This window comes from Rhodococcus sp. ARC_M5 (assembly GCF_022810405.1).
Classification (GTDB): domain Bacteria; phylum Actinomycetota; class Actinomycetes; order Mycobacteriales; family Mycobacteriaceae; genus Rhodococcoides; species Rhodococcoides navarretei.
On the sequence record NZ_JALGQE010000023.1, the window covers coordinates 1 to 57,671 of the forward strand.

Here is a 57,671-nt window from a genome sequence, read left to right on the forward strand (position 1 = left end):
GTGATACGGCCCGCGACGTAGATGCCGAACATCACGCCCAGCCCCCAGGCCCAGGCGATCGAATCGTGGTCTCCGAGACTCCCCGATTCACCGCCCGAGACCACCTGCGCGACGACGCCGACGCCGAACAGAATGAGAATCATGGTTCCGGCGAACTCGGCAGCCATGTGCGCCGGCAGTCCCCATTCCGGTTCCTTACGAGCCATTGTGTAGCCTCCGCAAAGTTGGTGATGCACGCCACAGTGCGTGCTGTTTGCCACGGTAGACGGCCTGCACTGCGTTGCACAGCTGGTGCACATATGTGCAAATCGGTCGTACACTGGTGCCGGTGACGGAACCGCCCATCGACCCCGAATCGGATCCCAGGACCGGCCATGCCACCCAGGCGGCGCGTCTGTACTACTTCCAGGACTTGACGATGGCGGCGATCGGCCGTGAGCTGGGCGTATCTCGTTCGACCGTCTCACGACTCATCACCTTCGCCCGGGCATCCGGCCTCGTGGAGATCAAGATCTCCACACCACTCGGCCAGGCACCGCGAATCGAGCGTGCGTTCGCCGATCTGTACGACATTCGTGCACACGTCGTCCCCGTCTCGGAAACCGTCGACGAATTGCAGCGCCTCGATCGGGTAGCCACGTTCGCCGGCCGATTGCTGACGTCGTTCTTCGAGTCCGACATGGTGATGGGAGTCGCCTGGGGAACCACCGTCAGCGCCGTCAGTCGCAAGCTCGCACCCAAACGAACCCACAACTCGACCGTCGTGCAACTCAACGGCGCAGCCAACACCCGCACCACGGGAGTCTCTTACGCCACCGACATCATCAGAACATTTGCCGACGCGTACGGCGCTGTGGCGCAGGGGTTTCCGGTACCCGCATTCTTCGACTACCCCGAAACCCGCCGACACCTGTGGCGTGAACGCAGCATCAAACGAGTCCTCGAACTTCAGGATCGGATGAACCTCGCCGTGTTCAGCATCGGCGTCATGAGCAGTGCCGTTCCGAGTCACGTCTACAGCGCCGGCTACCTCGAGCGCGAGGATCGAGCCGAGCTCCAGCGCGACGGCGTCGTCGGCGACATCGCCACCGTGTTCCTGCGATCCGACGGTAGCCACGACCGAATTGCGTTGAACGACAGATCGAGTGGACCGAGCCTGGATCGACTCAAGGTGGTTCCGCGGCGGGTGTGCATCGTCGCTGGAGCGTCCAAGCTCGATGCCCTCACCGCCGCCCTGCGCGGCGGATTGATCACCGACCTCGTCATCGACGACATCAGCGCGGCGCAGTTGATTCTGCGCTCGCGTGGCTGACGGCCTATGGCTCACATCACATTTGTGACGAAGTGCTAAGTCCATCTCACAAGCCGACTTTCGGTAGTAAGTGTTACGTCGTGTAGCACTAAGGTTCGCGACATGGCTGTTGTTGTCGTTGCGACGTATCCATGACCGGCTCCCCCTCGCCGGTCCAGAACCGACTCCTCGGACTCGCTCTCGTCGTACTCATCGTCGTATTCGTCGGGTGGAGTGTCACCTCGTACAACAAGACGTTCAAGGACGTCGTGACGGTCTCCCTCGAGACCGACAGCGTCGGCAACGCTCTTCCCCGCAATGCGGACGTCAAAGTTCGCGGCATGATCGTCGGCGAAGTCCGATCGGCATCGACAGCCGGTCGCGTCGTCACCTCGGAGTTGGCAATCGAACCGGACATGGCGGAGATGATCCCGTCGAACGCCACCGCGCGGTTGCTGCCCAAGACGCTGTTCGGCGAACGATACGTCGCGTTGGTTCTGCCGGACGGCAAGCCTGCGTCGCCGATCACCGAGGGGACCGTGCTGAAGCAGGATCGCAGCGGCAACGCCATCGAGGTAGGACAACTGCTCGACGGCCTGTTGCCTCTGCTCCAGGCCGTGCCGCCGCAGGACCTGTCCAACACGCTCGGTGCGCTGGCGCAAGGACTGAGCGGTCGCGGCGAGGAGCTCGGCCTGACGATCGACCGCCTGGAGAACATCTTCGCCGGGCTCAACACAGAGCTGCCGGCAATTCAGGAGGACCTGCGTGGTCTGGCCGACTTCTCGCAGACCTACGCCGATGCCGCCCCCGAGTTGATCAACGCACTGGACAATCTGCGGACCACGGGCAATACCGTCGTCGAGAAGCGCCCGGCCCTCGAGACGCTCTACGCGTCGTTGACATCCGCCTCCACCACCACCGCCGACTTCCTCGACGCCAACTCCGCGGACATCATCGGACTGGCCGCGAATTCACGCGAGGCCCTCGAGGTGTTCGCCGAATTCTCGCCTGCCCTCGGTTGCACCGTCTCACAGTTCGCCGAGGGTGCCAGACGCGGCAAGATCCTGCTCGGCGACGGTGACGAGTATCCCGGCATCAACGTCTCGATGCCGTTCGTCAACCCGAAGGGCCGGTATCTGCCCAACCAGGACGAGCCGCGATTGTTCGAGCAGGACCGCGGGCCCACCTGTTACACCTCCCTCGACCGCTCGACGGGCGAATACTTCCCGCAGTACCCGGGCAGCTCCCCCAACGACGGTTCGTACCAGGTGCCGTCGAGAAACCCCGGTGAACAGGACATTCCGTCACTTCCGGTTCCGCAGCTCTCCCCCGTGCCCGCCTCCTACGCCGGCTCGATCACCGAGCAGCAGACCCTGGCCGTCCTCTACGGCGGGGCCACGGGGATCGAGCCCGACGCAGTGCCGTCCTGGACCACGACGGTCGGCGCTCCCGCACTCAGAGGAACGCAGGTCACGTTCGAGTAGGACCTACTGATTGAATGGTCCGCATGCCCCGTCGACGAGCGCGGCGGGTAACGATTCAGGAGCACACATGCCAGCCGATACGAACACCGCCGGATTTTCCATCCAGTCCAGCAACGACGGCCGCGCGGCCGTCGTCGCGGTCGCCGGTGAACTCGACGTCACCACGGCCCCCGCATTGTCGACCGCGATCGACGCACAGATCGCCACCACGCCTACTGCACTGATCGTCGACCTGAGCAAGGTCTCGTTCTTGGCCTCGGCTGCCATGACCGTGCTGGCAACGACGCAGAAGGACCACGGGGACACCGTCGCCTTTTCGGTGGTCGCCGATGGGCCGACCACCAGCCGCCCGATCAAACTGATGGGCCTCGATCAGGAATTCGCGCTGCACGCAGATCTGGCGTCAGCCCTCGCCGCTCTCGACTGACGACACTCCCAGCGCCATCACTGCTGCGTCGTCGGCCAATCCGTCGCCGAAGCTGTTCAGCAGGACCCGTAGATCCTCGACGATGCCCGCCGGTGCCGCCGGGGCATGGGCGGTCGCGAACTCCAGCAGCGCACCCTCGTCGTCGTATCGACCTGTGCTCACCCGTGCCTCGGTGAGGCCGTCGGTGTAGAGCAGCAGGGTGTCGCCTGCGCTCAATGTCACGGTGGCAGGCACGAACCGCGCATGACGCAGGATTCCGACGAGTTGCCCACCCGTCATGTGGACGTAGTGTGCGCTGCCGTCGGCGCGCATCACCAGCGGAGGCGGATGACCGCCGCTGGCCATGCACACCTCGAATCCCTCGGCCGAACGACTGAGCACGCCGAACACCGCTGTGCAGAACTGCGCGTCGTTCTCGCGGAACTCCTGCCGCAGGACCGAATCCAGATTGTGCAGAACAGCGACCGGGTCGTGGTCGTACACCGCGGCCGCGCGCAGGGTGTACCGCGTCAACGACGTCACCGCTGCGGCCGACGCACCCTTGCCGCAGACGTCGCCGAGGAAGAATCCCCAGCGGTCGTCCGACAGCGGGAACAGATCGTAGAAATCTCCACCCACCTCGTCGCTCGATGCCGCGTGATAGTGCGCGGCTGCGGTCATTCCCGACGGCGGCAGCAGCGCAGGCGGCAGCAACGACCGCTGCAGTGTCTTCGCCAGCAGCTCCGCTCGCGTTCGGGACTCGAGCAACTCGCGTTCGTAGGTGCGCCGGTCCCTGGCGTCGAGCGCGGTGATGCGAATCAGTACCGGCGTGCCGGACCCGTCGGTCTTGACGTTCGCGGTCATGAACACCGGCAACCGACGACGATCCGACGTCACGAAATCGAGCGCGATGCCGTCGAGCTGTCCTGACATACGCAGAATCGGACCGAAATGGGTCTCGTAGTGGATCCGGCCACCGGCGGTGAGAAGGTGGGTGAAGTCGGTCCCGATCAAGGCGTCGACGTCGAAGCCGAGCCAATTCGCCAGCGTCGAGTTCAGTCTCACGATCCGCATGTCCGGAAGAACCGACAGATAGCCGCAGGGTGCGTTCTCGTACAGGTCCTCGATGTCGAGGTCGTTGATCACGACGATCTCACGAAGGTCGCAATCGCCTCGGCGGTCTGCTCGGGTTCGGTGACGTGCGGGCAGTGCCCGCTGGCGTCGAGGGTCTTCAGGGTGCTGCCGGCGATGTGTTCGTGAACGTATCTGCCGACCTGAGGCGGTGCCAGCGAATCCCGCGCACAGTCGACGATCATCGTGGGCAGGGCAACCCCGGCCAGATCAGCGCGATTGTCGGACAGGAAGGTGGTGCGGGCGAACACCCGTGCGCACTCGGGATCGGTTCGGCAGAAGCTCGCTGTCCACATGTTCTCGAGATCGGGGCGATCCGGCGCATTCACCACGATCGGTGCCATCGATGCGGACCAGCCCAGGTAATTGCTGTCCAACGACTCGAGCAGCTCGTCGATGTCCTCACGGCTGAACCCACCGCGGTAGTCACCGTCGTCGATGTACCGAGGGGACGGTGTCAGCAGAAAGAGCTTGTCGAACCGCTCGGGGGCCGCCTGGACCGCGAGAACACCCATCATCGACGCCACCGAGTGACCCACGAACGTCACATCGTGAAGATCGAGTTCCCGGACAATATCGACGATGTCGTCGACGTAGGCCTCCAGCGGCGCGTACTTGTCGGCATCCCACGCAGAGGGGTCCGACGCGCCGGACCCGACGTGATCGAAGAGCACGACCCTGAAAACCGGAGCCAGGATATCGGTCACCGAACGCCACAGCGTCTGGTCACACCCGAACCCGTGAGCCAGCATCACCACGGGCCCGTCGACTGCCCCGACGACCCTCACGTTGTTCCTGATACGCGCACTCACCCGGACAGTGTGTCATCTGCCTCCGACGCCGGGGAGTGAGACTGCTCCGACGGGGTATGGCCTCATGTCTACAGAAACGAGAATTACATGCGAGTGCTGGTCACCGGCGCAACCGGATACATAGGGTCTCGGCTGATCCCGGTCCTCCTCGAACAGGGTCACGACGTGCACGCCGCCATGCGCGATCCGAGCAAGAAGTCACGCTTCGCCTGGGGCGCTCACGTCACCGCGGTGCACTTCGACCTCGACGATCACGAGACCTTCGACACTGCGACCGAGAATGTGGACGCCGTCGTCTACCTGGTGCATTCGATGGACGAAGGCGACTTCGTCGAGAAGGATCGACACGCCGCGCAGTCGATGGCCGCCGCCGCGGAGCGCAACGGCCTGCGCCGGATCGTCTACCTCTCCGGCCTGATCCCCGACGACGGAACCCCGCTGTCCGATCATCTGCGCTCTCGCCTGCAGGTCGAGGAGACGTTCCTCGACAGCTCGGTCGACGCCACCGTGCTGCGGGCGGCGATCATCCTCGGCTCGGGATCGACCTCGTTCGAGCTGGTGCGACGGATGACCGAGCGTCTGCCGCTCACGCCCATCCCGACGTGGATGCGCAGGCAGGTGCAGCCCATCGCCGTCGTCGATGTGGTCGCCATCATCGCTCGTGCTCTCGGCGACACCGCGCGTCCGGGTTCGTTCGACATCGGCGGCACCGAGACGATGAGCTATCCGGAACTGTTGCAGGCGTACGGCAGCGTTGCGGGCCTGCGCCGCGCCCAGATTCCGGTTCCGCTGTTGCCGACCGGATTGGTGGGCCGCGCCGTCGCAACCATCACCGGCATGCCTCCGGGCACGGTGATCTCGTTGGTGGACAGCCTCACTCACGACATGGTGGTGCGTCGAGGCAACGCCGCGACGGAGGTGTTCACCGAGCCCGATACGACGCTGATGAGCGTCCGAGAGGCCTTGCAGCGTTCCATCACCGTGGTGGCCGAGGAGGGCACCGACGCCCACGCCGATCCCCAGGCTGCCGCCGACACCGATCCCGAATGGGCCGGCGGAGTCGTCGACATCGTCGACGGCCATGTGCGGCAACGGCCGTCGGGAATTCTGGGCAAGGTTCAACTGGGAGCGACCCGCTAGTCGAGAGTGTCGTAGCGATCCACCCAGGGCGCTGCACGTTCGATCTGGCCGGCCAGTTGGACGAGCAGCGCCTCGCCGCCGAGCGGCGCGGTGAAGTGCGCGCCCATCGGTAGGCCTTCGGGGGTCCAGTGGACGGGCAGAGAGAGCGCGGGACGGCCGGTGACGTTGGCCAACTGGGTGTACGGAATCCACGAGATGTTGTCGTCGATCATCTGATCGACGATGCCGGTGTGCCGAAGCAAGCCGGCAGTTCTACTGCGCAACAACAAGTCCGACGCCATTTGCAGCGGCTTCGCGAGGTCGAACGCACCGATCTTCGGCGGTAGCTCGGCCAGGGTGGGCGTCAGCAGCAGATCGTACGTCTCGAAGTATGTCGCCAGCGCCCGAACGTGTACGTGGCGGCCTTCCACCGCGTCGAGATAGTCGATGCCACTGGCAGCTCTGCCCAGAGCCGCCATGATTCGGGTGTCACGCTCGAATGCGTCGTCGCTGCAACCGGTTCTGCGTTTGACCTCGTCCATCTCCCACGCCAGGTAGGTGAACCAGGCCAACAGGAATTCGCGATTGAGGCTCTTGTCGTCGTACGGCGGGGCGTCGAGAAGTTCGACGGTGTGGCCGAGGTCGGTCAGCGTCTTCGCCGCCGATTCCATCGCTGCGACGGCCTGCGGGTGGGGCGACGGATTGACCGATGTCACTGCATACATGCCGATACGCAACGGCTTCGGATCCTTGTCCACTCGAGACAGGAACGTTCCGTCCGGACGCGCGGGCAAGTAGCCGGACGACGCCTCGCCGCCCGCCAGCACGTCGAGCATCGCTGCGGTATCGCGCACCGATCGCGACACTACGCCCTGCACCGCTGCCCCGTGCATCGGCTCACCGAAGGTCGGTCCCGACGGCACCAGTCCGCGTCCCGGCTTGAGCCCGACCAGTCCGCAGCACGCCGCCGGAATCCGAATGGATCCACCGCCGTCGTTCGCCCCGGCCACGGGAACGATGCCGGACGCGACCGCTGCGGCCGACCCACCCGACGAGCCACCGGGAGTCCTGCTGCAATCCCACGGGTTTCGAGTCGCACCGTGCACAGCAGGTTCGGTGATTCCCTTCGCCCCGAATTCCGGGGTGTTGGTCTTGCCGAAAATCACCAGGCCGGCATCGAGCCAGCGCTGCACCACCGTGGAGTGCTCCGGCATCGCCAGATCCGTCAACGAACGCGATCCACTCGATGTGGGCAGGCCTGCATAGTCCTGCGACAGGTCCTTGATCAGGAACGGCACACCGGCAAAGGGTCCCTGCAGCGGCCGCGTCAGCTGCTCGTCTGCCTGCTTCGACATCACCCGCACCACCGAATTGAGCCGCGGGTCGATCGACTTGACCTGTCCCAGTGCACAATCGAGCAAGTCGCGCGGTGTCACCTCACGATTGGCAACCAACTCGGCCAGGCCAAGACCGTCGTACTTCCGATACTCGTCGATGCGCATGACAGCAGCTTAGTGCGACGTCCGTCACAGCCGACGCATTCCGGCCGGCACCGATGGTCGTTCGGTCGACTCCGTGTCGCACGGGATGTCAGGGAAGAAGTCGTGCGTGGGCCGTTTCGGGAATTCGCCACAACACGATCGCCCCGACGACGTTGAGGACTACGAGGTAGACCGGAAAGAGCTCGGTTGCCCCGGCACTGTGCAGCCACGTTCCGATCAGAGGGACCGTGCCACCGAAGATCGCTGTTGCGAACGACATTGCCGTGCCGGTCGCAAGCACCCGGACGTGACTGGGAAACATCTCACCGACCATGGCACCGCTGATCGACATGACAATCGCGGTCAGCGCGAGACCTGCGCACTGAACGAGCAGGGTATCGAGTGCATTCGAGGAGATCAGGAGGAACAGGGGAACGGTCAGCACACTGTTGCCGAGTGCGAATGTCAGGAGCATCGGACGTCGTCCGATGCGGTCGGACAGTCGCCCCAGCGGGACCTGGAGAAGCCCGTAGAAGACGAAAGCGATGGTCGATATCAGCACGGCGCTTTCCTTGTCCAGACCCGCGGTCACCACCGCCCATGTGGGGACGAAGCTGCCCCATGCGTAGAACATTGCGCCCGTCAGGGCAGCGATGGCGAATGCTCTCCAGAACGCACCGCGGTGGTCGGTGAACAACTCGGCGAAACTCCCGCGATTCATCCGCGCCACTCGCTCCACCTCGCCGGAATCGGTCGCCGCCGCCAGCGTTTCCTGAGCCCGTCGGCGTATCCACCAGGCCACGACCGCACCGGCTGCTCCGATCAGAAACGGTACGCGCCAGGCCCACTCGCTCATGTTCTCCGTACCGACGAGGTGAACCAGGCCGGTGATGATGCCCAAGCACAGAACCTTGCCCGCGCTGGAGGTGACATTGGTGAAACTGGTGAATGTCCCGCGGCGATCGTCGGGGGCGGATTCCATCAAGAATGCGCTCGCCGTGGCCAATTCGCCACCGGTCGAGAATCCCTGAACGAGACGGGCGATCACCAGAACGATCGGTGCCAGCACACCGACCTGATAGAAGGTCGGCGAGAGCCCGATGATCAGGCTCCCGATTCCCATCATCGCGACGGACAGACTCAGCGCAGCTTTGCGGCCGCGCCGGTCCGCGACCTTCCCCAGCACGATCCCGCCGACCGGCCGCGCCAGAAAGCCGACGGCGAAGACGGCGAAGGTGCTGAGCAAGGGGACGAGCGAGGACTCACCACCGGGGAAGAACTGGTGGGCGAAGTAGATCGCCAGGAACGAGTAAGCACTCCAATCGAAGTACTCGATCAGATGACCGACTCCGCCGGTGATCAGCTGACGGCGCCGATCGATCGTTGGATGCACTCCGTCCGACGCGGTGGATGTGGTCATGACGAAGCCTCCGTGGATCTGTGTCTGCGGGAATCGAGTTCTGCGGCGTTCGCGTTCGCGCGTCGATCGTCAACCCGCATTCCTGGTCGGCATGGACGGTAGGAGTGTAGAACGGCTACCCGACGCCTGTTTGTTCGACGCAATCAGACCGCTCGCTGCCTGAACCGGGATTCGCTCGACGCGCCCACCCGTCCTCGCAACGATCAATGCCTCGAATTCGACCCGGGTAGGGGTCGCAGTGCTCCGATCACGATCAACGAGCCCGCCAGGAGTGCGGCGACGACGAGCAACGCCCGAAGTACGTCGCCGTGCCCGCCGAGGAAGCCGATGAGGGGCGGGCCTCCCAGGAAAGCGAAGTATCCGATGGAGGCGACCACACTCACGCGGGCGGCTGCGGCTGCCGGTTCGTCGGCGGCAGCACTCATGGCAACCGGGAATCCGAGAGAGACGCCCGCTCCCCACAGAAAGGCACCCACGAAGGCCAGCGGCACAACAGGACTCAGGACGAACAGCAGCACCCCCACGACCGATACCCCGGCCAAGCCGCGAAGAACGACGACACGACCGTATCGATCGAGCAACCCGTTACCGAACCACCGCACAGCGGTCATGGCCACCAGAAACGTGGTGAACGCGAGGGTTCCAGCCACGGCCGACGCGTCGTAACCGTCGATCAATGCGATGTTGAGCCAATCGTTTCCGCTGCCCTCGGCGAACGCGAACGACAACGCCACGACACCGATCAACAGGGTGCGCGGCTCCTTCCACCGAGCAAGGGCGTGCGGCCGCGTGGTGTCGGGGGTCGGCGTTTCGGGTTCGGCATCGGATTCGTTCAGGAAATGGCGAACTCCCAACGGAATGGCTGCGACGATGACGACTGCGACCGTCAGCAGGTGCACCGTGACCGAGATGTTCAGCGCCACCATCGCAGTGCCGATCAGGGCTCCGGCCACAGTGCCGGCGCTGAAACCCGCGTGGAACCGCGGCATGATCGAGCGTCCGAGACGACGTTCGGCCACCGCACCGTGCACGTTCATGGCGACATCCCATGCACCGTTGGCGAATCCGAGCACGAACAGTCCGATGAGCAACGGCACTACACCCACCAGATAGCCGCTGGCGATGATCGTCAGACCGACCGCAAGAACGAGGGACATCACGGTGACCGTGAGCCGAGACCCGAAGCGGTTGATGATGATTCCGGACATCGGCAGCGCGAGCAGGGATCCGACTGCGATGGCGAGCAACACGATCCCGAGCTGAGATGAGGTGAGTTCCAGGCGATCGCGCACCTGCGGGATCCGAGAAGCCCAACTGGCGAAGGCGAAGCCGGCCCCGATGAACGCGATATAGGTCGCCCGCACCGCCACGGCCGTGCGCGCCGAGGCGGCGTCGATATCAGACACTGTGAATTACCCTGTTCTCTCGCTGTTCCGCAAGGGTAACGAACGACAGGGTCGATGCCGCGACGGCCGACTCAGAATCCGATGGGCAGTCCCGCGTAGTTCTCCGCCAGTCCCCTGGCACCTGCTTCGCTCGACGCCACCCATTTCAGTTGCGAGAGTTGCAACTGCGCGTCGAACGGATCGTCTCCGGTGTGCAGCATCGTGGTCATCCACCAGGAGAAGTGGGTGCAGCGCCAGACGCGTCGGAGGGCGTCGTCACTGTAGGTATCGGCGGCGCGAGAGTCGTTCTTGCCCAGCAACGACGTCAGAGCCGGTGCCAACAGGGCCACATCGGCCACGGCAAGATTGAGGCCCTTTGCACCCGTAGGCGGAACGATGTGCGCTGCGTCGCCGGCCAGGAACAGGTTGCCGTATCGCATCGGTGTCTGCACATAACTGCGCATCGGCAGGACGCTCTTCTCGGTGATCGGCCCCGGCGTCAGCTCCCAACCGTCCTGACCGTGACCGAGTCTGCGTGCCAACGCATCCCAGATCCGTTCGTCGGACCACGTGGCGATGTCGGTGCCGTTCGGAACCTGCAGATACAGCCGGCTGACCGTCGACGATCGCATCGAGTGCATCGCGAATCCATCCTGATGCCAGGCGTAGATGAGCTCGTCGGTCGAGGGTGCCACATCCGCGAGCACCCCCAGCCACGAATACGGATACGTTCGCTCCCATGTACTTCGGACCGAATCCGGCATCGCGGCGCGGCTCGGGCCGAAGGAACCGTCGCACCCGGCAACCACGTTCGCGTCGATCCGCATCGAGGTGCCCGAGGCATCGGTGAACGTGACGTACGGGGCGTCGGACTCGACGTCGTGCAACGCGGTGTCGGAGACGTCGTAGTAGATCTGTTGGCCCGCTTTCTCCCGGGCCGCCACGAGATCCTTGGTCACCTCGGTCTGCCCGTACACCCACACGCTTCGATCCACCAGGTCACGAAAGTCGATGTGGTGCCGCTCTTCCGGCCACTGCAGGTAGATTCCGCGATGCTCGTGACCTTCGCGATGCAACCGCTCGCCGAGGCCGTGGTCGTCGAGCAACTGGACCGTCGAGTGTTCGAGGATGCCCGCGCGGATTCGAGACAGGACGTACTCCTGGGTGCGCGACTCGATCAGGATGGAGTCGATTCCCTGTTCCGCGAGCAGATGGGAGAGCAGCAGACCCGCGGGCCCTGCACCGATGATGGCGACCTGTGTACGCATGCATCGAGTACACAGCGCGTCGATGCCGCGAACAAGACAGAACTTCCACTCAGTGGAAATACCGCAGTCACTCGCGCAGGCTTCGCTGGACCCCTCGGGCTGCAACCTGCAGAGCTGCAACCAATCTGGCTCGATCACGACCGATACTCGGCACCACGATGCCCAGCGCAGCCACCACACTCTCGTCCTCGCCTCGAACCGGCACGGCCACCGAACACGCCCCGAGCGTCATTTCCTCCACCGTCTGCGCGTACCCCTCACGATGCACGCGACGTAATTCACCGTCCAACGTTCCCGGATGAGTCACCGTGTACGGGGTGATGCGGGCCAGGTTCCTCAGCACGCGATCGTGCACCTCGCGCGGGGCGTAGGCCAACAACACCTTGCCGACTCCGGTCGCATACAGGGGCAGGCGAGCTCCGACCCGGCTGACCGCAGGAACCGACGCGTGTCCGGCCAACCTGTCGAGGTAGAGCACCTCGTCGCCGTCGCGAATGGCCAAGTGCACCGTGGCGAGCGTCGCGCCGTAGATGTCGTGCAGAAACGGCGAGGCGACCTCTCGCAGATCGGCTTGATCCGGTGCCAGCAAGCCCAACTTCCACAGTCGCCTCCCCACCACGTAGCGGCCGTCGTCGCCGCGGACGAGCGCGCCCCAGTCGACAAGTTCACGCACCAGACGATGCGCGGTGGCAGCGGGCAGGTCGGCACCGTCCGCCAGCTCCGTCAGCGTGAGCGCAGGGGTCTTCTCGTCGAACGCCGCAAGCAGAGCCAACAGTCGCGAGGCCACCGATGCCCCGGGATCCCGCGTATTGCCTGCCACCTGCACGACGATAGCCCCCGGCGAACTCGAAGTTAGGGATGAATCCGGACGCAAATCCATCCCTAACTTCGAGTTCGGCACGCAGCTGCTCGAGTGCAACTGTCAGTTACGGTGGTCCCCACTGACGAGCAGCGGCACGATGTTGCGGTGTGCAAACGCAAGCAGATCGTCGTACGAATCGAGCGGGGCAGCGGCCGTCGGCGTCAACAGAATCGAATGAACAACGCGTACTACGATTTCCGGCGCGTCGGGCACCGCGAACGTATCTGATTGCAGTTCACCCCTTGCGATGTGCGCGGCAGCGTCGATCGCAGGCCCCAGCAAGGCCGACGCATTCGTGGTCAACTGCTCGAGCACCAACGAACTCTCGGAATCGAACATCGTGAGCAGCACCGGATTGGTGCGCACCGAGTCGATGGTCGTGGCGAATCCGTGCGCCGCCCGATCCGCCCGTGACGTCTGCTCCGCGGCCGCAGCCGTCACCGCCACCAACAGTCGCGACGACTCCCGCGCCATGACGGCCCGGACCAAGTCGTCCTTGGATCCGATCCGACGATAGACGGTCACCCGGTTGATCCTGGCGCGCTTGGCGACGTCGCCGATGGTGGTCCGAGGAATTCCGACCTCACCGAACAGCTCCAAGGCGGCATCGAGAATCGGGCCGTCGTCACCGTCAGGATGCATCGCTCGATCCTAACGGTCGACCGACTCGAGCTGAATGCAACATTGCAACACTTTGTGTTGCTATGTAGCATCGAGTTCGGCATCGGGAAGAAACGGGGTTCGAAATGTCACGAAACAAGACGGTCGACTCGAACGGGCGCTACACGGACGAGTCCTACGCGATAGTGGCGCGCGCGGTGACATTCGACTGGTCCGGCGTTCCACTGCAATACATCCCTCACGAGTGGTACGCCACGCACTTCTGGAACGTGATGCACCTGGTCCTGCCCGAGGGGGAACGCGCGATGGCAGATGTGTTCGCCCGCGCCCTGCCGTTCATCGACGACCGGCGACTGCACGAGGAAGTCGTCGGATTCGTCGGCCAGGAAGCAACGCACGCGTCCTCCCACGAGAGCTTCCGCAATTACCTCGTCGCGCACGGAGTGGACATCGAACCGATTCTGCAGCGCATTCGCTTCGCCGTGAGTGTGGTGTTCGGCGACCACGGACTCACCGGCCGCGCCGGAAAAGCATGGCTGAACGAGCGCCTCGGAATCTATGCAGCGGCAGAGCACTTCACTGCCGTGGTGGGCGAATGGCTGCTCGACAACACACAATTCGACCGCATCGGCGTCGACCCCACGATGCTGGACCTGCTGCGCTGGCACGGCGCGGAGGAGCTCGAGCACCGCAACGTCGCATTCGACGCGTTCCAGTACGTCGACGGGGGTGGATTCCGCCGCGCCCGCACGGCGGTGATAGCCAGCGCGGGGTTGGCCGTGCTGTGGTTCAGCACCGCCGCGTACCTGTACAAGAATTCGGTTGCCACGCCGCGCACCGGCAAGCGCCGAATGCGCACCCCCTGGCCGCTCGCTTTCGCACGCGCATCCCGCAAGAACCTCATCCCCGGTCTGTCGTTCCTGTTCGTACAGCTCGCCCTCTACATCCGTCCGGGCTTCCACCCTTCGAAGATGGGCGACATCGACAAGGCCGTGCAGTATCTGGCAGTGTCCCCCGCGGCCTTGGCGGCCCAGCGGTGACACCTACAGCACCTCCAGTGCACAGCCATCTCCGCGAGATCACCGCGACAGCACCGGGAAAGGGACTGCGGGCCGTCGGTGCCGCGTCCCGCCTCTACGCCGCACTCGTCACCGATTCGTCGATCGTGACGGCCCTGTCCCCTGCGCGGCCCCGGCGACGCGTCGGATACGAATTCGAGACCGTCGTCGACGACACGATCGACGAGGCCGAGGACGTTCGCTCACTGTTGCTGTCTCGCAGAGACGGTGCACCGCTTCCGACGTGGTTGCCCGGTGCGCACATCGACGTCACCACCCCGTCCGGCTCGGTGCGGCAGTACTCGCTCGCCGGTCGCCCCAGCGCAGATGATCGCTACCGCATCAGCGTCCGCAAGATCAACGGCGGCACCGCGTCCACCGAGATTCACACCCTCGCCCGCGGCGATGTTCTCCGCGTTCGCGGACCCCGCAACGCTTTTCCGATGGCCGAGGCCGAGCACTACCTCTTCGTGGCCGCCGGAATCGGCATCACACCCATCCGGGCGATGATCGAACGCGCCGCCCAGGACGGGGCGCGGTGGACGCTGTACTACCACGGTCGCTCTCGGGCGAGTCTGCCGTTCGTCGCCGTGCTGCAGCAGTTGGCACTGACCTCGCGTGGCCAGGTGATCGTCAAGACCGACGATGTAGACGGATTTCCCGTTCCGGCGGACATCGTCGATCTCGGGATGGGCAACTCCGCGATGTACGTCTGCGGGCCTGCGGCACTGTCGAGCAGGCTTCGCGCCGAGGCCCTCTCGAGTACGGCCGTCCGTGAATTCCACACCGAATTGTTCGCGCCCGCAACGGTGGTCGACGGCACGCAGTTCGTGTTGCAGCTCGACCGTTCCGGCGAGACCGTCGAGGTCGGTGCCCAGGAGACCGCTCTCGACGCCCTCCGTCGGTCGAGGCCGGACCAGCCCTATTCCTGCCGCCAGGGCTTCTGCGGAGCGTGCGTGGTCGGTCTCGTCGGCGGACGCGTCGATCACCGCGACCGCGTTCTCGATGCCTCCGAACGCGAGAACTCTCTCACCCTGTGTGTCTCGCGTGGTGCCGTCGACGGCGAAGTTCTCGTCCTCGATCTGTAGAAGGAGCTCGAACTCTCATGACTGCAACACAATCCGGCACGGCAATGCCGCAGATCGACGTCGCCATCATCGGCGCGGGTTTCGGCGGTCTCGGTGCCGCAATCCGACTCGAGCAGGAAGGACGCGGCGACTTTCTGATCTTCGAGCGCGACACCGCCGTCGGTGGAACGTGGCACGTGAACACCTATCCCGGTGCGCAGTGCGACATCCCGTCCGCGCTGTACTCCTTCTCGTTCGCGCCCAACCCGGACTGGACGCGGCTGTACCCGCTGCAGCCCGAGATCGAGGCGTACCTCAACGACTGCACCGACAAGTTCGGGATCCGGGATCGAATCCGCTTCGGTCACGAGGTACTGGACGCAACCTGGAACGACGAGCAGGCCCGATGGGTGGTGCGGACGAGTGCAGGAACGTGGTCGGCGCGCATCCTCATCGGAGCCCTCGGACCGTTCAGCGAGCCGGCCACACCCGAGATCGAGGGCCTGAAATCGTTCCGAGGCAGCGTATTCCATTCGGCGAAGTGGGACCACGAGCACTCCGCCAAGGGGCGACGCATCGCCGTCATCGGCACCGGAGCATCTGCGGTCCAGTTCGTTCCGCGTCTGGCCCCCGAGGCCGCACACCTGACTCTGTTCCAGCGAACGCCGACATGGATTCTTCCGCACCCCGACCGGCCGATCTCCGAATCCGGCAGATCCGTGCTCAGGAAGTACCCCCGGGCCCAGCGGGCCATGCGCCGCGTGTTCGATCTGTTCCAGGAAGCGTTGGTCCCCGGACTCATCGGCCATCGCTCGTTGCTGGCACCGCTCACGGCCATGGGGCGTGCCCACCTGCGTCGCCAGGTGAAGGATCCTGTTCTTCGCGCGAAGCTCACGCCTGGTTACGAATTCGGCTGCAAGCGACCTACCTTCTCGAACAAGTTCTATCCCGCACTGTGCCGAGAGAACGTCACCGTGGAGACCACCGGGATCGCTCGAATCGTGCCCGAGGGCATCGTCACCACCGACGGGACGCTGCACGAGGTCGATGCCATCGTCCTCGGCACCGGCTTCACCGTCTCCGGCCATTCAGGCTTCCGACGCATCGTCGGCCGCGATGGAAAGTCGTTGGCAGACAAATGGCCCGACGGTGAAATGTCGTCGTACCGGGGTACGACGGTGCACAACTTCCCGAACTTCTTCATGCTGCTCGGCCCCAACTCGGTGGTGTACACCTCACAGGTGGTCACCATCGAGGCGCAGGTGAACTACATTCTCGCGGCGTTGCGCGCTATGGACTCCCACGCGATCGCCTCGCTCGAGGTGAGCATGCGTGCGCAATCGGCATTCGCCGAACACACCGACCGCACGCTCGCGGGTTCGGTGTGGAACTCCGGCGGGTGCAGCAGCTACTACCTGAGCCCGTCGGGCCGAAACGTGACGTACTGGCCCGGTTCGGTGCGTAACTTCACCCAGCGTATGGCCACGATCGAACTCGGCCATTACCACTGGCGCAGTGCAGATGTGCGTCCCGATACCGAACTCGTGACGTCCGAGGACCTTGCATGAAGAACCGTATGGAACTGGCCGGGAAAGTGGCGTTGGTGACCGGTGGAGCGCGTGGAATCGGAGCCGCAACGGTCGCGGAATTGGTATCCGCTGGAGCCTCGGTGGCAGTGGTGGATCGAGACTTTCCGCCGGACGCCGTGAGTTCGGAACGGATCCTGCTGCTCACCGGCGACGTCACCGATCCCGACGCGATGGCAGACTGCGTCGCCGCGACGGTGAGCACGTGGGGCCGTCTCGACATCGTGATCGCCAACGCCGGCATCACACCGCCGCCCGCCACGATTCGGTCGATCGACCGCGCGGTCTTCGACTCGGTGATGGCCGTGAACTTCGGCGGTGTGCTCAACATCGTGCGGGCCGCAGCCGACGAGATCGTGGCGAGCGGGGGTCACATTCTGCTCGTATCATCCTGTGCCGCATTCACTCCCGGCATGGGTGGGTCCGCGTACATGGTGAGCAAAGCGGCGGTCGAACAGCTCGGTCGCGCCCTGAGGATCGAACTCGCCGCCGTCGGAGCATCGGCCGGCCTTGCCTACTTCGGTGTGGTGGATACCGATCTCGCACGCCACACTCTCGACAACGATCCGATGGGCCGGCGAATCGGCGAATTTCTTCCGTGGCCGCTGAGCAGGCGATTGCCCTCCCAACGCGCCGCGAAATTGCTGGTCCGGGCGGTGGCCACGCGTCGGGCACGGCTCGTCGCGCCTGCCGTATGGACGCCGTACTTCTGGTTCCGCGGAGTTCTCAATCCGGTTCTGGAACGCAGGCTCGTCCGGGACCGTCGAGTTGCGGGCATCATCCGTGATCTGGAGAAGACACACGCCCACTGACTCTTTCCTGCCTGGGCTACTCGCGCTCCCCGTCCACGCTGGGTACGTCACTCATCGGGGGCAGAGGTCGTGCGCACAGATCCTGGGCATCGTCGTCGGGCACTCCCAGCGCAAGCAGCACGCTGTATGCCATCGCGTCGACGGCCTGCGCGTCGTCACGATCCGGCTGCTCGAGCAGTAATTGGCCCAAGCCGAGAAGTGCGCCTGCCACGAGCGCCAGGGACAGCTGGATGTCCGGTACGCGGAAGTACCCTGCGTCCACTCCGGCTCCGATGTCCCTCGCCGCTCGGGGACCCAGACCGTGCTGCGAAGTGATCAGTTCGGGGCCGGAGTGAATGAGCACCCGGCTCAGTTCCGGTTGCAGACGGAAGAGGCGGCCGGAGATCCGAAACGATCGAGTGAACGCATCGGCCGGATCGGCATCGACGTCGGTCAGCGAATCGAGATACATGCCCAGCAACTCCAGGGCACCGTCTACTGCAGCCTGGAACAGCTGGTCCCGACTCTCGAAGTGGTTGTAGAAGGAACCCATGCCCACATCCGCGGCCTTGGTGATCTCCGCAATCGGCACGTTCAGTTCCCCGCTGGCAATGAAGCCCTGCGCGGCGGAAATCAACGCACCACGCGTCTGGGCTTTGCGACGCTCGAGTCGATTGGGGGTTTGGGTCATGTTCCCTACTCGATTCTCCACTGGACGACGCTTTGACTCTTCCTCACCGCTGACGAATTTGTCAACACTATTGACTGATGATGCAGTCATAGGTGACGATAGTGTCACCAACGAGGGAGGGCTTCATGGGACACGACGTCGACGGCCACAAGGACATGCATGTGGACCAAGGCGCACTCCCCGGCGAGCACCCCGGTCGCGCGAAAGATCCGATCATCAAGGTTCGAGACATCGCCTGGCTGGAATTCCGCAAGCCGGATCTGATCAAGGCAGAGGCTTTCGCCGTTGCCTTCGGTTTCACCGTCTCGCTGCGCACGCCGGACGAGATCCACCTCCGCGGCACGCAGGTCGGCGCACCGTGTGTGATCATCCGGCGGGGTAAGCGAACACGCTTCGTCGGTGCCGCTTTCGCCGCGGCCGACGACGCGGACCTCGTGACACTGGCCGAAGCCACCGGGCAGCGGGTGCAGCGTCTACCCGACACACTCGGAGGCATAGCGGTCACTCTCACCGACCCTGGCGGACAGCCGGTCCAGGTGGTGTCCGGGTACACCGAGCATCCCGAACTACCGGGCCAGCAAGCGCACACCTACAACTTCGGCGACCCGTGTCACCGACTGAACGCGACGCAGCGGCCACCGCGTCAGCCCGCCCGAGTCCAGCGCCTGGGACACGTGGTGCTCCAGCGCACCGGCTATCTCGAGAATCTCGACTGGTACCTGCACCACCTCGGCCTGATCGTCAGCGACTTCCTCTACTACGACGGCCAGCGTGATCGTGGTCCGGTGATGAGCTTCATCCGCTGCGACCGCGGCAACACTCCGTCCGATCATCACACTCTCGCAATGACTCTCGGCCCGTCCAACCGATACGTGCATTCCGCGTACCAGGTGTCGGATCTCGACGCCATCGCCGCGGGCGGCGAGTACCTGACCCAAAGCGGGTACCGACATTCGTGGGGTATCGGCAGGCATATCCAGGGCAGCCAGATATTCGACTACTGGCGTGATCCCGACGGCTTCCTGGTGGAACATTTCAGCGACGGCGACATGTTCGACAACTCCCTCGAACCCGGCTGGGCCCCGATGACGGCATCCGGCCTGGCCCAGTGGGGACCGCCTGCGTCGAAGGACTTCCTCGGAATCGCCCCCAGCAGAGCGTCATTGCACGAGCTGAAGTCGATCCTCTCCTCGCTACGCAATGACAACGAATTCGACACCGAACGCCTTCGCGGCCTGATGAAAGTGGCATCCTCATGAGCATCGCTGTACTCCGCACCGCCGACGCCTGGTGGGTCGAGACCCCCGCCGGCGCATCCCGCATCGACACCTCCGCGGTCACCACTGCCGAGCTACTCGCCGATCGGGCGGCCATCGAGTCCGCGCGCAACGCTACCGATGTCGTTGCTGTGGAGACACTGTCGTTGATCTCGCCGGTGACGGCTCCCTGCCGCGTCATGGCGAACATGACCAACTACGTCTCCCATGTCAAGGACTCGGGGATGAACCCCGAGACGGTTCCGCTGACGTTCTTTCGGAAGACCTCCGGTTCCATCAGCGGACCCACCGGCGACGTGATCAAACCACCGCACGTGAAGCTGCTCGACTACGAGATCGAGATCGGCCTGGTGTTCGGCAAGACGCTCACCGTCGGAACCAAGGTCGACGCCTCCAACGTGGCGGACTACGTCGCCGGGCTCGTGATCACCAACGACGTCTCGGCCCGCGATGTTCAGCTGCCGAAAACTCAGTTCTACGAGGGCAAGTCGTATCCCACCTTCACTCCGGTCGGACCGCGCCTGGTACTTCTGGAGGCCGGTGAGTTCGATCGGTTCGGTGAACTCGCATTGACGCTCCGGGTCAACGGCTCCGTGCGACAGGACAGTACGGTCGCCGATATGATCTACCGTCCGGTCGAATCGCTGAAGGCGCTGAGCAAGTTCCAGCGCCTCGACGCGGGTGATCTGCTGCTCACCGGCACTCCCGGCGGTACTGCGTTGAAGGCCCCCGCCAAGCCGATCGAAATGATCGGATCGTTGGTTCCGCCGTCGGTCAAGTGGAAGGTCTTCTTCAAGAAGCAGGCCAAGAATCCAGCGTTCCTCAAGGACGGCGACGTCCTCGAACTGACCTGCTCGACTCCCGACGGAGCCCTCGATCTGGGTGTCCAGCGCACCCGGGTCTCCTACCGATGACCGGTACCGAGTCCGACGGCACTCACTTTCCGGTGGTGATCGTCGGCGCCGGTCCGACGGGGATGACCGCTGCATTGCTGCTGGGCCGGTACGGCGTGCCCTGCCTCGTGCTGGACAGGTGGGAGGACGTCTACCCTCAGCCGCGCGCCGTGCACCTCGACGACGAGGTGTACCGCATCCTCGGCGATCTGGGCCTGGCCGAGGACTTCGCCGCCATCTCCCGCCCCGGTCGAGGACTGAGATTGTGCGACAACACTATTCGCACGCTTGCCGAGTTCGAGCGAGATCCCGACGATCGACCACACGGTTACCCACAGGCCAACATGTTCGATCAACCCGATCTCGAACGTCTGATGCGGAACCACATTTCGCGATTCGACTGCGTGGAGATGCGCGGCAACTGCGAGATCACCGACGTGCAGAACCTGAGGGACTCGGTTCGGGTCCGGTACGACTCCACCGAGGACGGAACCCCGCACTGGGTGACCGCCGACTACGTCCTCGGCTGCGACGGGGCGAACAGCATCGTGCGGGCATCCATCGGGTCGAAGATGCAGGACCTCGGGTTTGCGCAGCGATGGTTGGTGGTCGATATCGCCACCGATGCGGAGCTCGATCAGTGGGACGGCGTGCACCAAGTGTGTGACTCGGAGCGCTCGGCGACGTACATGCGCATCGGCATCAGCCGCTATCGCTGGGAGTTTCGACTACGCGACGACGAGACCATGGACGCCTACACGGACTTGGCGTCGATCCGTCCCCTGATCGCGCCGTGGCTCGGAGCTGTGGACGATCCCGACATGGAGCTGATTCGCTGCGCCGAGTACACCTTTCGGGCACAGGTCGTCGACCGGTGGCGCGATCGCCGGGTCTTTCTGCTCGGCGATGCCGCACACTTGACGCCGCCGTTCATCGGGCAAGGGATGGGCGCAGGGCTGCGAGATGCGCGGAACCTGATCTGGAAACTCGTCGGCGTGCTCGACGGGCATCTGCAGGAGACCTCGCTCGACAGTTACGAGACCGAGCGAAGGACCCACGCCAAGCAGATGATCGAATTGGCAGTGGCGATCGGACGGGCCATGACCGGCGGCAGCCGGCTCACCGGCATCCTGCGCACGAACATCGCACCTGCTCTCGGCTACCTGCCGTTCGTCGGAGCCAAGGTCACCGCCAGCACCACACCGGCACTCGCTCGATCGCAGTACGTTCTGCGTTCGCCCGTGCCGGTCCGCACGCTGGCCGGAAAGCTCTGTCCCAACAGCCCGTTGGACAACGGAATGCGCGTGGACCGCCTCGCACCGGGGAAGTTCATGTTCGTCTCGTCGACGCCCTTGGCCAGCGGGCACCGTCGAGAGATCGAACGTCGGGGGGCCGTCGTCGTCGAGGTGGCGGCATCGTCCGATCTGGGAGTCTGGCTGCGCAGCAGGCACGCTGTCGCCGCGATCGTGCGACCGGACCGCACGGTCATGACGTCGGGCACCTCGGTGCCGTCGATGCACACCCAGGTGCCGACCACTGCTTATCGGACGAGCACATGCCCAGAACCCGTTGCGACGAAGCCGAGGCCCACTCGCACAGCAACCAAGAGGCGTAGATGAACACTGCAATTGTCACCGGAGCGACGTCCGGTATCGGTGAGGCCGTCACCGAGGTGCTGATCGCTCGCGGCTACCGCGTCATAGGAACGAGCCGCAACAGCTCCTCGGTGGTCGACCCCATACCCGGTGTCGACTATCGCGATCTGGATCTCACGGACCCGGCCTCGATCCGAGCGTTCGTGGACGGCCTCGCCGACACCACGGTGGACGTGCTGATCAACAATGCAGGCGAAAGCCAGTGCGGTCCACTCGAAGAGCTGCCCATCGAGGCCATCACCCGCCTCTTCCAGCTCAACGTCTTCGGAGCGATCGAGTTGACCCAGGCCGTACTGCCGGGCATGCGCGATCGTGGCAGCGGAAAGATCGTCAACATCGGGTCGATGCTCGCAAGTTTTCCGCTGGCCTACCGTTCGTCGTACGCCGCCACCAAGGCGGCCATCAAGGGGTTCGCCACGGCCGCGCGCTACGAGCTCAAGCCCTACGGAATCGACATCACCACAGTCGAACCCGGCTCCATCGCCACCGGGCTCTCGGCCCGTCGCACCAAGTACTGCGGCCCGCATTCGCCGTACCTTCGCGACTTCACCACGGTGATCTCGCAGCTGGACGCCAAAGAGGCCGAGGGGATCACGGCCGAGACCGTCGCCCTCACCGTCCTCAGAGCCGTCGAGGACAAGAAGACGCTGCCCATCTACGCGGTCGGCAGCAATGCTCCGGCGGTGTTCTTCGCCCAGCGATTGCTTCCGCGCACAGTGCTCGAACTGTTCACGGCCCGTGCCTACGGACTTCCCAGCAAGCGGCCGGTGAACTAGCGGAACAGGTTGGCGACGAACGGAATCGTGTCGGCCTGCGACTGGACGAAGGCCCCACTGTGGTCGGTGTTGTAGGCCCTGAACGTCACCGGCTGACCGTTGGCCGTCAGACGTGCGACGTAGGCCGCGGTGGTCGGAAACGGAACGTCGATGTCCTGCAGGCCGTTGCCCATGAAGAAGGGCTTGTCGAAACCGGTCTCGGGCATCGCCATGTACTCGTCGAGCACGGCGGTGAAGTTCGGCAGACCGGTCAGTGGCGCGGTGAAGAAGTCGCCGATCGTCACACCGTCGAGTTGTGCCTCGAAGTCCGATACGCACGTCGTCTCGGCCAGGTCTGCGTACTTCTTCCCGAGCGGGGTCAGGATGTCGTCCAGCCCGAGCTCGGGATGCGCGTAGCGCAGTGACGCGCCGATGTACGCGACGTAGGCGGTCAGGCCCGACGGCAGTTCCACCGGCGGAACGCCGGGTCCACCGATCGAGAGCAACTTCTCGATGTACGCGGGAGTTCCGGTACCGACCGCCCCGCGGTAGTCGAGATCGGGGCCGCCGAATTCGGTCGCGTATCGAGCGGTGTAGATCGCTGCGCCACCGCCCTGCGATTGGCCGACGGCCACCCAGGATCGTGAGAGGTCCTCGCTGTGGTTGCGGCCCGCCTTGACCATGTCGACCACGTTGTGAGCCGTGGTTCGACCGTCGAGATAGGTCGGCAATCCGGGCGTTCCGAGGCCGGCATAGTCACTGGCGACGACGGCGTAGCCCTGCGCGAGCCAGTTCGCCAGGTACGGCAGATCCCGCTCGGCGTAGGACGGACCGATCAGCGACGGCGCACACGTGTCGCCGAGCCCGGAGGTGCCGTGGGCCCACGAGATCACCGGCCAGCCACCCTCCGGCGCAGTGCCCGGCGGAAGGAACACGGTGCCGGTGCTCAGCGCCTTCTCCCCGAAGGTGTCGGTGGTGACGTAGGTGAGCACCTCGGCCGAGACCGCGCCGGGAATCCAGAGATCGCGATCGAGATCGCGCGTCGAGACGACGTCGCCGATCTCCTGAGTGATCGCCGGTGCAGCGGAAGCAGGTACGGCCAGCAGCGCCGTCATCATGCTCGACGCGACAGCCGCGGTCACTGCGAGGGCACCGATCCGACGCCGAGAGGTCACTGGGTCTCCATTTCGTTCGAGTGTGCGAAGCCACCGCGTTCGTCGATGCGCGCCACCTTGTAATACACGACCGCTCCGATCCATACGACGAAGAACGTGCCGACGACGAGTTGGCCGGCCAGATTGAGATCGACGACGGCCAACGCGTCCCACAGTCCGCCCGTCAGCTCGAACTGCTCGGCGAGCAGGGTCAGCAGCTGCACCGTGCCGATCACCAGTGCCACGAAGACGGACAGTCCCGTCATCGTCATGTTGTAGTAGATCTTGCGCACCGGCGTCACGAATGCCCAGCCGTAGGCCTTGGACATGAAGATGCCGTCGATGGTGTCCATGGTGGTCATGCCCGCGGCGAACAGAACCGGGAGCGCGATGATCGCCATCGGCGGAAGTCCCCCGGCCATGGCCGTCGTGCCTGCGATCGCGAGCAGACCGACCTGAGTGGCGGTATCGAAGCCGAGACCGAACAGCAGACCCAGCGGGTACATCTGCCACGAGTGGTTGATCATCTTGTCGTAGCGGCCCCGGAACAGTCGATTCATCAGCCCGCGCTTGGCCAGCAACTCGTCGAGACCGGCTTCGGTGTACTCACCTCGCTTCGCGCGTCGCCAGACTCCGACGATTCCCGCGAGCACTGCGATGTTCAACGCCGCGATGAGATACAGGAAAGTTCCGGACACCAGCGTGCCGATGATGCCACCGACTCCGGCGAACGCGTCCTGAAACGCCGTCGCCTGCGACGCGACGAAGGCGATGGCGGCCACGAAGACGAACACAACCGTCGAATGTCCCAGCGAGAAGAAGAGCCCGACGGCCAACGGCCGCTTGCCCTTCTGCAGCAGAAAGCGGGTGGTGTCGTCGATCGCTGCGATGTGATCGGCGTCGAACGCGTGCCTGAGGCCGAGGGTGTATGCCAACACGCCTGCGCCGGCGTAGACGAGCGTGCCGTCGGCTCCGGTGAGGTTGTGGATGCTCGGAATGGAGTTGTAATGCGTGAACAGCCCCCACCCGATCACGTGCAGAGCGACGACGAAGCCGGCCATGGCCAACAGCCGAGGGATCTCGTCGAGAGTGAATCGACTCTGCCGTCTGCCGAGCTCGACAGGCGATAGTTGGGTCGTCATTCAGACATTGTGGCCGACATCGAGGATTTGCTCTTCCTAAGGAGCGCAGGTGCGCTGAGTGTCCACTATTTGTGTCCGCAGGCGGGATCGCGATCGGTGAAGCGAATTGTGGACGCTCAGGTCAGTGCGACACGCCCAAGGCCCCCAGCGCCATCGCTCGCAGCACCGGACGAGCATTGCGCGACGGGCTGCGTCCCGCACTGTAGGGCGTCGAGTTGATCAGGCCGAAGACCGCGTGCGCTGTGGTGCGAGCATCGGCCTCGTTCAACTCCGGGTCGACGGCACAGAGCACCTCGACCCACAGTTCCACGTACTCACGCTGCATTCGGCGCACCTTGCGTCGGGCTCCCTCGGGGAGGCTTTGCAGGTCGCGATCCTGGATGCGAATGAATGCCGGTGTCTCGAAGGCGAAGTCGAGATGGAAATCGACCAGGGCCTGCACCGTGTCCGCATCGACGTCACGGGATCCGATCACGTCGCGACCGCCGTCGAGCAGATACTCCGAGATCCCGACCATCAGCTCGACGAGTACGGCCTCCTTGTTCGGAAAGTGGCGATAGACGGCCGGTCCGCTGATTCCGACCGCCGCGCCCAGATCCTCGAGCCGCACCGAGGTGAACCCGCGCTCGGCGAACAGCGATGCTGCGGCGTCGAGCAACTGCTGTCGCCGCTCGGCCTTGCGCTGCTCGCGCACCGTCGTCGGCCTTGCCTCCAGCTCCTGCACGGGCTCCCCCTCGACTCTGGACTCTCAGTTAATCGTAGTTTACTATGATGTCAGTTATCAACCATTAACTGAACTCCTGTGACACCGGCGTCCAACCCCTAAGGCGTGCACCTCATGGCAATCGATATTGCTGCCAACCGGGCAGATCACGAGCTCCTCACCAACGAGCTGGCAGAACGGCTCGCCGCGGCGGCGCTCGGCGGCAGCGAGAAGTCTCGGGAACGGCACATCGCCCGCGGCAAGCTGCTCCCCCGCGACCGCGTCGACGAGTTGCTCGATGCCGGCAGCCCGTTTCTAGAGATCGCACCGTTGGCCGCCAACGGTCTCTACGACGACGAGTGCCCCGGTGCAGGAGTGATCGCCGGCATCGGACGTGTCTCCGGACGCGAGTGCGTGATCATCGCCAACGACGCCACCGTTAAGGGCGGCACGTACTACCCGATGACGGTGAAGAAGCATCTGCGCGCGCAGGAGATCGCACTGCAGAACACGCTGCCGTGCATCTACCTCGTCGACTCGGGCGGCGCGTTCCTCCCGCGTCAGGACGAGGTCTTTCCCGACCGCGACCACTTCGGACGCATCTTCTTCAATCAGGCGACCATGAGCGCCAAGGGAATTGCGCAGATCGCCGCCGTCATGGGTTCGTGCACTGCAGGCGGTGCCTACGTGCCGGCGATGAGCGACGAGGCGATCATCGTCAAGAACCAGGGGACCATCTTCCTCGGCGGTCCGCCACTGGTGAAGGCCGCGACCGGCGAGGTCGTCACCGCAGAAGAACTCGGCGGTGGTGATCTGCACTGCAAGATCTCCGGCGTCACCGACCATCTCGCCGAGGACGATCGGGACGCGCTGCACCGCGTGCGCCGCATCGTCTCGACGCTCGGACCCCGGACCCAACGGCCGTGGGACATCGTCGCCACGCGTGAGCCCATCACCGATCAGAGCGAGATCTACGACGTCGTCCCCACCGATCCGCGCACCCCGTACGACGTGCGTGAGGTGATCACCCGCGTTGTCGACGCAGGCGAATTCGACGAGTTCAAGGCCGAATACGGCAAGACGCTCGTCACCGGATTCGCCCACCTCCACGGCCATCCCGTCGGAATCATCGCCAACAACGGCGTCCTGTTCGCCGAATCTGCCATGAAGGGCGCACATTTCATCGAACTGTGCGACAAGCGCAGCATCCCGCTCGTCTTCCTGCAGAACATCTCCGGCTTCATGGTCGGTCGCGATTACGAGGCAGGCGGCATCGCCAAACACGGAGCGAAGATGGTCACCGCGGTCGCCTGTGCCCGGGTCCCCAAGATCACCGTCGTCATCGGCGGTTCCTACGGTGCCGGCAACTACTCGATGTGCGGCCGCGCATACTCTCCGCGCTTCCTGTTCATGTGGCCCAACGCGCGTATCTCGGTGATGGGCGGAGAGCAAGCGGCGTCCGTGCTCGCCACGGTGCGCAGCGAGCAACTCGACGCGGCGGGAAAGCCGTGGAGCGAGGACGACCAGGAATCGTTCAAGGCTCCGATTCGTGATCAGTACGAAAGGCAGGGCAACCCCTACTATTCGACGGCCCGCCTGTGGGACGACGGCATCATCGATCCGGCGGACACCAGGCAAGTTCTCGGACTGGCCCTCTCGGCGTGCGCAAACGCGCCGCTCGAGCCGGTCTCCTACGGCGTTTTCAGGATGTGACGACAGATGACCACGATAGACACCATTCTGATCGCCAACCGCGGCGAAATCGCCGTACGGGTGGCACGAACACTGCGCCGCATGGGAATTCGTAGCGTCGCCGTCTACAGTGACGCCGACGCCGATGCCCGCCACGTCCGTGAGGCCGACACGGCCGTGCGGCTCGGACCGGCCAGCGCTCGCGAGAGCTATCTCGACATCGGCAAGGTGATCGCGGCGGCGAAAGCCACAGGAGCACAGGGCATTCACCCCGGCTACGGATTTCTTTCCGAGAACTCCGAGTTCGCCTCCGCCTGCGCCGAAGCCGGAATCGCCTTTCTGGGGCCTCCCGCGAAAGCGATCGAAGTGATGGGCGACAAGATCACGGCGAAGGCCGCAGTCAGCGCATTCGGTGTGCCCGTAGTCCCGGGAATCTCTCGCCCGGGCCTCACCGACGCCGATCTCATCGCCGGCGCGCCGGACGTCGGCTTCCCGGTGCTCGTCAAGCCCTCCGCCGGTGGCGGCGGAAAGGGTATGCGGCTCGTCGAGCGCGCCGAGGACCTTCCCGCGGCATTGACCAGCGCTCGCCGTGAAGCGGCGTCGTCATTCGGTGACGACACCCTCTTCCTCGAACGATTCGTGTTGCGGCCCCGGCACATCGAAGTACAGATCCTCGCCGACGGACACGGCAATGTCATCCACCTCGGTGAACGCGAGTGCAGCCTCCAGCGACGCCATCAGAAGGTCATCGAAGAAGCACCGTCACCGCTGCTCGACGAACAGACCCGGGCGCGCATCGGCGAGGCCGCCTGCAACACCGCCCGCAGCGTGGACTATTCCGGTGCCGGCACAGTCGAATTCATCGTCTCGGCCGACAGTCCCGACGAGTTCTTCTTCATGGAGATGAACACTCGGCTCCAGGTCGAGCATCCGGTCACCGAGATGGTCACCGGCCTCGACCTCGTCGAGTGGCAGGTTCGGGTGGCATCGGGCGAGCCTCTGACTCTCGAGCAGGACGACATCACGCTTACCGGGCATGCGATCGAAGCGCGCGTCTACGCCGAGGATCCCGGACGCGGATTCCTCCCCACCGGCGGCACCGTCGTCGGATTGCGTGAACCCACCGGCTCGGGAATCCGCGTCGACTCCGGACTTGCCGTCGGAACCGAGGTGGGCAGCAACTACGATCCCATGCTCTCGAAGGTCATCGCGCACGGACCCGATCGCGCGACCGCACTGCGCAGCCTCGATCGGGCGTTGGCCGACACCGCGGTACTCGGGGTCGTCACCAACATCGAGTTCGCACGGTTCCTGCTCGCCGACAACGACGTTCGCGACGGCAATCTCGACACCGGCCTGCTCGACCGTCGCGTCGAGCATTTCGCAGCCGCCCAGGCGACCGACGAGGCATTGATCGCCGCCACCGCAGTGGAGTGGCTCGACACGTGGCAGTCGGCGGGCCAGGACATCTGGGCAACTCCATCAGGGTGGCGAGTCGGAACGCATGCTCCGTTCCACCGTCGACTCGCGTCGGGAGGTCGGACGGCGCACGTGTCCATCACGGGACCCCTCGGTGCGGCGACAGTCGTCGTCGACGACGGATCGCCGCGCACCCTCCGCGCAACGGGCACCGAAGATTCCGTGAATATCGTCGTCGACGGCCTACGCGAATCGATGACCTTCGCCCGAATCGGCTCGGCTACCTGGATTTCCAGCTCCCGCGGCACCTGGCGAATCGATCGGATTGCCGAGGCGAGCGTCCGCGCAGACGATGTCCACTCCGGTGACGCCGAGATCCTCTCGCCGATGCCGGGTTCGATCATCGCGATCGGAACCGACTCCGGTAGCGCCGTCACCGCAGGCACGGCCATCGTCGTCGTCGAGGCGATGAAGATGGAACACACCCTGACCACCCCGATCGACGGCACGGTCGAACTCACTGTCGCAGTGGGGGATCAGGTCCGCGTCGACCAGATCCTCGCCCGAATCGTTCCCACCCACACCGAAGAGGACCAGCCATGACCGATCACCTGTCGTCGTCGAATCTGCCCGACGAGTACCAACAACTGGTCAAATCCGTTGCCGACTTCACCCGCACGGTCGTCGCACCGGTCTCGGCGAAACACGATGCCGAGCACTCGTTTCCGTACGAGGTCGTCGCCGGGATGGCCGAGATGGGCCTGTTCGGTCTGCCGTTCCCCGAGGAGTACGGCGGTATGGGCGGCGACTACTTCGCCCTGTGCCTGGCACTCGAGGAGCTCGGCAAGGTCGATCAGAGCGTCGCCATGACGCTCGAAGCCGGCGTCTCGCTCGGTGCCATGCCCGTCTACCGTTTCGGAAACGACGAGCAGAAGCAGCAGTGGCTGCCCAAGCTCACCGCAGGCAAGGCCCTGGCCGCGTTCGGTCTGACCGAGCCCGGCGCCGGCAGCGACGCGGGCGGCACCAAGACCACCGCAAAGCGCGACGGTGGCGACTGGATCATCAACGGCAGCAAGCAGTTCATCACCAACTCCGGCACCGACATCACCGAGCTCGTCACCGTCACCGCGGTGACCGGCGTCGACGAAGCGACCGGACGCAAGCAGATCTCCTCGATCCTCGTCCCCACCGACACTCCCGGCTTCGTCGCAGAGGCGGCCTACAACAAGGTCGGCTGGAACGCGTCGGACACGCACCCGCTCAGCTTCACCGATGTGCGCGTGCCACAGGAGAATCTGCTCGGGCAGGAAGGCCGTGGATACGCGAACTTCCTGCACATCCTCGACGAGGGACGGATCGCCATCGCCGCAGTGTCGGTCGGTGCCGCGCAGGGTTGCGTGGACGAGAGCGTGAAATACGCCAAGGAGCGTGAGGCCTTCGGTGCCCCGATCGCGCGCAACCAAGCGATCTCGTTCAAGATCGCTCGCATGGAGGCCCGCGCCCACACCGCGCGAACCGCGTACTACGACGCAGCGGCATTGATGTTGGCGGGCAAGCCGTTCAAGAAGGCCGCGTCCATCGCCAAGCTCGTCGCCTCCGAGGCGGCCATGGACAACGCGCGCGACGCCACGCAGATCCACGGCGGCTACGGCTTCATGAACGAGTACGTGGTCGCTCGCCACTACCGCGACAGCAAGATCCTCGAAATCGGTGAGGGTACAACCGAGGTGCAGCTGATGCTCATCGCCCGGAGCTTGGGACTGTGAGCGACAAGCGCATTCGCCAGCGCGGCCTGTGGTTCGAGGAGATGGAACTCGGCACCGTCTACGAGCACCGACCCGGCCGCACCATCACCGAGGCCGACAACACGTTGTTCACCACACAGACGATGAACACCCAGGCCCTGCATCTCGACGCGGCCTACAGTGAGACAACAGCGTTCGGCCAGCGACTGGTGAACTCGATGTTCACCGTCTCGACCCTCGTCGGACTGTCGGTGACGCAGTTGACCCAGGGCACCATCGTCGCGAACCTCGGCTTCTCGGAGGTGTCGTTTCCCAAGCCGCTGTTCCACGGCGACACCCTCTACGCCGAAACCGTGATCTCGGACAAGCGCGAATCGAAGTCTCGGCCCGGCGAGGGGATCGTGACCTTCACTCATACCGGCCGAAACCAACACGGTGACATCGTCGCGATCGCGGTTCGCAAGACGCTCGTCCGGATGCGCCCGGAGGGTTCCGCATGAGTTGGCTACCCCCTGGTCCGGCATGGCTGTTCTGCCCGGCGGACCGGCCCGAGCGCTACGAGAAGGCCGCAGCCCGAGCCGATGTGGTCATACTCGACCTCGAGGATGCCGTCGGTGCCGAAGACAAAGCCGACGCCCGCGAGTCCGTCGTGTCGACACCGCTGGATCCGGCTCGCACCATCGTCCGAGTCAACGCGCACGGCACCGACGATCAGGCCGCGGACCTCGCGGCGCTGAAGCGCACCGAGTACACAACCGTGATGCTGCCCAAATGTGAATCGGCCGAACAGATCGCGGCTCTGGCTCCACTCAATGTCGTCGCGCTGATCGAGTCCCCGCTCGGTGCGATGACGGTGTTCGACGCCCTCGCCGCCGACAACGCCATCGGTGCCATGTGGGGTGCAGAGGATCTGGTCGCAGCCATGGGTGGCAATTCGAGCAGGTACTCGGGCGGGCAGTACCGCGATGTGGCACAGCATGTTCGGTCACAGACGCTGCTCGCAGCCAAGGCCCGGGGGCTGTTCGCATTGGACTCGGTGTTCCTCGACATCCCCGATCTCGACGGTGTCCGCGTCGAAACCGAGGACGCGGTAGCCGTCGGCTTCGACGGCAAGGTGGCCATTCACCCGAGCCACATCCCGGTTATTCGCCAGGCCTATGCGCCGACTGACGAGGACATCGAATGGGCGACGGCCGTGCTCGACGCGGTGGCGCAGAACCGCGGCGTCTTCACCTTCCGAGGTCGGATGGTCGATGCCCCGGTGCTGGCGCATGCTCGACGCATCATCGCAAGACGGCCGTCGTAGACCGGCGCGAATCACTGCACTGCGTCGACGACCGTCCGGGTCGCGTCGGCAACGAGGGAATTCATAGCGGGTGAATCCTCGACGCCAGAGGTCGTCGCGCTGAGAACGACCAGCAGGATCTTCTGCCCGTCCGGTCCGAGTAGCAGTCCGGCATCGTTGGAGACGCCATAGCTACCGGTGCCGGTCTTGTCTGCCGAGGTCCACTGTTCGGGGATTCCGGCGCGGAACCGGGCCTCGGAAGTCCGGGTGTCGGCCATCCACGCCAGCAACTGATCGCGCGAGGCCGGCGTCAGTACGTCGCCGTCGAGCAGAGTTCGGTAGCCGGCGGCCATCGAGTTCGGTGTCGTGGTGTCCCGTGGATCGCCAGGTACGGCGGTGTTGAGTTCCGGCTCGACGCGATCGAGCCGGAATTCGGTGTCGCCCAGCGACCTCGCGAACTCGGTGAGAGCCGCTGTTCCACCGGCCTCGCGGATCAGAAGATTGCCGGAGGTGTTGTCGCTCTCGGTCAGCGCGGCCGCCGCCAGATCTGCGATCGTGACCACGGAGCCTGGTTCCCAATCGACTGCGGACTCGGGCACCTTGTCTTCCGCGGTGATCGTTCTGGTGTCGGTCAGCTGCAGTTCTCCGGCATCCACAGCTGCTAGAACTGCGCCGACGGCATACACCTTGAACGTAGAGCAGAACGCGAACCGTTCGTCGCCGCGATATGTCTCGGTCGCACCGGAGACGAGATCGATGGCACTGACTCCGAGACGGGCGGTCTCTCTTGCCTCGAGTTCGAGATAGTTCCGGTCGGTCGACGCTTGCTCGGTGGCGGACTGGGCTGTGCTCGTGTCGGGTCGTGGTGGTTCGGTGACGGTCGTCGAGGAACAGGCAACGCCAGCGGTCAGCGTCGCCATCGCGATCAGGGTGATCAGTCGGGTGGATGTCGAAATTCGCATGGGGTCAGCCGACCACAGAACCTTCGATAGGCAGCTACCGGGCCAGCGAGTGCGAGACGACTGCGGTCACACATCACCCAGAATCGCAGTGGCCTACTGCACGGACACAAAAGCGGCGATCTTCCGCGACCGATACGGGCCTCGCCGATCAGTGCCGTGCTCTTCGGAGTATCCACATCGTTCCGGCGGCGAACAGGCCGGCAGCGACACCGATACCCATCCACTGGACGATCGATAGGCCCTGCGGGTAGTCCGCGGCGGCACGCTCGTCCGCTGTCACGGCTCGGGGTTCTCCGAACTGCTTCAGCGTCGCAGCCCGGGTGAGTTCGTTGGTGGAGAGCGTTGTTGCCGAGCACATTGTTACCGACCACGGTGCGTCCTGTGTGTCGTAGGTGCCGGCGAAGACGAGGTACTCCTCTTTCAGGTCGAAGCCGGTTCCACACGCTGCGCTGTCACGTGCAGTGGACAACGTCGTCTTCGCGCCGACGTCGCCACGGAATATCTCGCGGACATCGAAGTCGTAGTAGACGGTGAAACCTTCTCGCCGCTCGGCGACCGCCGTTCCGGTGAATACAGCGTTGTCCCCCGAGGAGAAGTCCTCCAGTTGCTGTTCGGCTTGCGTTCCGTCTGTGTTGTAGGCACACGAGCAGGCATGAGCGACGCCCGGCCGAGCGAACGTCAGTGCCACGCTGAGCGGCGCGACCAGAACAACGGCCAGAGCCCCGCGAATCACCCGCTTCATCCCGAACGGCCTCGCACTACGCTCCACACCGCCGAGGTCGGAATCAGTCGTCGCCGGAGTCTCTGGCCAGGGGAGACGACCGCACTTTCTCGGACTCGGTGACGGTCGATTGGCCGTTGTGTTCACGGAATTGCGCTCGGGTGAGCGGCTGCACCTTCACCTTCTCGGCTCGCAGGCCCATCACCAACGCAATGATCATCAGCGACACCAGAATGAAGATCGGTAGTCCGATCACGGTGATGACCTGCTGCAGGGCTTGCAGCCCCGCCTCACCGCCGAGCACGATCAACGTTGCGGCCACCGCGCCCTCGGTGACGCCCCAGAACACTCGTTGCCGCACGGGGCCTGCTTCACCGTCACCGGAACACAGCATGTCGATCACCAGCGATGCCGAGTCCGAGGAGGTCGCGAAGAACAGTGCCACGACGACCACTGCGATCCCTTGAACCAGGGTCGCGGCAGGGAAGTTCTCGAAGAACGTGAACATCGCCAACGGCACGCTCTCGGACACTGCTTCCGAGATCGGACCGCCGCTACCCCCGATTCCGTCGATTCTCATTGCCGACCAACCGAATACGACGAACCACACCAGCGTGAACAGCGAGGGAGCCACCAGCACACCGACGACGAATTGGCGGATCGTGCGGCCACGCGAAATGCGTGCGAGGAAGACGCCCATGAACGGGGCCCAGGTGACGGTCCACGCCCAGTAGAAGACGGTCCAACCGCCCTGCCATCCCCACCCGCCATCGGAGGTGAACTCGGCCATGGCGTCGTTCCAGAAGGACAACGGAACGATGTCCTGTGCGTAGTTGCCGAAGCTCTCGAACACCTGGCGCAGCAGAAAGACGGTATCCGACGCGATCAGCACGAAGATCATCAAACCGACCGCGACGAGGATGTTCAGGTTGGACAGCCGACGCACACCCTTGTCCAACCCGACGGCAATCGAGACCGTCGCAACCAGAGTGAGCAGGCCGATGATCAGCACCTTCGACCACACGGCATCGGGAAGTCCGACGAGCTCACTCAAGCCGGCATTGATCTGAGAGGTGCCGAGCCCCAGCGACACTGCCAGTCCGAAGATCGTGCCCAATACCGCGAACACGTCGATCGTCTTACCGATCGGACCCGAAATGCGTTCCTTCAGAATCGGATAGAACACCGACGACACGCGCATCGGCAACTTGTACCGGTAGATGAAGAATCCGAACGCCAACCCCGGCAAGGTGAAGATCGCCCAGGTATGCAGGCTGAGGTGATAGAGGGAGATGCTCATCGCGTCCTGGGACGCTTCGACGCTGTACGGCTCCACGCCGTCGAAGGGTGGGGCGGAGAAGTGCGAAATCGGTTCTGCCACACCCCAGAACATCAGCACGGTGCCGATTCCACCCGCGAACAGCATGGCGAACCACGACAGGTTCGAGTACTGAGGTCGGTCGTCGTCTTCCCCGAGCCGCAGATGACCGTACCTGCTGACGGCGACCCAGATCAGAAACACCAACCACACCGTGACGCCGATGATGAAGAACCACCCGAGGTTGGTGACGATCCACTCCCTCCCGACCCCGAACGCGTTCCCCACCCAGTCCTGGAAGACGAGGAACAAGACCAGCAGCGCGATCGTCAGCCCGGCCGAAACGAAGAAGATGTGATTGTCGGTTCTGAGGCCCAGTTTGCGAGCAAGTGTGTCCACGGTTGCCGTCACCATCCTCGACGGCACGGTTCGTCGGATTCGGATCCTGCTCGGTCGTTGGGGCGTGCCGTCGCCGACCTTTAACTTTTGTTTACCGAAGCGGCCCTGTCCACCGTTGCTGCCGATTTGTTACCTGCTCGAATTGTGAACGCACCCATTCCTGGTGGCGCCCTCGATGCCGAGGGCTCACTGCGCGGTCCAGGTCGGATCGCGTTTCTGCAGGAACGCGGTGATTCCTTCGATGACATCCTTCGTGGTGGTGAGTCGATCCAGTTCCTGACGGTTCTGCAACCACGAGTCTTCTTCGTGCGCGATCGTTCCATCAGTGATGCGTCGGGCCAGCCGTTTGGAGGCGCGCACTGCGAGCGGCGCACCCTCCGCGCAGAGGCCTGCGAGACCGAGTGCCGTGTCGAGGACGTCGTTCTGCGCGACCACCCTGTTGACCAACCCCCACCGCGCCGCATCCTGCGCGGAAATCGGCTGCCCCGTCAAGATCATCTCCAGCGCGATGTGTTCCGGGACGGCCGACATCAGCCGAAAAGCACCACCTGCACCGGCGATGAGTCCGCGGCGAATCTCGGGCAGGCCGAACACGGCCGTGTCCGAGGCGACGACCATATCCGAGACCAGGGCGATCTCGGTTCCTCCTCCCATCGCCGACCCGTTCACGGCCGCGATGACGGGTACCGATATCGGGTGTTGGACAATCCCGGCGAACCCCCAGTGCTCGGTGTCTAGTGGGGTGACCGCGGCAGGCCCTCCGGTTCCGAGTGCTTTCAGATCGGCACCGCCACAGAAGGTCGCCGAACCCGCACCGGTCAGGACGATGGCCCTGATGTCGCGATCCGCCTCGGCCGACTCCCACGCCTCCCCGAGCAACGTGTGCACGCGGGCGTCGATGCTGTTGGCCGCCCTCGGCCGATTGATCGTGACGACGAGTACATGGCCTTCCCGCCTCGTCAGGACGACAGGTTCGGTGCTACTGGCCTCGGACACGAATGTTCCCTTCGCTGATCTCGACAGTGATTGTGGTCCCGATGATTTCGCATGCAGGATTGTTCCGATACAACGACAGCGCATGGGCGCTGGCCGTGTCACCGGGTGCCGTCTGTGCGGCGACGCGTCGGCCACTGATGTCTCGGCCGACGACGAACGCCTGGTTCGGCTCCTGCTGACGAGAATGCTCGACGGAGACAGTTTCCACCGTGAGATCGCCGTCCTCGATAGGTCCTCGAGGCGGTGGGTCCGTCGCCAGCACAACGGGTTCGGGACTTCCGATGTAGCCGAGTGGATGCTGGTCGCCACTGAGCAGCACGGAGTGGTGATACGTCAGGTAGCCACCGTTCGCGTGCACCAGTGCACAGGTCTTCCCCGCGCGAATCTCACGGACAGAGGCAGTGATCGAATGCAACGAATGACTGCTCAGCGGCCCGCCGAACGACGAATGCCCCCCGGTCACACTGGGCACCAATGATTTCGGCGTTCCGAGGTGGCGGGTGGCGAGCGTCGGCACGATCGGGAAGCAGCTGTAGACATCGAGCACGTCGAGTTGCTCGACTCCGATCTCTGCGGCATTCAACGCTCGGTCCAACGCGTTGTCCATCGCGTCGGATCTGCCGAAACCAGTGCGGTCCAGAATGTCCACCGAGTCCTCGGAACCCGCACCGCCCCAGACGTACACGATGTCGCGCTCCGGCACACCGCGTTCACGGGCTTCGGCCAAGCTCGTCAGAACGATGCATGCGGCCTGGTCGACGAACGGCATGGCGTTCATCGACAGCGGATACGGCTCGCACACTATGCGATTCTTCGCCGACGGCGTGCCGATGTCTGCAGCCGTCCGCGCACGGCCGTTCCACGAGTACGGATTCTTCTCGGAAACAACGGAGAAGGCGGCATACATCTCGCTGCACTCGGCCTGCCGTGCTTCCGGGTCCATTCCGGACTCGAATCTGAAGCGGCTCTCGAACAACGGATAGATCCGAACCGGCGAGATCAGACCGGCGTCCTGCATTGCGGCGCTGCCCAGTTGGTCCAGATCGAAGGTGGGCGGACCGCCCGGATCGGTGCTCCACCCTCCGTCTTCGACGGGGTCTCGACCGGCCTTGACCAGCGCGCTCATCGAGGCCTGGGCTTCACCGCCCGCGATCACCGCCACCGTCGACTCTCCCGAGGCAATGCGCGCGGCCGCGCGATCGAGAAGCCGCGCAGGCCATTGCCCGCCGATCGGAGCGTCGAACAGATCTGCGGGTGTGGCACCGAATCCACGTGCCAGCGCAGCGGCGGGACTGGCGTAGGCCCAGCTGGCGATGTGGCAGAACGCGATGCTGTCCGCGCGTCGAATCCACGGCTCCGACGACTGCGAGTCCCGAAGAGCCGCAGTGGCAGCCAGCGTGATCAGTTCCATGGGTTCGACGCCCATGGGTTCGCCGCGGCCGCTCGTTTCCCCGATAGCCACGATCACCGGAACGCGTGTCGGATCCACCGTCGACGCCTCGTGGCGTGGAGAACTCATGAACGGAAACCTATTACAGACAGAGATTGTCTGCAATGTCGCCAGGTGCGACAATCCGAAGGTGACCGACGAAGCCAGGAGCAGACGGGGACGTCCGCGCGATCCGCATCTGGAAGACCGCGTCTACGACGCAGCGCTCGAGGTGTACTGGGAAAAGGGGTGGTCCGGCTTCACACTCGACGCCGTTGCCCGCCGCGCGTCGGTCGGGAGGGCCGCGCTCTACCGACGCTGGGAATCCAAGGGGGCCTTGGTGGTCGATGCACTGGAGGCCCGAAGTCCACTCGCGACGCCGATCGACCTCGGCACGCTACGGGCGGACCTCACCGAACTCGCGGTGCAGCTTCTGCAGGGCTACGGAGGAACCGCCGGTTTGGTCAGCCTGAGGGTCGCCCTCGATGCGCGGGTGCATCCCGACCTGCTGGGCCGAATGATGGAGACGCTCAACAAGAGTCGGTTGGTCGCGGCGCGCCTCATCGTGCACCGAGCCCAGAGTCGGGGCGAGCTGCCCGAGTCGGCCGATACGACGAGAATTCTCGAACTGGTGACCGGGGCGGTACTCAGCCACGTCATCTTCTCGCATCGCACCGATGCCGATCGAAACCGCACCGAGGACCGCATCTACGCAGAAGATCTGGTCGACGCGGTCCTCGGTGGTGTGTAGCTCCGGTCGTGCGCGTTATTCGTTGTAACCGAAGATCGCGTTCCAGGCATCTTGGTCGTCGGCGGAGTTCTCGATCGACCCCGACTGTGTGATTCGATTGACCTTGGGGTCGGTGAACTCCGGGAGCTCGATACCGCGAATCACCGGCGGATCGATATCGTTGCGCACCGAGTACTCACCGAGATCGCTGAACACCTGCTGACCCCTCTTGGAGAGGTTCCAGTTCATGAACACCTGCGCGGCCGCGATGTTTTTCGCCGTGGACGCAACACCGGTGTAGTAGTCGTAGGCGGTGAGTCCCTCTTCCGGTACCACGAAGTTGACCGGCGCATTCTCGTTGTTCGCGATGTTGACGCTGCTCACCACCACGGTCCCGGCTTCGATCTCGCCGCGAGCGAGCGCATCGAGCTGGGCTCCGATGGAATCGAAAACCCTTGCTTCCGATGAGTACTCACGGAGGTAGTCGTCGCCGAGTACCTCGCGCTGGAACCGAGTCAACGCCAGTGCACTACCGCCGGCTCCGGCCTGAGCGATACCCAGATTGCCTCTCCACCGATCGTCGAGAAGATCTGTCCACGCCGCCGGCCTGTCGCTGCCCTCGATGAGCGCGCTGTTGTAGCCCATGGTGTAGATCGGGTCGAAGGTGCGGTAGTAGTTGCCACCGTCGAACACCACGTCGTCCTGCAGTTCGGTGGCCGTCGGAGGCGTGTACGGCTGGAAGATACCGCGCTCGCTGAGTCCGCTGACGAAGCCCGCATCGGAAATGCGCACGACATCCGCGTCCAGTCGGCCGGCACCGTACTCGGCCACCAGTCGCTCGTACAGCCGGTTGGGGGTGAGTCGGACGAGCTCGACCTCGAGTCCGGTGTCCTTCTCGAAGTTCTTCAACACCGTGGCCTCGGTGACTGCGGTGTACCCGCTGTAGAGGGTGATGCCACCCTCGGCCTGGGCCTGCGTCCACAGATCCGGATCGGCGATCTGCTCACCGTCGATGACAAGACCATTGTCGGTGATGATCTCCTCCGCAGCCCGAGCCAGATCGGGGCGTTCCGGCGGCGGCGAGCATGCTGTGCCCATTGCCGCTGTGACGCCGAGCGCGATTGCTGTGATCATTTTTCTCATCAGACGGTTTCCTTGGATCCGAAGCGGCGCGAGAGGACGGCAAGCACACCGATCACGACGCAGTACAGCAGGCTCAACTCGGCTGCCGACTGGAACGAGCCGTTGTCGTAGGCGTCGAAGATCGCGATCGACAGCAACCGGGTGTCGGAGGTGAACAGGAACAACGCGGCGGTGAGCTCACGCATGGACAACATCAGTAGCAGCAGGAAGGTCGAGGACAGACCGACCTTGAGCAGCGGCGCGGTGACGAACGAGATCGCCCGGTGCCGCCGTGCACCCAACATGACGGCGCTGTCTTCCAAGTCTTTGTCCAGCTGGATGATCGACGCCGATACACCGCGGTAGCCCTGCGGAATGGTGACAGCGACGAACGCGATGACCAGCACCGCGAGAGTTCCGTAGATCGGCAGCGGAAGCGCCAGCCACGTCCAAAGCAGACCGAGGCCGAGCACGATGGCAGGAACGGCGAGCGGCAGCATTGCCAGGTACTCCAACAGCTTTCGACCCGGAGCATTCGTGCGATACCGCGTGTACGCCAGTACGAAGCAGAAGGCAGTACCTACCGCTGCGGTAGCGACACCGACGATCACACTGTTGGTCATCACATCGCGGAAGTCGGCACTGCGCAACGTTTCTCCCAGCCCCCAGAGCGAGAGGGCACCGGAATCGAAGAGCTGCCCGATGTTCGCCACGTACGGGCTGGTCTGCAGCGCAGCCAACACCAGGGCGATGAGCGGCAGGAGAACGGCCAGTGCAAAGTACACCCACGCGAACACTGCAGCCGGGATGCGCCATGCCCGAAGCGGAACCTGCCGCGCTCGAACACCTTTACCGCTGACGGTGGTGTACTCCTTGCTGCTCATGGCCCGCTGTTGGAACGCGACGACGGCGACCAACAGGACGGTGAGTACGACGGCGACAGCAGCTGCGTCGTTGCCGCGGGCCGGCGAGGCATTCATCAATCGGTAGATCAGGGTCGGCAGGGTGTCGACTCCGCCGGGCACACCGATCACCTGTGCGACCGGAAAGTTCTCCACGGTGAGCGCGAAAACCAGGATGCCCGAACCGATCACGGCAGGCATGACGAGCGGAAAAGTGATTTTGCTCAGCATCTTCGTCAGCTTGGCACCGTGCAGGCTGGCCGCGTCTTCGAGGTCCGGGTTCATCAGCGACAGCGCGGAGTGGACCATCAGGAACGGGTACGGGGCGTAGTAGATGCCGAGAATGAAGATCATGCCGCCGAAGCTGTAGATGTCGATGAAGCCGGGCAGGCCGATCGCGGTCAGAATCAGGTTGATGTAGCCGGTGGCCGGGCCTGCCAGTAGTGCCCATGCCAACGCGCCGACGAGTGCGGGCAGGAACAGCGGCGCAATACCGATGCCGTAGATCATCTTTCGACCCGGAACGTTGGTGCGCGCAGCCAGGAAAGCGAGCGTGCACCCGATTGCCAGCGCGACGATCGAGGATCCGATGCCGACGAGAGCGGAGTTCCACAGGGCACTCTGCGCGGTCGACGAGCCGAGCAGCGCGAAGTTGTCGAGAGTGAAGTTACCGAAATCGAACAGCGAGGTGCGTTCGGTGTTGTCGGTGAACGCACCCATCACGATGAAGAACATCGGGAACAGCACGATCACGGTCAGCAAGGCCAACTGCAGAAGCGTCGGAATCCACTTCTTCAGACCGGGCCTGCGCTGGGGAGCCGGTGTGTCGACCGGAGGCTTCGTCGTGGTGACGGGCCGATCGTCGGTAGGGGCGCTCATACCGGCACCGCCTCGGAGGCGACGCGATCGTCGACGAGAACCTGAGCTCCACCGGGAACTGCGGTGACCCGTGCACGTTCTCCCATACCAAGGATCCGGCTGGCGTGACCGGTGGCGACGGCTTCGATCTCGGGACCGTCGTCCAGTGTGACGCGGTACCGAATGGACGCGCCCTGGTAGCTGGCGACATCGACTGTGCCCATCCAGGACTGGCCCTCGGGCTCGGCATCGTCCAACGGCGTGACCAACAGATCCTCGGGCCGCAAGCACACCACGACGGGGCCGTCGGCCGCCGAAGCTGCATCGACCGACACTGCGATCTGTCCGAACTCCGTCAGCTCCATCATCGAGCTCGGTCCCGACGCAGCCGTGGCGCGGAAGATGTTGCCGACACCGAGGAACTCGGCCACCGAGGCCGACCTCGGTGCGGTGTAGATGTCCTCCGGAGTACCGATCTGCACGATGCGTCCGTCCTGCATCAGCGCAATGCGGTCCGCGAGGGCGAACGCCTCGACCTGATCGTGCGTGACGTACACGGTGGTCAATCCGAGGCGAAGCTGCAACTCGCGCAGTTCCATCCGGAGTCGTTCACGCAACCGCGCATCCAGGTTCGACAGCGGCTCGTCGAGGAGCAGAACGCTGGGACGCATCACCAGCGACCGAGCCAGCGCCACACGCTGCATCTGGCCACCACTGAGCAGGCTCGCACCCCGATGCGCCATCTCCCCCAGCCCGACCAGATCCAGGGCTTCGAGGACGCGCTGGTTCATTTCGGTTTTGTCGACCTTCTGCATCTTCAGTGAGAACGACACATTGTCGAACACCGTCCGGTGCGGCCACACCGCGTAGGACTGAAAGACCATGCCCACGTTGCGCTTGTGCGGCGGGATCGTCTTGTTCTTGTCGGAGTCGTGGACGACGCGATCGCCGATGGTGATGCGGCCGGCGCTCGGGGTCTCGAGCCCTGCGACACAGCGCATCGTGCTGGTCTTACCGCAGCCGGACTGTCCCAGCAACACCAGGGATTCTCCGTCGGCAATCTCCAGGTCGAGGTCGCGGACAACAGTGTTTCCCGAGTAGGCGAGGCTCAGATTCTCGATGCTAACCTTCATGATCTTCCTTTTCTTCAGTCGTCGAAGCCGTGTTCACAGGTGGAGCTATCCGATCGAAAGTGCCGTCGCAGCAACGGAAACGAACAGTTCCGCTGTCGCGATCCGTCGTGCAGCGCGATGCAGGGTCACGCTGGCGAGGTTGCCGTCCGCGGTGATGTCGACGTCGACCGACAGCACACCGGCAGGCGTTCCGAGGCGCAGGGTCGAGGTAGTGGCACCGTCGATGACTCGGTCCACCACACCGCCGCGCACGGTTGCGGCAGCGGCGACCGCCACCGCCGACGTCAGACCGATCGACGGGTGTGGTGCCATCATCGACAGCATCCGCACGCAGACGTCGTATTCACCGGCCGTGACGACTGTGCCGTCCTCGAGGCAGTAGTCCACCGGGGACGCGATGATGCCGACCTTCGGCACTGCGTGCGTGATCGGATCCTGCGGGCGAGACAGACCCATGAGCAGTGCTGCACTACGGCGCAATTCGACCAGGAGCGGAACGCGTTCGGTCAGTTCGGCAGCGGTCTCGGCCCCGGTCATTCCCAGATCGGATGCGTCGAACAATGCAGCGGGGGCTCCGGCGACGACCATGGTGCCGCGGTACCGCGAACCGCGCAGTTCGACGGTGTCCTCGACTGCGCCGGTCGGGAGCAGGCGAGTGCGATCGGCGGCGAGGTCGACGAACGTCAGCCCTACCGGAACTCCGAGCGCGGACGTGCCGGCAACCTGGGCCGAACCCTCGGACGGTACGACCCCGCCCGGGGTGTCGATCTCGGTGAGCAGTACCGCCCCGGTGTTGCGATTGCGCAGTCGCACGACAGTGGTGACCTGATCGACCGCAACCAAACCCTGCTGCAGCGCGTAAAGCCCGATGGCTGTTGCACAGTTTCCACAGTTGCTTCCCCACTCCACTTTTCGGTCGCCGATGGCAACCTGCGCGAAGAGGTAGTCCACGTCGATGCCGTCCTCGGAGGACCTACTGACGATCGCTGCTTTGGACGTGGTCGAGCTACCGCCGCCGACGCCGTCGAGCTGGCGCGGATCCCCGGATCCGAAGGCGGAAACCAGTATTTCGTCCAGGCTTCCTGCTTGCTCGATCAGTGGCTCGACGTCGACGGAGCTGAAGAGCCAGCACTTGCTGGTCCCTCCCCTCATCCACGTGCCACGCAATGAATACATCCTCGGATTGCCTTTCGATCGTTGCTCTCGAAAACGTTCGAGCCGTTGAACATTCGGGAAGCTGAGCGCTTGTGTGATGCAGCTCTCGTGTTGGTGTTGTACATAGCCTGCATCACACAGCCGTCGAGTACAATTACGAAAAAGTCGAGATCCCTTAACTTTTTCTGAAGGCGGTTCGCGCATGTTCGATACCCGACGCCTGCTGCTCCTGCTGGAGGTCGTACGAAGCGGATCCATCACGGCGGCCGCAACTCGACTGAGCTTCACCACATCTGCGGTCTCACAACAATTGAGCAAGCTCGAGCTCGAGGCGGGGCAACCACTGTTGGAGCGCCATGCCAGGGGCGTTCGCCTGACCGAGGCCGGTGAAGTTCTGGTCCGGCATGCAGAACGAATCGAGATTCAGTTACGTGCTGCGCGAAACGAACTCGAAGACCTCTCCGGCTTACGCGCCGGAACACTGCGCATCGGAACCTTCCCCACGGCGGGAGCCAGTCTCCTGCCGCCCGTGGTGAAGCTGTTCAAGTCTCGTCATCCCGCGGTGGCCCTGACGGTGCGTAGCTCTCGGTTCGCGGGGTTACGGGGAATGCTCGACACCCGAGAGGTGGAGCTGTCGCTGCTCTGGGACTACGAATGGGCTCGAATCACCGACGCAGAACTGACCGTGCACCAACTCATGGTCGACCCCACGATGCTCGTCGTCGCAGTCAATCACCCTCTGGCCGAGCGTAGTTCGGTTCACATGAGCGAGTTGGAACACGAGCAGTGGATCACCCGAGAAGATACCCATCCGGTGGGTACTGCACTCGAACGCGCATGCCATGCCGCCGGGTTCTCGCCCTCGGTCTCGTTCGCTGCGAACGACTACCAGGAAGCGCAGGCAATGGTGGCAGTGGACCTCGGCGTCTCGTTCGCGCCGCGCATGGCTTTGTCCAACATTCGAGACGACGTGCGCCTGGTCCCGTTGACGGGCGCGCCGTCTCGGCGAATCCTGCTGGCCCACCTGGCGGAACAGAAGCTGTCGCCGAGCGCGACCGTGCTACTGAAGATGTTCGAAGAGGTGGCCGCTCGATTGTGAAAAGCGATGCCGCTCGATCCGATCAGGCACCGACCAGTGCGGGCACAGGCACCACGAACAGATCGGCGGTGGCGATCCGGCGCACCGCCCGATGAAGCGTGACCGAGTGCAGAAGTCCGTCGCCGTCGGTGACGTAGTCGACGTCGAGCACACCTGCCGCGGTACCGATGCGGAGTGATCCGGGCCAGCCGATGCGGGCGTTGGCGGTGACCACACCACCGGGGACCGTCGCGGCCGCTGCCAAGGCCACCGCTGAGGTGAGTCCGATTGCCGGGTGCGGTGCCATCATCGACAGCATGCGTACCGAGATGTCGTAGTCGGCGGCGGCAACATGCTCACCCGTGGTCGTGGTGTAGTCCCGCGGCGGGCCGACGATCCCGACCTTCGGAACAGCATGCGAGACAGGCTCTTCGGGCTTGCTCAGCCCCATTCGTACTGCTGCCTGCCTGCGCAGCGCGATGAGGGTGGGGACATGCGCGGCGACAACATCGTTGGTCTCCGAACCGTCCAGCCCGAAGTCGGCGGCATCGAACAAGGCGGCGGGTGCACCCGCCCGAACGAATGTTCCTCGGAAGTCTCTGTCGCCGAGAGTAACCCGATCGATCTCGGCACCGGTGGGAAGCATCGTCACCGGGTCCGGAGCCGGATCGGTGAAGGTGAGCCCCACCGGGACGCCGAGGGCGGTGGTGCCGGGGACGGACGCGTCTCCCTCGGCAGGAATGCGTCCACCCGGAGTGGCGATCTCCGCTGCCAGAATCGCGCCGGTGTTCTCGTTGCGCATCCGCACCACGGTGACGTGATCGTCGACGGCGACGAGACCGGTCTGCACTGCGTAGAGACCGATGGCCGTCGCGCAGTTCCCGCAGTTGCTGCCCCACTCCACGGTGCGGCTCTCGATGGCTACTTGAGCGAAGAGGTAGTCGACGTCGATTCCGGGTGCGCTCGAGCGTCGAACGATGGCTGCCTTGGAGGTCGTCGAGCTGCCCCCACCCACTCCATCGAGCTGCCGTGGATCACCGGAACCGAAGGCCGCGGTCAGGATGTTGTCGAGACCGCCGGCGTCGGCCACGTACGGGTCGATGTCGACCGCATTGAACAACCAGCACTTGCTGGTGCCCCCGCGCATCCACGTTCCACGAAGAGTGAACATCTGCAGTGCCTTCCGATCAGGATCCGATGCTTCCACCCTGCGACAGAGGAGGATCAAGCACAATTACGAAATATGTTCTTGCCATGCAGCAGTGCTTAACGCGTCTGCTCGGTCAGAACAGGGCGGGAACGACGACCAGGATCAACCAGCACAGTGCAGGCGCGATGGCCACGACGATTCCTGCATTGAGCAGGAGTTGACGATAGAACCGCGGGCGTTCGATGTTCTGCGCGTTGGCCAGTACGAGCGCACCGTTGGTCGAGAAGGGAGAGACGTCGACGACGGTGGCAGCGATGGCCAGGGCGGCGACGACACCGACGACGGGCAGCGCGCCGGTTCCCAGCAACGGCATGGCCAGCGGAATGACGGCGGCCAGCAGCGCAGTGGAGGACGCGAACGCCGAGGTGACGCCGATGACGTAGCAGAGCACGACGGCCACGATGATCGGAGCGCCGATGGTGATCGCCATCTCGGCGAGATGATCGATGGTGCCGACTTCCTGCAGGATCGAGATGTAGGTGACCATGCCTGCGACCAGCAGAACCGTCGACCAACTGATGTCTGCGATGGCCTCGTTCTGCTTCTTCAGATCCGTGAACGCCAGGACTGCTCCGGCTCCGATGGCGATGAAGCTGATCGGCAGATGCAGTACGAGAACGAGTACCAGGAGTGCGCCGATGAGGAAGAGCGTGAGCTTCTGGACGAACGTGACCGGGGCCGGGGCGTCGACCAGCGTGGTCGTTGTCGGACGAGTGAGCACCTGGGTGCTGCCGCCTGCCGAGTTGCCGCCGCCGGTGCCGCCGCCGGTGGGGACAGATGTCTTGACCGGTGTTCCGCCTACCGGGCCACTACCGGGAGCGGGATCGGTGGACCCCGTTGCGGTGTACTCGAGGCCCTTCATGCGGGCCAGGGCCGCGTAGCCGACAACCGTCAACACCGAGAGCAGCAGGTTGATGCCGTAGCTGGCGAAGAACAGCGTCCACGGGTTCAGGGCGAGGCCGTTGTTCTCGACGATGTCGCGAACCAGAACGCCGGACACGGAGATCGGGGAGAACGCTCCCGCATGGGCACCGTTGATGACCATGATGCCCATGACCAGCGGGCTCATGCCGGTGCGAGCTGCGAACGCCATTGCTGCAGGCACGATCAGCGCAACCGCCGCGGGGCTGAAGGTGCCCAGCGCCGTCAACACCGAGGCGACGAAGAAGAACACCCACGGAACCACCGTCACTCGGCCGTTGACCGCTCTGATGCAACTGTTCACCAACAGATCGATGGTCCCGTTGCGTTTGGCCATGCCGAAGAAGTAGGTGACGCCGACGATGGTCAACACGATCGAGCTGGGGAACTCGCCGAGGATCTCCTTGTCGTCGAACCCCAGCGCGAAGTATCCGACCACGAAGGCACCGATGAAGCCGAGGATGCCGATGTTGATCGGAAAGAAGGTTGCGATCGCGAACATCGCCACCAGGGCGATGAGCGGAAGGATCTCGATGGAAGTCATGGGCGTCTTTCAGGTGGCTGGTCAGTGCTCGGTTACATCCGCACTCGAACGTTGTCTCCGTCACATTATTGACCTCGGCCTTTTAGGACAATATCGTTTTGCTACCTAGCCGTTTAGCTCTGCTGAAAGATTTGCGCATGAATCACACGTTCGACGTCGTGACGCTGTTCCTCTTGCTCGACATCGCCGAGGCCGGGTCGCTGACCGCAGGTGCCGAGCGGGCGAACATGACCCCCTCCGCGGCGTCGCAGCGCATCAGCAAGCTCGAACACGGCATCAAGCAACCGGTACTCACGCGCCTGCCACGGGGCGTGCAGCTCACCGAGGCCGGCGAGATCCTCACCAGCCGCGCCCGCCTGTTTCGCCGCGAGATGCGCGCCGCAAGCGGCGATCTCGAGGCAATCCGGGGGCTCGAACGCGGCTCGGTGAGACTCGGCTCGTTTCCGACGGTCAGCGCGTCCCTGCTCTCCGACGCGTTGAAGGACTATCACTCGCGGTGGCCCGGCGTCGACGTACGCGTTCGGTCGGCGGTGCGCCCACAATTGCTCGACATGCTCCATTCGAGCGAGATCGACTTGGCGCTGCTGTGGAGCTACGCCTGGACGGAGGAAGCCGAACGGTCACTCTCCCTCGAGCCGTTGATGGAGGACCGGACCGTGCTGCTGTTGCCGATCGACGACGATCGACAGCAGCACGACGTGTCGCTGCACGATCTCGAAAGCGCGCGCTGGATCATCCGCAGCAACGACCACCCCGCTACCGAAGTTCTCTATCGCAGTTGTCGCGTAGCAGGATTCGAGCCCGACGTCGTCTACGAGGCACACGACTACCAGGAGATCGAGGCCATGGTGGCCGCAGGCGTCGGCATCGCGATGGTTCCGCGTTTGTCGGTGGTGCATCACCGACCCGACGTGACCGCGGTTGCCTTCCCGGAAGCGGATCGGGTTCCTACCCGCGTCATCTACATCGCGTCACTCGCTCGGCGCCAGTACACCCCGGCGATGTACGCGATCTCGACCGCATTGAGAGGTGCCGCCGAGCGTATTTCGGCTGCTACTACAGCAATTCCCTGATGGCGTTCTCGAACCCGGTGACGTGTTCGAGGGTCAGTTCCGCTGCGGTGTCGGCATCGCCGTCGATGATGGCCTGCAGCAGCACGACGTGTTCACGAACATGGCCGGCGACGTTCGGCAGTCGGTCGAGGAACAGGCACCAGATGCGGGTGGCATGGGCGTCGAGGCTGACCAGGATGTCTTCGAGGTGGGGATTTCCCGACGCCCGATAGATTTCCCGATGCACTGCAACATCTTTGCGCAGCACCTCACGTGAATCGTCGGTGTCGTCGATACTCGCGATGGAGGCAGCCATCTCCGCCAAGCGGTCTCGCGCTGCACGCGTGGCCGTGCGCGCCGCGCGCGCCGAGGCCGCAGGCTCGAGCTGCTTGCGAATTTCGGAGATGTTGGCCAGGTCGGTCATGTCGACAGCGGTCGCAAATGTTCCGCGCCGGGGATAGGCGACGACGAGTCGCTCGCGTTCCAGTCGCTTGAGACCCTCACGAATCGGTGTTCGTCCCAGCCCCAATTGCTCGGCCAGGCGGTCGTCGTTGATGGGCTCGCCGGGCCGAATTTCCAGCATGATCAGCTGCTCACGCATTATTTCGTACGCCCGATCGGCGTTGGTTCCGACGGACTGCGCTGCATCGATCACCGGTGGAATCCCGATTGTCATCTTGTGTGCTCACTCCCGGTCGACGCCCCGCCCTTGACGGCTCTGCGTTGTGATCTTACTCTATTGGCATCTTGATATATCAGTTCCAGATCATTGATCTTCCAGAAGGGCGGCCATCTTGACGCAGGACTTCGCACCGACGGCGACGGCACCGCACCCGAGAGGCGTGACGAACCGCGTACTCGCCGATCTCGATCCCGAGGTGCACCGCGCGATCAGTGCCGAGCTCGGCCGCCAGCAGAACACGCTCGAGATGATCGCCAGCGAGAACTTCGCGCCGCTGGCCGTGATGCAGGCACAGGGCTCGGTACTGACGAACAAGTACGCCGAGGGCTACCCCGGCCGTCGCTACTACGGCGGATGCGAAAACGTCGACGTCATGGAGCAACTCGCGATCGACCGGCTGAATGCCTTGTTCGGATCGTCGTTCGCCAACGTGCAGCCGCACTCTGGTGCCCAGGCCAATGCCGCTGCGATGGCGGCACTGCTGCAGCCGGGCGATTCGATTCTCGGTCTCGCACTTGCCCATGGCGGACACCTGACGCACGGCATGAAGCTGAACTTTTCGGGCAAGCTCTACGACGTCTCGGCCTACCACGTCCGCGAGCACGACCATCTCGTCGATATGGCAGAGGTGGAGCGCCTCGCGCGCGAGCACCGTCCGAAGCTGATCATGGCCGGCTGGTCCGCCTACCCCCGTCACCTCGACTTCGCCGAATTCCGCCGTATCGCAGACGACGTCGGTGCCTACCTGATGGTGGACATGGCGCACTTCGCGGGGCTCGTCGCTGCCGGACTGCACCCGTCACCGGTACCGCACGCACACGTGGTCACCTCCACCACGCACAAGACGCTCGGCGGCCCACGCGGTGGTGTGATCATCACCAACGACGCCGCTCTGGCCAAGAAGTTCAATTCCTCGGTCTTCCCGGGCCAGCAGGGTGGACCGTTGGAGCATGTCATCGCAGCCAAGGCAGTGTCCTTCAAACTCGCTGCCGAAGAAGACTTTCGGGAACGGCAGGCGCGCACCCTCGAAGGCGCGAAGATCCTGGCCGACCGACTGCTGACCGAGGACGCAGCAGCCGCAGGCATCGACGTGGTCTCGGGCGGCACCGACGTCCATCTCGTCCTCGTGGACCTGCGCACGTCCGAACTGGACGGCAAGCAGGCCGAGGACAGACTGCATCACGTGGGAATCACAGTGAACCGCAACGCAGTTCCATTCGATCCACGGCCGCCCATGGTGAGTTCAGGAGTCCGCATCGGCACCCCGGCCCTCGCGACCCGCGGCCTGGACGCCACGGCGTTCGCCGAGGTCTCCGACGTCATCGCTCACGCGTTGCGTCCCGACACCGACGACCGAGGCCTCGATGCACTGCGAATCCGGGTCGAATCCGTTGCCGCGCAGTTCCCCCTCTACTCCGACCTGACGGAAGGCTACCGATGACCGCCCCCGCAAACCCACCGGGCGCACATCTGCCCGACCACCCGGACTTCCTGTGGCGCAACCCCGAACCGAAGAAGTCCTACGACGTCGTGATCATCGGCGGCGGCGGACACGGCCTGGCCACCGCGCACTACCTCGCCAAGAACCACGGCATCACCAATGTCGCTGTGCTGGAGAAGGGATGGCTCGCCGGTGGGAACATGGCGCGCAACACCACCCTCATCCGGTCGAACTACCTGTGGGACGAGAGCGCCCGCATCTACGAGCACTCCCTGAAGCTGTGGGAAGGGCTCGCCGACGACCTCGACTACCCCATCCTGTTCAGCCAGCGCGGCGTCCTCAACCTCGCGCACAGCCTGCAGGACGTGCGCGACAGCGTGCGACGCGTCGAGGCCAACCGGCTCAACGGCATCGACGCTCAATGGGTCGATCCTGACGAGGTCAAGAAGCTGTGCCCAATCGTCAACATCTCCGGCGACATTCGCTACCCGGTACTCGGTGCGACGTACCAGCCGCGCGCCGGTATCGCCAAGCACGACTACGTCGCCTGGGGATTTGCCCGACGCGCCGACGCGGCCGGCATCGACATCATCCAGAATTGTGAGGTCACCGGCTTCACCACCGACGGCAATCGCGTCACCGGGGTCAAGACCACGCGCGGCGACATCGCCACCGGCCAGGTTGCTCTGTGCGCGGCCGGGCACACCTCGACGTTGACGGACATGCTCGGCATCAAGACTCCACTGCAGAGCCACCCGCTGCAGGCCCTCGTCTCGGAACTGCTCGAGCCCGTACATCCCACGGTCGTCATGTCGAATGCCGTGCACGTGTACGTCTCCCAGGCCCACAAGGGTGAACTGGTGATGGGCGCGGGCGTCGACTCGTACAACGGCTACGGCCAGCGCGGTGCCTTCCACATCATCGAACGGCAGATGGCCGCGGCGGTCGAGCTGTTCCCCGTCTTTGCTCGCGCGCATCTGCTGCGCACGTGGGCCGGCATCGTCGACGTCTGTCCCGACGCCTCCCCCATCGTCGGACGCACACCGTTCGACAACGTTTTCCTCAATTGCGGTTGGGGCACGGGCGGATTCAAGGCGACCCCCGGTGCCGGTTGGTGCCTGGCCGACACGATCGCCAACGACGAGGTGCACGAGTACATCGCGCCGTTCAGTCTGGACCGCTTTGTCACGGGCGCATTGGTGGACGAGCACGGTGCCGCAGGCGTGGCCCACTAGTTTCTCCGCCCCGACACACGCAGCACCCGAACGAGAAATCTTGGAGTGGCAATGCAATTGATCGAATGCCCGTGGTGCGGGAGTCGAGAAGAGACCGAGTTCCACTACGGCGGCCAGGCGCACATCGCCTACCCCGAGGAGCCATCGGCACTCACCGACGAACAGTGGGCGCACTTCGTGTTCTTCCGCGACAACCCCAAGGGGCTCTTCGCAGAACGGTGGAGTCACAGCGCGGGGTGTAGGCGTTGGTTCAACGCCGTACGAGACACCGCCACCTACCGAATCCACAGTGTCTATCGCCTCGACGACCCGAAGCCGGTGAACCCATGACCGCATTCCGCACCGCATCCGGCGGCCGCATCGACCGCACGAGCACCTTCGACTTCACATTCGGCGGTTCTGCTCTGCAGGGACATCCCGGCGACACGCTGGCATCCGCGTTGCTCGCCAACGGCATTCATCAGGTGACCACCAGCATCAAGCTCGGCAGGCCCCGTGGATTCACCGCAGCATGGGCCGAGGACACCGGCGGACTCGTACAGATCGAGGAGCCGTTCCCCGAGCCGATGCTGCTCGCCACGACGATCGAGCTGTACGACGGCCTGGTCGCTCGGGGCATCCCCGGACAGGGGCGGCTCGCCGAGATCTCCGACTCCGCCAAGTACGACGCCATGCACGCCCACGCCGACCTGTTGGTCGTCGGTGCCGGCCCGGCCGGTCTGACGGCCGCTCTGATCGCTGCCCGCAGCGGCGCTCGGGTGGTCGTCGTCGACGATCAGAGCGAATTCGGCGGCTCCCTGCTCGGCTCCGACGACGTCATCGATGGCCGGCCGGCCCTGGACTGGGTTTCCGACGCGGTGACCGAGTTGTCGACCTTCCCCGACGTGACCCTGCTGCGCCGCACCACCGCGTTCGGTTCCTACGACGACGGCTTCGTGCTCGCCCTCGAGCGGCGCACCGATCACCTGGGATTGGAAGCTCCTGCAGCTCTGAGCCGTCAGCGCGTCTGGCGCATTCGATCGCGTCACATCCTCGTGGCCACCGGTGCCCACGAACGTCCGGTCGTCTTCACCGACAACGACCGACCCGGAATCATGTTGGCGCACAGCGCACGTACGTTCCTGCATCGCTACGGCGTCACGGTGGGCACCGAGGCAGTGGTCTTCACCACCAACGACAGCGCGTACAAGGCAGCCGTCGATCTGCACGACGCAGGGGTCCGCATCGCGCGCATCGTCGATGCCCGCGCCGCGGCACCCGAATACTGGCTCGACCTGTGCCGCGAACGCGGTATCGAGGTACGCACCGGGAGTGTCGTGTCCGGCACCCACGGTGACACCCGCGTCACTCATGCACTGGTCACCGGGCCCGACGGTGCCACCGACACCGTGGCGTGCGACGTACTGCTCGTCAGCGGTGGTTGGAACCCCGCGGTGCACCTGTTCAGCCAAGCCCGCGGAAAACTGCGTTACGACGGCGAACTCGGCGCATTCGTGCCAGCTGACGACGTCGAGGGCATCAGTGTCGCCGGATCGGCCTCGGGCGTGTTCGATCTGGCCGGATGCCTCCATGACGGAAGCACGGCCGCGGCGGGTGCGATGACCCGACTCGGCTTCGATCCTCCCGAAACATCCCTTCCAACAGTTCAATCCGTGCCGAGCAGCGAGTCGCTGGTGCTGTGGCGGGTGCGTGACGACTTCGGAGCCGACAGCCAGTTCGTCGACGTGCAGCGTGACGCGACGGTGGCCGATCTGATCCGCGCCGTCGGCGCGGGCATGTCGTCGATGGAACACATCAAGCGCTACACCACGATCGGCACAGCGCACGATCAGGGCAAGACCTCCGGTGTGGTGTCCTCGGGCATCGTGGCCGAGCTCCTCGACAAGCCGGTGGAGAACCTGGGCACCACCACGTTCCGACCGCCGTACACCCCGGTGGCATTCGCGGCGCTGGCCGGACGTAATCGCGGCATGGCATTCGACCCGGAACGAGTTACGGCAGTGCATGATTGGCACGTCGCACGCGGCGCGGTCTTCGAGGACGTCGGACAGTGGAAGAGGCCCCGCTACTACCCACTGCCCGGCGAGGAGATGCACGACGCCGTGCTCCGCGAGTGCGCCGCCGTGCGTTCGGGTGTCGGCATGCTCGACGGTTCGACCCTCGGCAAGATCGACGTGCAGGGCCCGGACGCCGGTGTGGTGCTGGACATGTTCTACACGAACATGATGAGCAACTTGAAGGTCGGCATGGTGCGGTACGGCGTGATGTGCGGTACCGACGGCATGGTGATCGACGACGGCACCGTGATGCGTCTGGCCGACGACCGGTTCCAGGTGTTCACCACCACCGGTGGCGCAGCAGGGATGCTCGACTGGATGGAGGAATGGCTGCAGACCGAGTGGCCGCACCTCGCGGTTCGGCTGACGTCGGTGACCGAGCAGTGGGCCACGTTCCCCGTCGTCGGACCGCGCTCCCGCGACCTCGTCGGCGAGATCTTTCCCGACATCGACGTCTCCAACGAGGCGTTCCCGTTCATGGCCTGGCGGGACGCCTCGATCGACGGTGTACATGTACGCGTGGCGCGCATCAGCTTCTCCGGTGAACTGGCCTTCGAGGTGAACATCGATTCCTGGCACGCCCACGCACTGTGGTCGCGGCTGATCGATGCGGGCGAGAAGTTCGGCATCACCCCGTACGGCACCGAGACCATGCACGTGCTGCGGGCCGAGAAGGGCTACCCGATCGTCGGCCAGGACACCGACGGTACCGTCACCCCGCAGGATCTCGGCATGAGCTGGGCGGTATCGAAGAAGAAGCTCGACTTCATCGGCAAGCGCTCGTTCGACCGAGCCGAGAACCGAAACCCGTTGCGCAAGCAGTTCGTCGGCCTTCTGCCGGTCGACCGGGAAACGGTCCTTCCGGAGGGATCGCAGATCATCGAACACTCCGACAGCGGCGTCCTGCCCGAACTTCCGGTACCGATGCTCGGCCACGTCACGTCGAGTTACGCCAGCGCTGAATTGGGTCGGCCGTTCGGCTTGGCCCTGCTCGAGGCCGGGCGTGACCGACTCGGCGACATCCTGCACGTCCCGGTGGGCGACACCCTGGTCGCCGTGGAAGTCACCGGCTCCGTACTCGTCGACCCGGAAGGAAACCGCCGTGATGGCTGACCGTCTCGCCACCAGAAGTCCACTCGCAGAAACAGTTCTGCCGGACTCGCCTGCTGTCCGCATCGTGGAGGAGCCGTTCATGGCCGGGATCGACCTGTGGGTCGACCCGAACGGACCGGGCGGTGCCGCCGCCTCGGCCGAGCTCGGCACCGAGCTCCCCGGCCCAGGCCGCGTCGCCGAGGGCACGAACACCACGGTCATCTGGCTCGGCCCCGAGGAGTGGTTGGTGATCGGAGCCGGCCTCGATCCGGTCGAACTCGAACACCGTCTCGGATCGGCCGTACGCGAACACCGAGGTGCAGCAACGGACGTGTCCGCTCAGCGAACCAGTCTGCGGCTGACCGGTTCCCGAGCCCGCGAGGTGTTGGCGAAGGGATGCTCGATCGATCTGCACCCCCGCGTCTTTCCGGCAGGGTCGACGGTACAGACGATGCTGTCGATGGCAGGCATGATCCTCATCGCCTGCGACGACACGGGAACGGACTACCGCATCCTCGTGCGCTCGTCGTTCGCACGCTATCTCGCAACCTGGCTGACCGACGCGGCCGAGGAATACACCGACGTCGGCTGAGTCGGACCGCTGGAACCCCGCGCGAGAGAAAAGGTGATCGCAGTGCTCACGACCGTCTCCACAGCTACACGGGCAGCCGATGCCCGCGACCGACTGCTGACCCGCCTGACAACCTCGCATCCCGTCGTCTGCGGAATCGTCAACGTGACCCCGGATTCGTTCTCCGATGGCGGTCTGTTTCTGGACTCGGATCGTGCTGTGGCACATGCACTGTCGATGGTCGACGACGGAGCCGAGCTGCTCGACATCGGCGGTGAGTCGACCCGTCCCGGGGCAATCCCACCCACCGTCCGGGAGGAAATCGCCCGAGTCGTCCCGGTGATCGACGCACTGTCCAGGCGGACGTCGACACCGCTGTCGGTCGATACCTCACGACCCGAGGTGATGCGGGAAGCGGTGCGCGCCGGAGCGAGTGTGATCAACGACGTTCGTGCCCTTCGCCTTCCCGGTGCACTGGCCGCAGCAGCCGAGCTGGGCGCCGCTGTGTGTCTGACGCACATGCTGGGCGAGCCGTCGACGATGCAGCATTCCCCTCGCTACGGCGACGTCACCGCAGAAGTGTGCGAGTTTCTCGAAGACCGGGCCGCTGACTGCATCCGGGCCGGCATCCCGGCCTACCGCATCCTGGTCGACCCTGGCTTCGGATTCGGAAAGACCCTCGAACACAATCTACAACTGCTTCAGGGCCTTCGAACGCTCACCGCGGGCGGCAGACCGATCATGGCCGGTGTGTCGCGCAAGGGGATGATCGGTGCCATCACCGGCCGAGAGGTCGACGGCCGACTCGCCGGATCACTCACCGCCGCAATCATCGCGGCTCAGAACGGGGCGTCACTCCTGCGGGTCCACGACGTCGCCGCCACCATCGACGCACTGGCCGTGCTCCGGGCAGTGCGTTCGCTCGACGTAGTGCACTCACATCCAAGTCACCCCATGACGAATGCCGAGGCCACCCCATGACCGCATCCCTCTCCTCCGCCCGCCGGCTCTTCAGCACCGAGCACGGCTGGATGGCCGTCGACCCGTTCGGCTCACCCGCCCAGACCCCGAGCCGAGTGGGAGTGACACCTGCGGCGTTCGACGGCGCGGCCGACGTTCTGAGCGTCGACCTCCCGGCAGTACGTGCCGAGCTCACCGCAGGTGAGGCGTGCGGCACCATCCACACCTCCGCCGGATCCGTCACGGTGTACGCCCCGGCGAGCGGCATGGTCACGATCGTCAATTCCGCTGTGCACGAGGACCCGTCGATCGTGGCCGTGGACCCACTCGGTGCCGGCTGGCTGTTCGCCATCCTGACTCCCGCCGCCGCGTCGTTCGAGGCCCTCACCACGCGCGAGCCCACCGACGCAGTTCGGGTGGACTCATGACCATCAGTGTGTTCGACCTCTTCTCCGTCGGAGTCGGCCCCTCGAGTTCGCATACCGTCGGCCCGATGCGCGCGGCCGCTCGATTCGTCGACGATCTGCGCACCATGTCGGCCTTCGAGGACGTTCGAGAGGTGGCGGTGGACCTGTACGGCTCACTGGCCGCGACCGGAGCAGGACACGGCACCATGACCGCCGTACTGCTGGGTCTGGAAGGCTTTGCACCCGAGAGCATTTCGACCCAGATCATGGAGGAGCGTCAGGCATCGATGGCGGCCACCGGTCGCATCGTCTTCGGTGGTCACCGCGAGATCGACCTGGCGGTCGACGACATCGTGCTGCGCCCGCTGACGGTCTTGCCGTTCCATCCCAACGGAATGAAGCTGACTGCCCGCGCGGCGGACTCGACCGAACTGCACACCGAGATCTACTTCTCGATCGGTGGGGGCTTCGTGGTCACCGAGGCACAAAGCGTGGAGGCCGTC

The 57,671-nt window shown here is 64.5% G+C and carries 53 protein-coding genes (1 of these 53 running past the window's edge); 28 read left to right on the forward strand and 25 right to left on the reverse strand.

The window, feature by feature from the left end; genetic code table 11:
- A partial coding sequence (locus MTX34_RS23235) for an aquaporin (RefSeq protein ID WP_243610969.1) occupies window positions 1-206 on the reverse strand: 206 nt, incomplete at its 3' end.
- A 122-nt stretch (window positions 207-328) separates the two neighbouring features.
- Between MTX34_RS23235 and MTX34_RS23240 the strand changes: the two genes are divergently transcribed.
- The 3 genes from MTX34_RS23240 (at window position 329) to MTX34_RS23250 (ending at window position 3,202) form a co-directional block, all read left to right on the forward strand.
- Window positions 329-1,312, forward strand: coding sequence for a sugar-binding transcriptional regulator (locus MTX34_RS23240; RefSeq protein ID WP_243610970.1), 984 nt, complete (start codon window positions 329-331; stop codon window positions 1,310-1,312).
- Window positions 1,313-1,443: 131 nt separating this feature from the next.
- Window positions 1,444-2,775 carry an MCE family protein gene (locus MTX34_RS23245; RefSeq protein WP_243610971.1) on the forward strand — a complete coding sequence of 444 codons (1,332 nt, stop codon included), beginning with the start codon at window positions 1,444-1,446 and terminating at the stop codon, window positions 2,773-2,775.
- A gap of 67 nt (window positions 2,776-2,842) precedes the next feature.
- Window positions 2,843-3,202: an STAS domain-containing protein gene (locus MTX34_RS23250; RefSeq protein ID WP_243594376.1), complete on the forward strand. Its 360-nt coding sequence runs from the start codon at window positions 2,843-2,845 to the stop codon at window positions 3,200-3,202.
- Here the strand turns inward: MTX34_RS23250 and MTX34_RS23255 are convergent.
- Window positions 3,179-4,324 (reverse strand): PP2C family protein-serine/threonine phosphatase, encoded by a 1,146-nt coding sequence (locus MTX34_RS23255; RefSeq protein WP_374640378.1) that lies wholly within the window; start codon window positions 4,322-4,324, stop codon window positions 3,179-3,181. The two genes, MTX34_RS23250 and MTX34_RS23255, sit on opposite strands and share 24 nt — an antisense overlap.
- On the reverse strand, window positions 4,324-5,124 hold the full coding sequence (locus MTX34_RS23260; RefSeq protein ID WP_121871919.1) for an alpha/beta fold hydrolase: 801 nt from the start codon (window positions 5,122-5,124) through the stop codon (window positions 4,324-4,326). Before MTX34_RS23260 ends, MTX34_RS23255 begins: the two co-directional genes overlap by 1 nt.
- An 87-nt stretch (window positions 5,125-5,211) precedes the next feature.
- Here MTX34_RS23260 and MTX34_RS23265 point away from each other — a divergent pair, with 87 nt between their 5' ends.
- Entirely contained in the window at window positions 5,212-6,264 is a 1,053-nt protein-coding gene (locus MTX34_RS23265) for an NAD(P)H-binding protein (protein WP_121871918.1), read from the forward strand.
- Here MTX34_RS23265 and MTX34_RS23270 read toward each other — a convergent pair.
- The 6 genes from MTX34_RS23270 to MTX34_RS23295 form a co-directional block, all read right to left on the reverse strand.
- Window positions 6,261-7,745 carry an amidase gene (locus MTX34_RS23270; protein ID WP_243610973.1) on the reverse strand — a complete coding sequence of 495 codons (1,485 nt, stop codon included), beginning with the start codon at window positions 7,743-7,745 and terminating at the stop codon, window positions 6,261-6,263. The two genes, MTX34_RS23265 and MTX34_RS23270, sit on opposite strands and share 4 nt — an antisense overlap.
- A gap of 88 nt (window positions 7,746-7,833) precedes the next feature.
- Entirely contained in the window at window positions 7,834-9,144 is a 1,311-nt protein-coding gene (locus tag MTX34_RS23275) for an MFS transporter (protein ID WP_243610974.1), read from the reverse strand.
- A 203-nt stretch (window positions 9,145-9,347) separates the two neighbouring features.
- Window positions 9,348-10,550 (reverse strand): MFS transporter, encoded by a 1,203-nt coding sequence (locus MTX34_RS23280; protein ID WP_243610975.1) that lies wholly within the window; start codon window positions 10,548-10,550, stop codon window positions 9,348-9,350.
- Window positions 10,551-10,621: 71 nt separating this feature from the next.
- The gene (locus tag MTX34_RS23285; RefSeq protein WP_243610976.1) at window positions 10,622-11,797 is read right to left on the reverse strand and encodes a 4-hydroxybenzoate 3-monooxygenase; all 1,176 of its coding nucleotides are present in this window, start codon (window positions 11,795-11,797) and stop codon (window positions 10,622-10,624) included.
- 67 nt (window positions 11,798-11,864) lie between these two features.
- The gene (locus MTX34_RS23290) at window positions 11,865-12,617 is read right to left on the reverse strand and encodes an IclR family transcriptional regulator (RefSeq protein WP_243610977.1); all 753 of its coding nucleotides are present in this window, start codon (window positions 12,615-12,617) and stop codon (window positions 11,865-11,867) included.
- 102 nt (window positions 12,618-12,719) lie between these two features.
- Entirely contained in the window at window positions 12,720-13,301 is a 582-nt protein-coding gene (locus MTX34_RS23295) for a TetR/AcrR family transcriptional regulator (protein WP_243594387.1), read from the reverse strand.
- Between the two features lie 104 nt (window positions 13,302-13,405).
- On the opposite strand from MTX34_RS23295, the gene MTX34_RS23300 reads away from it, so the two are divergent.
- From MTX34_RS23300 to MTX34_RS23315, 4 genes are read left to right on the forward strand one after another with little or no spacing between them, the layout of a single operon-like run.
- Window positions 13,406-14,320 carry a metal-dependent hydrolase gene (locus tag MTX34_RS23300; protein WP_243610978.1) on the forward strand — a complete coding sequence of 305 codons (915 nt, stop codon included), beginning with the start codon at window positions 13,406-13,408 and terminating at the stop codon, window positions 14,318-14,320.
- A gap of 17 nt (window positions 14,321-14,337) precedes the next feature.
- Window positions 14,338-15,426 (forward strand): PDR/VanB family oxidoreductase, encoded by a 1,089-nt coding sequence (locus MTX34_RS23305; protein WP_243610979.1) that lies wholly within the window; start codon window positions 14,338-14,340, stop codon window positions 15,424-15,426.
- 17 nt (window positions 15,427-15,443) lie between these two features.
- Window positions 15,444-16,973, forward strand: coding sequence for an NAD(P)/FAD-dependent oxidoreductase (locus tag MTX34_RS23310; RefSeq protein WP_243610980.1), 1,530 nt, complete (start codon window positions 15,444-15,446; stop codon window positions 16,971-16,973).
- Window positions 16,970-17,803, forward strand: coding sequence for an SDR family NAD(P)-dependent oxidoreductase (locus MTX34_RS23315; protein ID WP_243610981.1), 834 nt, complete (start codon window positions 16,970-16,972; stop codon window positions 17,801-17,803). Before MTX34_RS23310 ends, MTX34_RS23315 begins: the two co-directional genes overlap by 4 nt.
- A gap of 16 nt (window positions 17,804-17,819) precedes the next feature.
- Here MTX34_RS23315 and MTX34_RS23320 read toward each other — a convergent pair whose 3' ends face one another.
- A complete protein-coding gene (locus MTX34_RS23320; protein WP_243610982.1) occupies window positions 17,820-18,473 on the reverse strand; it encodes a TetR/AcrR family transcriptional regulator in 654 nt (217 codons plus the stop codon).
- 125 nt (window positions 18,474-18,598) lie between these two features.
- Between MTX34_RS23320 and MTX34_RS23325 the strand changes: the two genes are divergently transcribed.
- From MTX34_RS23325 to MTX34_RS23340, 4 genes are read left to right on the forward strand one after another with little or no spacing between them, the layout of a single operon-like run.
- A complete protein-coding gene (locus MTX34_RS23325; RefSeq protein WP_243610983.1) occupies window positions 18,599-19,732 on the forward strand; it encodes a VOC family protein in 1,134 nt (377 codons plus the stop codon).
- Complete coding sequence (locus MTX34_RS23330) at window positions 19,729-20,664, forward strand: fumarylacetoacetate hydrolase family protein (protein WP_243610984.1); 936 nt, start codon at window positions 19,729-19,731, stop codon at window positions 20,662-20,664. Before MTX34_RS23325 ends, MTX34_RS23330 begins: the two co-directional genes overlap by 4 nt.
- Window positions 20,661-22,262 carry a bifunctional 3-(3-hydroxy-phenyl)propionate/3-hydroxycinnamic acid hydroxylase gene (locus MTX34_RS23335; protein ID WP_243610985.1) on the forward strand — a complete coding sequence of 534 codons (1,602 nt, stop codon included), beginning with the start codon at window positions 20,661-20,663 and terminating at the stop codon, window positions 22,260-22,262. The genes MTX34_RS23330 and MTX34_RS23335 overlap by 4 nt, the downstream gene beginning before the upstream one ends.
- Window positions 22,259-23,074: an SDR family oxidoreductase gene (locus tag MTX34_RS23340; protein ID WP_243610986.1), complete on the forward strand. Its 816-nt coding sequence runs from the start codon at window positions 22,259-22,261 to the stop codon at window positions 23,072-23,074. Before MTX34_RS23335 ends, MTX34_RS23340 begins: the two co-directional genes overlap by 4 nt.
- On the opposite strand, the gene MTX34_RS23345 is transcribed toward MTX34_RS23340, so the two are convergent.
- The 3 genes from MTX34_RS23345 to MTX34_RS23355 form a co-directional block, all read right to left on the reverse strand.
- Window positions 23,071-24,171 (reverse strand): lipase family protein, encoded by a 1,101-nt coding sequence (locus MTX34_RS23345; RefSeq protein ID WP_243611015.1) that lies wholly within the window; start codon window positions 24,169-24,171, stop codon window positions 23,071-23,073. The two genes, MTX34_RS23340 and MTX34_RS23345, sit on opposite strands and share 4 nt — an antisense overlap.
- 53 nt (window positions 24,172-24,224) lie before the next feature.
- Complete coding sequence (locus MTX34_RS23350; protein ID WP_243610987.1) at window positions 24,225-25,349, reverse strand: HoxN/HupN/NixA family nickel/cobalt transporter; 1,125 nt, start codon at window positions 25,347-25,349, stop codon at window positions 24,225-24,227.
- A gap of 121 nt (window positions 25,350-25,470) precedes the next feature.
- The gene (locus MTX34_RS23355) at window positions 25,471-26,073 is read right to left on the reverse strand and encodes a TetR/AcrR family transcriptional regulator (protein WP_308198558.1); all 603 of its coding nucleotides are present in this window, start codon (window positions 26,071-26,073) and stop codon (window positions 25,471-25,473) included.
- A 114-nt stretch (window positions 26,074-26,187) separates the two neighbouring features.
- Between MTX34_RS23355 and MTX34_RS23360 the strand changes: the two genes are divergently transcribed.
- The 5 genes from MTX34_RS23360 to MTX34_RS23380 are packed head-to-tail and all read left to right on the forward strand — an operon-like array spanning window position 26,188 to window position 32,214.
- Entirely contained in the window at window positions 26,188-27,765 is a 1,578-nt protein-coding gene (locus MTX34_RS23360) for a carboxyl transferase domain-containing protein (protein WP_243610988.1), read from the forward strand.
- A 6-nt stretch (window positions 27,766-27,771) separates the two neighbouring features.
- The gene (locus MTX34_RS23365; protein WP_243610989.1) at window positions 27,772-29,766 is read left to right on the forward strand and encodes an acetyl/propionyl/methylcrotonyl-CoA carboxylase subunit alpha; all 1,995 of its coding nucleotides are present in this window, start codon (window positions 27,772-27,774) and stop codon (window positions 29,764-29,766) included.
- A complete protein-coding gene (locus MTX34_RS23370) occupies window positions 29,763-30,929 on the forward strand; it encodes an acyl-CoA dehydrogenase family protein (RefSeq protein ID WP_243610990.1) in 1,167 nt (388 codons plus the stop codon). The genes MTX34_RS23365 and MTX34_RS23370 overlap by 4 nt, the downstream gene beginning before the upstream one ends.
- Window positions 30,930-30,970: 41 nt before the next feature.
- A complete protein-coding gene (locus tag MTX34_RS23375) occupies window positions 30,971-31,408 on the forward strand; it encodes a MaoC family dehydratase (protein WP_243611017.1) in 438 nt (145 codons plus the stop codon).
- Window positions 31,405-32,214: a CoA ester lyase gene (locus MTX34_RS23380; RefSeq protein ID WP_243610991.1), complete on the forward strand. Its 810-nt coding sequence runs from the start codon at window positions 31,405-31,407 to the stop codon at window positions 32,212-32,214. Before MTX34_RS23375 ends, MTX34_RS23380 begins: the two co-directional genes overlap by 4 nt.
- A gap of 11 nt (window positions 32,215-32,225) precedes the next feature.
- On the opposite strand, the gene bla is transcribed toward MTX34_RS23380, so the two are convergent.
- The 5 genes from bla to MTX34_RS23405 form a co-directional block, all read right to left on the reverse strand.
- Entirely contained in the window at window positions 32,226-33,155 is a 930-nt protein-coding gene (gene bla, locus MTX34_RS23385; RefSeq protein ID WP_243610992.1) for a class A beta-lactamase, read from the reverse strand.
- A gap of 148 nt (window positions 33,156-33,303) precedes the next feature.
- On the reverse strand, window positions 33,304-33,897 hold the full coding sequence (locus MTX34_RS23390; protein WP_243610993.1) for a hypothetical protein: 594 nt from the start codon (window positions 33,895-33,897) through the stop codon (window positions 33,304-33,306).
- Window positions 33,898-33,940: 43 nt separating this feature from the next.
- On the reverse strand, window positions 33,941-35,593 hold the full coding sequence (locus tag MTX34_RS23395; protein WP_243610994.1) for a BCCT family transporter: 1,653 nt from the start codon (window positions 35,591-35,593) through the stop codon (window positions 33,941-33,943).
- 186 nt (window positions 35,594-35,779) lie between these two features.
- Window positions 35,780-36,589: an enoyl-CoA hydratase/isomerase family protein gene (locus MTX34_RS23400; RefSeq protein ID WP_243610995.1), complete on the reverse strand. Its 810-nt coding sequence runs from the start codon at window positions 36,587-36,589 to the stop codon at window positions 35,780-35,782.
- Complete coding sequence (locus MTX34_RS23405; protein ID WP_243610996.1) at window positions 36,573-38,108, reverse strand: acetyl-CoA acetyltransferase; 1,536 nt, start codon at window positions 38,106-38,108, stop codon at window positions 36,573-36,575. Before MTX34_RS23405 ends, MTX34_RS23400 begins: the two co-directional genes overlap by 17 nt.
- 61 nt (window positions 38,109-38,169) lie before the next feature.
- Between MTX34_RS23405 and MTX34_RS23410 the strand changes: the two genes are divergently transcribed.
- Window positions 38,170-38,769, forward strand: a complete 600-nt coding sequence (locus tag MTX34_RS23410) for a TetR/AcrR family transcriptional regulator (protein WP_243610997.1) — start codon at window positions 38,170-38,172, stop codon at window positions 38,767-38,769.
- Between the two features lie 15 nt (window positions 38,770-38,784).
- Here MTX34_RS23410 and MTX34_RS23415 read toward each other — a convergent pair whose 3' ends face one another.
- Genes MTX34_RS23415 through MTX34_RS23430 form a run of 4 tightly spaced genes read right to left on the reverse strand, consistent with a single transcriptional unit; the run spans window position 38,785 to window position 43,939 of the window.
- Entirely contained in the window at window positions 38,785-39,891 is a 1,107-nt protein-coding gene (locus tag MTX34_RS23415) for an ABC transporter substrate-binding protein (RefSeq protein ID WP_243610998.1), read from the reverse strand.
- On the reverse strand, window positions 39,891-41,651 hold the full coding sequence (locus MTX34_RS23420) for an iron ABC transporter permease (protein WP_243610999.1): 1,761 nt from the start codon (window positions 41,649-41,651) through the stop codon (window positions 39,891-39,893). The genes MTX34_RS23415 and MTX34_RS23420 overlap by 1 nt, the downstream gene beginning before the upstream one ends.
- The gene (locus MTX34_RS23425; protein WP_243611000.1) at window positions 41,648-42,763 is read right to left on the reverse strand and encodes an ABC transporter ATP-binding protein; all 1,116 of its coding nucleotides are present in this window, start codon (window positions 42,761-42,763) and stop codon (window positions 41,648-41,650) included. Before MTX34_RS23425 ends, MTX34_RS23420 begins: the two co-directional genes overlap by 4 nt.
- Window positions 42,764-42,808: 45 nt before the next feature.
- A complete protein-coding gene (locus MTX34_RS23430) occupies window positions 42,809-43,939 on the reverse strand; it encodes a PrpF domain-containing protein (protein ID WP_243611001.1) in 1,131 nt (376 codons plus the stop codon).
- A gap of 181 nt (window positions 43,940-44,120) precedes the next feature.
- Here MTX34_RS23430 and MTX34_RS23435 point away from each other — a divergent pair, with 181 nt between their 5' ends.
- Window positions 44,121-45,017, forward strand: coding sequence for a LysR family transcriptional regulator (locus tag MTX34_RS23435; RefSeq protein ID WP_243611002.1), 897 nt, complete (start codon window positions 44,121-44,123; stop codon window positions 45,015-45,017).
- Window positions 45,018-45,039: 22 nt separating this feature from the next.
- Here MTX34_RS23435 and MTX34_RS23440 read toward each other — a convergent pair whose 3' ends face one another.
- Together MTX34_RS23440 and MTX34_RS23445 are read right to left on the reverse strand one after the other, a co-directional pair.
- Complete coding sequence (locus MTX34_RS23440) at window positions 45,040-46,167, reverse strand: PrpF domain-containing protein (RefSeq protein ID WP_243611003.1); 1,128 nt, start codon at window positions 46,165-46,167, stop codon at window positions 45,040-45,042.
- Window positions 46,168-46,279: 112 nt separating this feature from the next.
- Complete coding sequence (locus MTX34_RS23445) at window positions 46,280-47,671, reverse strand: SLC13 family permease (RefSeq protein WP_243611004.1); 1,392 nt, start codon at window positions 47,669-47,671, stop codon at window positions 46,280-46,282.
- A 137-nt stretch (window positions 47,672-47,808) separates the two neighbouring features.
- Here MTX34_RS23445 and MTX34_RS23450 point away from each other — a divergent pair, with 137 nt between their 5' ends.
- The gene (locus tag MTX34_RS23450; protein ID WP_243611005.1) at window positions 47,809-48,744 is read left to right on the forward strand and encodes a LysR family transcriptional regulator; all 936 of its coding nucleotides are present in this window, start codon (window positions 47,809-47,811) and stop codon (window positions 48,742-48,744) included.
- On the opposite strand, the gene MTX34_RS23455 is transcribed toward MTX34_RS23450, so the two are convergent.
- The gene (locus tag MTX34_RS23455) at window positions 48,728-49,399 is read right to left on the reverse strand and encodes a GntR family transcriptional regulator (protein ID WP_243611006.1); all 672 of its coding nucleotides are present in this window, start codon (window positions 49,397-49,399) and stop codon (window positions 48,728-48,730) included. The genes MTX34_RS23450 and MTX34_RS23455 overlap by 17 nt on opposite strands.
- Window positions 49,400-49,565: 166 nt before the next feature.
- Here MTX34_RS23455 and glyA point away from each other — a divergent pair, with 166 nt between their 5' ends.
- The 8 genes in view from glyA to MTX34_RS23495 are tightly spaced (at most 51 nt apart) and all read left to right on the forward strand, a layout consistent with a single transcriptional unit that may run on beyond the window.
- Window positions 49,566-50,846 carry a serine hydroxymethyltransferase gene (gene glyA, locus MTX34_RS23460; protein ID WP_243611018.1) on the forward strand — a complete coding sequence of 427 codons (1,281 nt, stop codon included), beginning with the start codon at window positions 49,566-49,568 and terminating at the stop codon, window positions 50,844-50,846.
- Window positions 50,843-52,081 (forward strand): sarcosine oxidase subunit beta family protein, encoded by a 1,239-nt coding sequence (locus MTX34_RS23465; RefSeq protein WP_243611007.1) that lies wholly within the window; start codon window positions 50,843-50,845, stop codon window positions 52,079-52,081. Before glyA ends, MTX34_RS23465 begins: the two co-directional genes overlap by 4 nt.
- A gap of 51 nt (window positions 52,082-52,132) precedes the next feature.
- The gene (locus MTX34_RS23470; RefSeq protein ID WP_032377699.1) at window positions 52,133-52,411 is read left to right on the forward strand and encodes a sarcosine oxidase subunit delta; all 279 of its coding nucleotides are present in this window, start codon (window positions 52,133-52,135) and stop codon (window positions 52,409-52,411) included.
- Window positions 52,408-55,251: a 2Fe-2S iron-sulfur cluster-binding protein gene (locus MTX34_RS23475; protein ID WP_243611008.1), complete on the forward strand. Its 2,844-nt coding sequence runs from the start codon at window positions 52,408-52,410 to the stop codon at window positions 55,249-55,251. Before MTX34_RS23470 ends, MTX34_RS23475 begins: the two co-directional genes overlap by 4 nt.
- Complete coding sequence (locus tag MTX34_RS23480) at window positions 55,244-55,822, forward strand: sarcosine oxidase subunit gamma (protein WP_243611009.1); 579 nt, start codon at window positions 55,244-55,246, stop codon at window positions 55,820-55,822. Before MTX34_RS23475 ends, MTX34_RS23480 begins: the two co-directional genes overlap by 8 nt.
- Window positions 55,823-55,864: 42 nt before the next feature.
- The gene (gene folP, locus MTX34_RS23485) at window positions 55,865-56,782 is read left to right on the forward strand and encodes a dihydropteroate synthase (protein ID WP_243611010.1); all 918 of its coding nucleotides are present in this window, start codon (window positions 55,865-55,867) and stop codon (window positions 56,780-56,782) included.
- Entirely contained in the window at window positions 56,779-57,189 is a 411-nt protein-coding gene (locus MTX34_RS23490) for a glycine cleavage system protein H (protein ID WP_243611011.1), read from the forward strand. Before folP ends, MTX34_RS23490 begins: the two co-directional genes overlap by 4 nt.
- Window positions 57,186-57,671, forward strand: partial view of an L-serine ammonia-lyase gene (locus MTX34_RS23495; protein ID WP_243611012.1) — the 5' portion only. 897 nt of this gene lie beyond the right edge of the window; the window shows 486 of its 1,383 coding nt (coding positions 1-486); it begins with the start codon at window positions 57,186-57,188; the stop codon falls past the right edge of the window. The genes MTX34_RS23490 and MTX34_RS23495 overlap by 4 nt, the downstream gene beginning before the upstream one ends.

Excerpts from the sequence above, each read along its gene's own strand:
- MTX34_RS23370 (WP_243610990.1), top strand. The coding sequence starts at position 29,763 with ATGACCGATCACCTGTCGTCGTCGAATCTGCCCGACGAGTACCAACAA.
- MTX34_RS23350 (WP_243610987.1), bottom strand. The coding sequence starts at position 25,349 with ATGACGACCCAACTATCGCCTGTCGAGCTCGGCAGACGGCAGAGTCGA.
- MTX34_RS23250 (WP_243594376.1), top strand. The coding sequence starts at position 2,843 with ATGCCAGCCGATACGAACACCGCCGGATTTTCCATCCAGTCCAGCAAC.
- MTX34_RS23360 (WP_243610988.1), top strand. The coding sequence starts at position 26,188 with ATGGCAATCGATATTGCTGCCAACCGGGCAGATCACGAGCTCCTCACC.
- MTX34_RS23375 (WP_243611017.1), top strand. The coding sequence starts at position 30,971 with ATGGAACTCGGCACCGTCTACGAGCACCGACCCGGCCGCACCATCACC.
- MTX34_RS23390 (WP_243610993.1), bottom strand. The coding sequence starts at position 33,897 with ATGAAGCGGGTGATTCGCGGGGCTCTGGCCGTTGTTCTGGTCGCGCCG.
- MTX34_RS23315 (WP_243610981.1), top strand. The coding sequence starts at position 16,970 with ATGAAGAACCGTATGGAACTGGCCGGGAAAGTGGCGTTGGTGACCGGT.
- MTX34_RS23245 (WP_243610971.1), top strand. The coding sequence starts at position 1,444 with ATGACCGGCTCCCCCTCGCCGGTCCAGAACCGACTCCTCGGACTCGCT.
- bla (WP_243610992.1), bottom strand. The coding sequence starts at position 33,155 with ATGCGAATTTCGACATCCACCCGACTGATCACCCTGATCGCGATGGCG.
- MTX34_RS23450 (WP_243611005.1), top strand. The coding sequence starts at position 47,809 with ATGAATCACACGTTCGACGTCGTGACGCTGTTCCTCTTGCTCGACATC.
- MTX34_RS23320 (WP_243610982.1), bottom strand. The coding sequence starts at position 18,473 with ATGACCCAAACCCCCAATCGACTCGAGCGTCGCAAAGCCCAGACGCGT.
- MTX34_RS23435 (WP_243611002.1), top strand. The coding sequence starts at position 44,121 with ATGTTCGATACCCGACGCCTGCTGCTCCTGCTGGAGGTCGTACGAAGC.
- MTX34_RS23340 (WP_243610986.1), top strand. The coding sequence starts at position 22,259 with ATGAACACTGCAATTGTCACCGGAGCGACGTCCGGTATCGGTGAGGCC.
- MTX34_RS23265 (WP_121871918.1), top strand. The coding sequence starts at position 5,212 with ATGCGAGTGCTGGTCACCGGCGCAACCGGATACATAGGGTCTCGGCTG.
- MTX34_RS23440 (WP_243611003.1), bottom strand. The coding sequence starts at position 46,167 with ATGTTCACTCTTCGTGGAACGTGGATGCGCGGGGGCACCAGCAAGTGC.
- MTX34_RS23335 (WP_243610985.1), top strand. The coding sequence starts at position 20,661 with ATGACCGGTACCGAGTCCGACGGCACTCACTTTCCGGTGGTGATCGTC.
- MTX34_RS23405 (WP_243610996.1), bottom strand. The coding sequence starts at position 38,108 with ATGAGTTCTCCACGCCACGAGGCGTCGACGGTGGATCCGACACGCGTT.
- MTX34_RS23480 (WP_243611009.1), top strand. The coding sequence starts at position 55,244 with ATGGCTGACCGTCTCGCCACCAGAAGTCCACTCGCAGAAACAGTTCTG.
- MTX34_RS23415 (WP_243610998.1), bottom strand. The coding sequence starts at position 39,891 with ATGAGAAAAATGATCACAGCAATCGCGCTCGGCGTCACAGCGGCAATG.
- MTX34_RS23295 (WP_243594387.1), bottom strand. The coding sequence starts at position 13,301 with ATGCATCCTGACGGTGACGACGGCCCGATTCTCGATGCCGCCTTGGAG.
- MTX34_RS23455 (WP_243611006.1), bottom strand. The coding sequence starts at position 49,399 with ATGACAATCGGGATTCCACCGGTGATCGATGCAGCGCAGTCCGTCGGA.
- MTX34_RS23285 (WP_243610976.1), bottom strand. The coding sequence starts at position 11,797 with ATGCGTACACAGGTCGCCATCATCGGTGCAGGGCCCGCGGGTCTGCTG.
- MTX34_RS23325 (WP_243610983.1), top strand. The coding sequence starts at position 18,599 with ATGGGACACGACGTCGACGGCCACAAGGACATGCATGTGGACCAAGGC.
- MTX34_RS23425 (WP_243611000.1), bottom strand. The coding sequence starts at position 42,763 with ATGAAGGTTAGCATCGAGAATCTGAGCCTCGCCTACTCGGGAAACACT.
- MTX34_RS23445 (WP_243611004.1), bottom strand. The coding sequence starts at position 47,671 with ATGACTTCCATCGAGATCCTTCCGCTCATCGCCCTGGTGGCGATGTTC.
- MTX34_RS23430 (WP_243611001.1), bottom strand. The coding sequence starts at position 43,939 with ATGTATTCATTGCGTGGCACGTGGATGAGGGGAGGGACCAGCAAGTGC.
- MTX34_RS23470 (WP_032377699.1), top strand. The coding sequence starts at position 52,133 with ATGCAATTGATCGAATGCCCGTGGTGCGGGAGTCGAGAAGAGACCGAG.
- MTX34_RS23465 (WP_243611007.1), top strand. The coding sequence starts at position 50,843 with ATGACCGCCCCCGCAAACCCACCGGGCGCACATCTGCCCGACCACCCG.
- MTX34_RS23380 (WP_243610991.1), top strand. The coding sequence starts at position 31,405 with ATGAGTTGGCTACCCCCTGGTCCGGCATGGCTGTTCTGCCCGGCGGAC.
- MTX34_RS23275 (WP_243610974.1), bottom strand. The coding sequence starts at position 9,144 with ATGACCACATCCACCGCGTCGGACGGAGTGCATCCAACGATCGATCGG.
- MTX34_RS23490 (WP_243611011.1), top strand. The coding sequence starts at position 56,779 with ATGACCGCATCCCTCTCCTCCGCCCGCCGGCTCTTCAGCACCGAGCAC.
- MTX34_RS23365 (WP_243610989.1), top strand. The coding sequence starts at position 27,772 with ATGACCACGATAGACACCATTCTGATCGCCAACCGCGGCGAAATCGCC.
- MTX34_RS23330 (WP_243610984.1), top strand. The coding sequence starts at position 19,729 with ATGAGCATCGCTGTACTCCGCACCGCCGACGCCTGGTGGGTCGAGACC.
- MTX34_RS23300 (WP_243610978.1), top strand. The coding sequence starts at position 13,406 with ATGTCACGAAACAAGACGGTCGACTCGAACGGGCGCTACACGGACGAG.
- MTX34_RS23475 (WP_243611008.1), top strand. The coding sequence starts at position 52,408 with ATGACCGCATTCCGCACCGCATCCGGCGGCCGCATCGACCGCACGAGC.
- MTX34_RS23345 (WP_243611015.1), bottom strand. The coding sequence starts at position 24,171 with ATGATGACGGCGCTGCTGGCCGTACCTGCTTCCGCTGCACCGGCGATC.
- MTX34_RS23270 (WP_243610973.1), bottom strand. The coding sequence starts at position 7,745 with ATGCGCATCGACGAGTATCGGAAGTACGACGGTCTTGGCCTGGCCGAG.
- MTX34_RS23420 (WP_243610999.1), bottom strand. The coding sequence starts at position 41,651 with ATGAGCGCCCCTACCGACGATCGGCCCGTCACCACGACGAAGCCTCCG.
- MTX34_RS23310 (WP_243610980.1), top strand. The coding sequence starts at position 15,444 with ATGACTGCAACACAATCCGGCACGGCAATGCCGCAGATCGACGTCGCC.